This window comes from Pseudomonas sp. GM55 (assembly GCF_000282395.1).
Lineage (GTDB): Bacteria > Pseudomonadota > Gammaproteobacteria > Pseudomonadales > Pseudomonadaceae > Aquipseudomonas > Aquipseudomonas fluorescens_CC.
On sequence record NZ_AKJJ01000037.1, the window covers coordinates 57,672 to 103,885 of the forward strand.

43 protein-coding genes (1 of these 43 only partly in view) are annotated in these 46,214 nt (G+C 59.6%); 22 read left to right on the forward strand and 21 right to left on the reverse strand.

What is annotated here, in order from left to right:
* The 10 genes from PMI31_RS08125 to PMI31_RS08170 all read right to left on the reverse strand — a co-directional run.
* Window positions 1-105: the 5' portion of a SpoVR family protein gene (locus PMI31_RS08125; RefSeq protein WP_008017411.1), read on the reverse strand. 1,458 nt of this gene lie to the left of the window's left edge; the window shows 105 of its 1,563 coding nt (coding positions 1-105); its start codon is at window positions 103-105; its stop codon lies beyond the left edge, outside the window.
* Window positions 102-1,373, reverse strand: a complete 1,272-nt coding sequence (locus PMI31_RS08130; RefSeq protein WP_008017412.1) for a YeaH/YhbH family protein — start codon at window positions 1,371-1,373, stop codon at window positions 102-104. Before PMI31_RS08130 ends, PMI31_RS08125 begins: the two co-directional genes overlap by 4 nt.
* Before the next feature lie 204 nt (window positions 1,374-1,577).
* Window positions 1,578-3,500, reverse strand: a complete 1,923-nt coding sequence (locus tag PMI31_RS08135) for a PrkA family serine protein kinase (protein ID WP_008017413.1) — start codon at window positions 3,498-3,500, stop codon at window positions 1,578-1,580.
* Window positions 3,501-3,797: 297 nt separating this feature from the next.
* The gene (gene glpE / locus PMI31_RS08140; protein ID WP_007982657.1) at window positions 3,798-4,127 is read right to left on the reverse strand and encodes a thiosulfate sulfurtransferase GlpE; all 330 of its coding nucleotides are present in this window, start codon (window positions 4,125-4,127) and stop codon (window positions 3,798-3,800) included.
* Between the two features lie 33 nt (window positions 4,128-4,160).
* The gene (locus tag PMI31_RS08145) at window positions 4,161-5,042 is read right to left on the reverse strand and encodes a symmetrical bis(5'-nucleosyl)-tetraphosphatase (RefSeq protein WP_008017414.1); all 882 of its coding nucleotides are present in this window, start codon (window positions 5,040-5,042) and stop codon (window positions 4,161-4,163) included.
* Window positions 5,042-5,422: a Co2+/Mg2+ efflux protein ApaG gene (gene apaG / locus PMI31_RS08150; protein WP_008017415.1), complete on the reverse strand. Its 381-nt coding sequence runs from the start codon at window positions 5,420-5,422 to the stop codon at window positions 5,042-5,044. Before apaG ends, PMI31_RS08145 begins: the two co-directional genes overlap by 1 nt.
* Window positions 5,423-5,537: 115 nt before the next feature.
* Complete coding sequence (gene rsmA / locus PMI31_RS08155) at window positions 5,538-6,356, reverse strand: 16S rRNA (adenine(1518)-N(6)/adenine(1519)-N(6))-dimethyltransferase RsmA (protein ID WP_008017416.1); 819 nt, start codon at window positions 6,354-6,356, stop codon at window positions 5,538-5,540.
* Window positions 6,353-7,342 carry a 4-hydroxythreonine-4-phosphate dehydrogenase PdxA gene (pdxA, locus tag PMI31_RS08160; RefSeq protein WP_008017417.1) on the reverse strand — a complete coding sequence of 330 codons (990 nt, stop codon included), beginning with the start codon at window positions 7,340-7,342 and terminating at the stop codon, window positions 6,353-6,355. Before pdxA ends, rsmA begins: the two co-directional genes overlap by 4 nt.
* On the reverse strand, window positions 7,339-8,655 hold the full coding sequence (gene surA, locus PMI31_RS08165) for a peptidylprolyl isomerase SurA (RefSeq protein ID WP_043302280.1): 1,317 nt from the start codon (window positions 8,653-8,655) through the stop codon (window positions 7,339-7,341). The genes pdxA and surA overlap by 4 nt, the downstream gene beginning before the upstream one ends.
* Complete coding sequence (locus tag PMI31_RS08170) at window positions 8,636-11,446, reverse strand: LPS-assembly protein LptD (RefSeq protein ID WP_008017419.1); 2,811 nt, start codon at window positions 11,444-11,446, stop codon at window positions 8,636-8,638. Before PMI31_RS08170 ends, surA begins: the two co-directional genes overlap by 20 nt.
* Before the next feature lie 130 nt (window positions 11,447-11,576).
* Here PMI31_RS08170 and PMI31_RS08175 point away from each other — a divergent pair, with 130 nt between their 5' ends.
* From PMI31_RS08175 to PMI31_RS08185, 3 genes are read left to right on the forward strand one after another with little or no spacing between them, the layout of a single operon-like run.
* Window positions 11,577-12,596 (forward strand): aminoglycoside phosphotransferase family protein, encoded by a 1,020-nt coding sequence (locus PMI31_RS08175; RefSeq protein WP_008017420.1) that lies wholly within the window; start codon window positions 11,577-11,579, stop codon window positions 12,594-12,596.
* Window positions 12,593-13,264 (forward strand): N-acetylmuramate alpha-1-phosphate uridylyltransferase MurU, encoded by a 672-nt coding sequence (murU, locus tag PMI31_RS08180; RefSeq protein ID WP_008017421.1) that lies wholly within the window; start codon window positions 12,593-12,595, stop codon window positions 13,262-13,264. The genes PMI31_RS08175 and murU overlap by 4 nt, the downstream gene beginning before the upstream one ends.
* A 1-nt stretch (window position 13,265) precedes the next feature.
* Complete coding sequence (locus PMI31_RS08185; protein WP_008017422.1) at window positions 13,266-14,033, forward strand: TerB family tellurite resistance protein; 768 nt, start codon at window positions 13,266-13,268, stop codon at window positions 14,031-14,033.
* 137 nt (window positions 14,034-14,170) lie between these two features.
* Here the strand turns inward: PMI31_RS08185 and PMI31_RS08190 are convergent, their stop codons facing one another.
* Window positions 14,171-15,160 (reverse strand): alpha/beta hydrolase family protein, encoded by a 990-nt coding sequence (locus tag PMI31_RS08190; RefSeq protein ID WP_008017423.1) that lies wholly within the window; start codon window positions 15,158-15,160, stop codon window positions 14,171-14,173.
* A gap of 73 nt (window positions 15,161-15,233) precedes the next feature.
* Here PMI31_RS08190 and PMI31_RS08195 point away from each other — a divergent pair, with 73 nt between their 5' ends.
* The 10 genes from PMI31_RS08195 to trpE all read left to right on the forward strand — a co-directional run bounded on the left by PMI31_RS08195 (window position 15,234) and on the right by trpE (window position 27,678).
* Window positions 15,234-17,630: a PAS domain-containing sensor histidine kinase gene (locus PMI31_RS08195; RefSeq protein WP_008017424.1), complete on the forward strand. Its 2,397-nt coding sequence runs from the start codon at window positions 15,234-15,236 to the stop codon at window positions 17,628-17,630.
* Between the two features lie 115 nt (window positions 17,631-17,745).
* A complete protein-coding gene (locus PMI31_RS08200; RefSeq protein ID WP_007993216.1) occupies window positions 17,746-18,399 on the forward strand; it encodes a response regulator in 654 nt (217 codons plus the stop codon).
* Between the two features lie 319 nt (window positions 18,400-18,718).
* Entirely contained in the window at window positions 18,719-19,843 is a 1,125-nt protein-coding gene (locus tag PMI31_RS08205) for an ABC transporter ATP-binding protein (protein ID WP_008017425.1), read from the forward strand.
* A gap of 48 nt (window positions 19,844-19,891) precedes the next feature.
* Window positions 19,892-20,935 (forward strand): ABC transporter substrate-binding protein, encoded by a 1,044-nt coding sequence (locus tag PMI31_RS08210; protein WP_008017426.1) that lies wholly within the window; start codon window positions 19,892-19,894, stop codon window positions 20,933-20,935.
* A gap of 139 nt (window positions 20,936-21,074) precedes the next feature.
* Window positions 21,075-22,322 (forward strand): ABC transporter permease, encoded by a 1,248-nt coding sequence (locus tag PMI31_RS08215; protein ID WP_008017427.1) that lies wholly within the window; start codon window positions 21,075-21,077, stop codon window positions 22,320-22,322.
* A 12-nt stretch (window positions 22,323-22,334) separates the two neighbouring features.
* Entirely contained in the window at window positions 22,335-23,159 is an 825-nt protein-coding gene (locus tag PMI31_RS08220; RefSeq protein ID WP_008017428.1) for an ABC transporter permease, read from the forward strand.
* 214 nt (window positions 23,160-23,373) lie between these two features.
* Entirely contained in the window at window positions 23,374-24,522 is a 1,149-nt protein-coding gene (locus tag PMI31_RS08225) for an iron-containing alcohol dehydrogenase (RefSeq protein WP_008017429.1), read from the forward strand.
* A gap of 115 nt (window positions 24,523-24,637) precedes the next feature.
* Window positions 24,638-25,312, forward strand: coding sequence for a ribulose-phosphate 3-epimerase (gene rpe / locus PMI31_RS08230; RefSeq protein ID WP_008017430.1), 675 nt, complete (start codon window positions 24,638-24,640; stop codon window positions 25,310-25,312).
* Window positions 25,309-26,127 (forward strand): phosphoglycolate phosphatase, encoded by an 819-nt coding sequence (locus PMI31_RS08235; RefSeq protein ID WP_008017431.1) that lies wholly within the window; start codon window positions 25,309-25,311, stop codon window positions 26,125-26,127. The genes rpe and PMI31_RS08235 overlap by 4 nt, the downstream gene beginning before the upstream one ends.
* Window positions 26,128-26,196: 69 nt before the next feature.
* Window positions 26,197-27,678 carry an anthranilate synthase component I gene (trpE, locus tag PMI31_RS08240; RefSeq protein ID WP_008017432.1) on the forward strand — a complete coding sequence of 494 codons (1,482 nt, stop codon included), beginning with the start codon at window positions 26,197-26,199 and terminating at the stop codon, window positions 27,676-27,678.
* A gap of 72 nt (window positions 27,679-27,750) precedes the next feature.
* Here trpE and estP read toward each other — a convergent pair whose 3' ends face one another.
* Window positions 27,751-29,661: an esterase EstP gene (gene estP / locus PMI31_RS08245; protein WP_008017433.1), complete on the reverse strand. Its 1,911-nt coding sequence runs from the start codon at window positions 29,659-29,661 to the stop codon at window positions 27,751-27,753.
* Window positions 29,662-30,069: 408 nt separating this feature from the next.
* Between estP and PMI31_RS08250 the strand changes: the two genes are divergently transcribed.
* The 4 genes from PMI31_RS08250 to PMI31_RS08265 all read left to right on the forward strand — a co-directional run bounded on the left by PMI31_RS08250 (window position 30,070) and on the right by PMI31_RS08265 (window position 33,358).
* Window positions 30,070-30,663, forward strand: a complete 594-nt coding sequence (locus PMI31_RS08250; protein WP_007980194.1) for an aminodeoxychorismate/anthranilate synthase component II — start codon at window positions 30,070-30,072, stop codon at window positions 30,661-30,663.
* 9 nt (window positions 30,664-30,672) lie between these two features.
* The gene (trpD, locus tag PMI31_RS08255) at window positions 30,673-31,722 is read left to right on the forward strand and encodes an anthranilate phosphoribosyltransferase (protein ID WP_008017434.1); all 1,050 of its coding nucleotides are present in this window, start codon (window positions 30,673-30,675) and stop codon (window positions 31,720-31,722) included.
* Window positions 31,719-32,555: an indole-3-glycerol phosphate synthase TrpC gene (gene trpC / locus PMI31_RS08260; RefSeq protein ID WP_008017435.1), complete on the forward strand. Its 837-nt coding sequence runs from the start codon at window positions 31,719-31,721 to the stop codon at window positions 32,553-32,555. The genes trpD and trpC overlap by 4 nt, the downstream gene beginning before the upstream one ends.
* Window positions 32,556-32,656: 101 nt before the next feature.
* Window positions 32,657-33,358 carry a lipoate--protein ligase family protein gene (locus tag PMI31_RS08265; protein WP_008017436.1) on the forward strand — a complete coding sequence of 234 codons (702 nt, stop codon included), beginning with the start codon at window positions 32,657-32,659 and terminating at the stop codon, window positions 33,356-33,358.
* A gap of 10 nt (window positions 33,359-33,368) precedes the next feature.
* Here the strand turns inward: PMI31_RS08265 and crp are convergent, their stop codons facing one another.
* Window positions 33,369-34,013, reverse strand: coding sequence for a cAMP-activated global transcriptional regulator CRP (gene crp / locus PMI31_RS08270; RefSeq protein ID WP_008017437.1), 645 nt, complete (start codon window positions 34,011-34,013; stop codon window positions 33,369-33,371).
* A gap of 228 nt (window positions 34,014-34,241) precedes the next feature.
* On the opposite strand from crp, the gene PMI31_RS08275 reads away from it, so the two are divergent.
* Window positions 34,242-34,664 (forward strand): OsmC family protein, encoded by a 423-nt coding sequence (locus PMI31_RS08275; RefSeq protein ID WP_007941657.1) that lies wholly within the window; start codon window positions 34,242-34,244, stop codon window positions 34,662-34,664.
* Between the two features lie 239 nt (window positions 34,665-34,903).
* Window positions 34,904-35,695: an adenosylmethionine decarboxylase gene (gene speD, locus PMI31_RS08280; RefSeq protein WP_007986012.1), complete on the forward strand. Its 792-nt coding sequence runs from the start codon at window positions 34,904-34,906 to the stop codon at window positions 35,693-35,695.
* A 116-nt stretch (window positions 35,696-35,811) separates the two neighbouring features.
* Here speD and coq7 read toward each other — a convergent pair whose 3' ends face one another.
* The 6 genes from coq7 to hemJ all read right to left on the reverse strand — a co-directional run bounded on the left by coq7 (window position 35,812) and on the right by hemJ (window position 40,403).
* On the reverse strand, window positions 35,812-36,459 hold the full coding sequence (coq7, locus tag PMI31_RS08285; RefSeq protein WP_008017439.1) for a 2-polyprenyl-3-methyl-6-methoxy-1,4-benzoquinone monooxygenase: 648 nt from the start codon (window positions 36,457-36,459) through the stop codon (window positions 35,812-35,814).
* A 182-nt stretch (window positions 36,460-36,641) separates the two neighbouring features.
* Window positions 36,642-36,980, reverse strand: a complete 339-nt coding sequence (locus tag PMI31_RS08290; protein ID WP_008017440.1) for a histidine triad nucleotide-binding protein — start codon at window positions 36,978-36,980, stop codon at window positions 36,642-36,644.
* Between the two features lie 80 nt (window positions 36,981-37,060).
* Entirely contained in the window at window positions 37,061-37,849 is a 789-nt protein-coding gene (locus PMI31_RS08295) for an SDR family NAD(P)-dependent oxidoreductase (protein WP_043302278.1), read from the reverse strand.
* A 61-nt stretch (window positions 37,850-37,910) separates the two neighbouring features.
* Complete coding sequence (locus tag PMI31_RS08300; protein WP_008017442.1) at window positions 37,911-38,876, reverse strand: DUF805 domain-containing protein; 966 nt, start codon at window positions 38,874-38,876, stop codon at window positions 37,911-37,913.
* Between the two features lie 93 nt (window positions 38,877-38,969).
* On the reverse strand, window positions 38,970-39,938 hold the full coding sequence (locus PMI31_RS08305) for an NAD(P)H-dependent flavin oxidoreductase (protein ID WP_008017443.1): 969 nt from the start codon (window positions 39,936-39,938) through the stop codon (window positions 38,970-38,972).
* Window positions 39,939-39,971: 33 nt separating this feature from the next.
* Window positions 39,972-40,403, reverse strand: a complete 432-nt coding sequence (gene hemJ, locus PMI31_RS08310) for a protoporphyrinogen oxidase HemJ (protein WP_008017444.1) — start codon at window positions 40,401-40,403, stop codon at window positions 39,972-39,974.
* Between the two features lie 135 nt (window positions 40,404-40,538).
* On the opposite strand from hemJ, the gene argC reads away from it, so the two are divergent.
* A complete protein-coding gene (gene argC / locus PMI31_RS08315; RefSeq protein WP_008017445.1) occupies window positions 40,539-41,573 on the forward strand; it encodes an N-acetyl-gamma-glutamyl-phosphate reductase in 1,035 nt (344 codons plus the stop codon).
* Window positions 41,574-41,739: 166 nt separating this feature from the next.
* Window positions 41,740-42,090: an iron-sulfur cluster insertion protein ErpA gene (gene erpA / locus PMI31_RS08320; protein ID WP_007906865.1), complete on the forward strand. Its 351-nt coding sequence runs from the start codon at window positions 41,740-41,742 to the stop codon at window positions 42,088-42,090.
* Window positions 42,091-42,158: 68 nt separating this feature from the next.
* Here the strand turns inward: erpA and PMI31_RS08325 are convergent, their stop codons facing one another.
* Entirely contained in the window at window positions 42,159-43,250 is a 1,092-nt protein-coding gene (locus PMI31_RS08325) for an anhydro-N-acetylmuramic acid kinase (RefSeq protein ID WP_008017446.1), read from the reverse strand.
* A 3-nt stretch (window positions 43,251-43,253) separates the two neighbouring features.
* Complete coding sequence (locus tag PMI31_RS08330; RefSeq protein WP_008017447.1) at window positions 43,254-44,672, reverse strand: peptidoglycan DD-metalloendopeptidase family protein; 1,419 nt, start codon at window positions 44,670-44,672, stop codon at window positions 43,254-43,256.
* 211 nt (window positions 44,673-44,883) lie between these two features.
* Here PMI31_RS08330 and tyrS point away from each other — a divergent pair, with 211 nt between their 5' ends.
* Window positions 44,884-46,083 (forward strand): tyrosine--tRNA ligase, encoded by a 1,200-nt coding sequence (gene tyrS / locus PMI31_RS08335; RefSeq protein ID WP_008017448.1) that lies wholly within the window; start codon window positions 44,884-44,886, stop codon window positions 46,081-46,083.
* Window positions 46,084-46,214: the final 131 nt, after the last annotated feature.

Sequence of the window (46,214 nt, forward strand, 5' to 3'; positions counted from 1 at the left end):
GCCGGCCGCAATACGACTGATTTCGCGGTCATACGCCTGGATCAGCTCGAACGTCCATTCGGAGCCGGTGGAAATGGGTTGGCGCTTCTGCTCTTTGGCGGTCATGTCACTAACCTGCGCTGGAAGAGTTCACGGAAGACCGGATAGATATCACCGGCCGAGACCAGTTGTTGCTGGGCAAACGTGTCGGAAAAGGCTTCGGCGATGCGCTCGTATTCGAACCACAGGGCCTGGTGTTCGCGAGGGGTGATCTCAACGTAAGTGTAGTACTGCACGAATGGCATGATCTGGTTGATCAGGATGTCACGGCAGATCGGAGAGTCGTCGTTCCAGTTGTCGCCGTCGGAGGCCTGGGCGGCGTAGATGTTCCACTCGTTGCTCGGATAACGCTCGGCCATGATCTCCTGCATCAGTTTCAAGGCGCTGGAGACGATGGTGCCGCCGGTTTCCCGGGAGTAGAAAAACTCCTCTTCATCCACTTCACGGGCACTGGTGTGATGGCGGATGAACACGACGTCGATCTTTTCATAGTTACGCTTGAGGAACAGGTACAGCAGGATAAAGAAGCGCTTGGCGATGTCCTTGGTCGCCTGGGTCATCGAGCCGGACACGTCCATCAGGCAGAACATCACGGCCTTGGAACTGGGGTTCGGTTGCTTGATGAGCAGGTTGTACTTGAGGTCGAATGTGTCGAGAAACGGTATGCGGTGAATACGTGCGCTGAGTTTTTCGATTTCAGCTTCTATTTCCTGAATATCGCCGAAGTTGTCCGGTTCTTCCTGCTTGAGTCGCAGAAGTTCTTCCTTGGCTTCGCGCAGTTTTGCCCGGCTGCTGCCGGACAGGGCGATTCGCCGGGCATGGGCTGAGCGCAGGGTGCGGATGATGTTGATCCGCGACGGGTTGCCCTCGTTGCTGATCCCGGCACGTACGGTCTTGAAGGTATCGGTGCCGGTCAGGTTGCGCTTGACCAGGTTTGGCAGTTCGAGATCCTCGAACATGAACTCGAGGAACTCTTCCTGGGTGATCTGGAAGACGAATTCGTCCATCCCTTCACCGGAATTGCCCGCCTTGCCAGGGCCTCGACCACCACCGCCTCCCGGTGGGCGGGCGATATGTTCGCCGCTGGTGAACTCTTTGTTGCCCGGGTGCACGATCGTCTGCTTGCCACCGCGACCGTGGTGAAGTACCGGTTCGTCGATGTCGCGGCCGGGAATGCTGATTTGTTCGCCGTGTTCCATATCGGTAATGGAGCGCCGGCTGACCGCCTCTTCGACAGCCTTTTTAATGTGATCACGGTAGCGCCGCAGAAACCGCTGGCGGTTCACCGTGCTCTTGTTCTTGCCATTGAGACGTCGGTCGATCACATAGCTCATGACTGCTCCTTAGAAGCTGTCCTGAAAGGGGCGAGCGGTTATGCAGCATCGGACCGGTGCCAAGGGATGTTCACGCTCCCCCAAGCGCTTTTGGATGCTGCCTGTACCTCGCTACCGACTTTCGAACACCTTCCAGAGGTCTGTGTAACAGAAAACGCGTACACAGGCCTCTGGCTGACGACAACCGGTCTGACCGGCAGCGGGTTACTGTGATTTTCTGACCCGCAGGTACCACTCGGACAGTAGGCGTACCTGTTTGTCGGTGTAGCCGCGCTCGACCATCCGTGTGACGAAGTCGTTGTGCTTCTGCTGGTCTTCTTTGCTGGCCTTGGCATTGAAGCTGATGACCGGCAGCAGGTCCTCGGTGTTGGAGAACATTTTTTTCTCGATGACCACCCGCAGTTTTTCGTAGCTGAGCCAGGTCGGGTTCTTGCCGTTGTTGTTGGCTCGGGCGCGCAGTACGAAGTTGACGATTTCGTTGCGGAAATCCTTCGGATTGCTGATGCCGGCCGGTTTTTCGATTTTCTCCAGTTCTTCGTTCAAGGCTACGCGGTTGAGGATTTCGCCGGTTTCCGGGTCGCGGTATTCCTGGTCCTGGATCCAGAAGTCGGCGTACAGCACATAGCGATCGAAGATGTTCTGGCCGTACTCGCTGTAGGACTCGAGGTAGGCAGTCTGGATCTCCTTGCCGATGAATTCGATATAGCGCGGTGCCAGGTACTCCTTGAGGAAGCGCAGGTAGCGCTCACGGGTTTCCGCCTGGAACTGTTCCTGTTCGATCTGTTGTTCTAGCACGTAGAGCAGATGCACCGGGTTGGCGGCGATTTCGTGCGGATCGAAGTTGAAGACCTTCGACAGGATCTTGAACGCGAACCGGGTCGATAGACCGTTCATGCCTTCGTCGACACCGGCATTGTCGCGGTATTCCTGGATCGACTTGGCTTTCGGATCGGTGTCCTTGAGGTTCTCGCCGTCATACACGCGCATCTTCGAGTAGATGTTGGAGTTTTCCGGCTCCTTGAGGCGCGAGAGCACGGTGAACTGGGCCAGCATCTTCAGGGTGTCCGGCGCGCAATGCGCTTTGGCCAGCGAACTGTTGAACAGCAGCTTGTCGTAGATCTTCACTTCGTCGCTGACCCGCAGGCAGTACGGCACTTTGACGATGTAGATCCGGTCGATGAAGGCTTCGTTGTTCTTGTTGTTGCGGAAGGTGTGCCACTCCGATTCGTTGGAGTGGGCCAGCAGGATCCCGGTGAACGGAATCGCGCCGAGGCCTTCGGTACTGTTGTAGTTGCCTTCCTGGGTGGCGGTCAGCAATGGGTGCAGCACCTTGATCGGCGCCTTGAACATTTCGACGAATTCCATCAGGCCCTGGTTGGACCGGCACAGTGCGCCCGAATAGCTGTAGGCGTCGGCGTCGTTTTGCGGGAATTCTTCCAGTTTGCGGATATCGACCTTGCCCACCAGCGCCGAGATGTCCTGGTTGTTTTCGTCACCAGGTTCGGTCTTGGCCACGGCAATCTGGTTGAGGATCGACGGGTAGAGTTTCACCACGCGGAACTGACTGATGTCGCCACCGAATTCGGCCAGGCGCTTGGTCGCCCATGGCGACATGATGGTGTTGAGGTAGCGCCGTGGAATGCCAAAGTCTTCCTCGAGGATCGCTCCATCTTCAGTGGAGTTGAACAGACCCAGGGGCGACTCGAAAACCGGCGAGCCCTTGATCGCATAGAAGGGGACTTTTTCCATCAGTTGCTTGAGCTTTTCGGCCAGGGACGATTTACCGCCACCGACAGGGCCGAGCAGGTACAGGATCTGCTTCTTCTCTTCCAGGCCCTGAGCGGCGTGGCGGAAATACGACACGATCTGGTCGATGCATTCTTCCATCCCGTGGAAGTCTTCAAAGGCCGGATAGCGGCGGATGACCTTGTTGGAGAAGATGCGTGACAGTCTCGAGTTGGTCGAGGTGTCGAGCAGCTCCGGTTCGCCAATGGCCAGCAATAGACGCTCGGCGGCGGAGGCATAGGCGCTGCGGTCTTGTTTGCACAGCTCAAGATACTCTTGCAGAGAGAGTTCTTCCTGGCGTGTGGACTCGAAGCGTTGTTGGAAGTGGCTAAAGATACTCATGACGTCACCTCGCTCGATACGTGGAGCCGACGCCGGATCACTCAGTCGATGCTGGCAGCAACCGAACAGGCGATTGCTGTTTACCCCCCAGAACTCTCCCGGAGCTGACGACTCCGAAAGCTACTCCCGATGACCCGTGCGCCGGTGTACCGGCTCTCCCCTGTTTTGGATGGCCTGGGCTTAAGGATAGTTGGGAATTCGGGAGGTAAAGGCGAGATACGTAATTAGTTGTGGCAGACCGTTCGTCTGCCACCGCGCTAGCCCGCGGAAGTCGGGGCCTGCAACGTTACAAAAAAATTATTCCGAGGTGCCTTGCGCCGTTTCCGCAGGATAGGTCGTACGCCACAACTCGAATCCGCCATCCATGCTGTAGACGTCGGAGAAGCCTTGGCTGATCAGGTAGGCAGCCGCGCCCTGGCTGGAATTGCCGTGGTAGCAGACCACCACGGTCGGTGCGTCGAGGTCGGCACCCTGGATGAAAGCGTGCAGGGAATGATTGTCCAGGTGCTTCGAGCCTGCGATGTGCAGGGCGGCAAAAGTGGCCGGGTCGCGGACGTCGACCACTACTGCGCCTTGTTCGCGCAGGGCCTGAGCCTGTTCGGGGGGGATACGTTTGAATTCGCTCATGGCGGGCTCCTGTGGCTCGGCAGAATGGGCAGTCTAGCGCGGGGCGCTGGCTGGCGGTGATTGGGGAATGGATGAGGCGACTGGCGGCACGGCATGACCGTGTTCGTCGCATTTGCAGGACAGGCGCTCAAAGCTGTCGACGTTCATCAGGGTCAGGGCGCCGCCCCAGACGCAACCGGTGTCGAGGGCCGAGATGCCCGGCTCGTCGCATTTGCCTTCCAGTGCTGCCCAGTGACCGAAAAGGATTTTCAGATCCTTGGTCTTGCGTTCCTTGTGCTGGAACCACGGCTTGTAGCCGGGTGGCGCGGTATCGAGGCCATCCTTGCTCTTGAGGTCGAGTTTGCCTTCGGCGGTGCAAAAACGCATGCGGGTGAAATAGTTGGTGATCACCCGCAGGCGCGTGACGCCTTTGAGGTCGTTATCCCATTTCGCCGGATCGTTGCCGTACATGCCATCGAGGTAGGGCGGCAACAGGTTGTCGTCACGCAAGGCGGTCTCGACTTCGGCGGCACATTTCAAGGCTTTGCGCAGCGACCACTGGGGTGGAATGCCGGCATGGACCAGTGCAACGTTGCGCTGTTCGTCGTAGTGCATGAGCTTTTGCTGGCGCAGCCATTCGAGCAGCTCGGCGCTATCCGGCGCTTCAATGATCTCGCGCAGGGTATCGGCCTTTTTCAGGCGTTCGATGTTGCGTCCGGCCGCCAGCAGGTGCAGGTCATGGTTGCCGAGTACGCACACCAGCGATTCGCGGATGCTATAGAGGAAGCGCAGGGTTTCCAGAGATTGCGGGCCGCGGTTGACCAGGTCGCCCACCAGCCACAAGCGATCCCGTTGTGGGTCGAACGCCACTTGTTTGAGCAGGCATTGCAGGGCTTGAAGGCAGCCTTGCAGGTCACCGACCGCGTACGTTGCCATCAGTGCAGGGCTCCGGGCACCGCCAGGCGGAAGGGCGCGATGATGGCATCGAAATGTTTGCCATCGTCGGAAAGCATCTGATAGGTGCCTTGCATAGTGCCGACCTTGGTGCTCATGACCGTGCCACTGCTGTAGGTGTGGCTCTTGCCGGGGTCGATCAACGGCTGCTGGCCTACCACGCCTGCGCCGCGCACTTCTTCGACATGCCCGTCGCCATCGGTGATGACCCAGTGCCGTGAAAGCAGTTTGGCCGGTATCAGGCCATTGTTTTGCACGGTGATAGTGTAGGCGAAGGCAAAGCGGTCGTGCTCGGGTTGCGATTGTTCTGCCAGATAGCGGGTGACGACGCTGACGTCGACCTGATAACGAGGATCGGACATGCAAGGGGCCTTAAGAACGAAGCGGGACGCGGGGCGTAGCTGATGGAGTTCAGTCTAGGCCAAGTATCGGGTAGTAGACCAGAGTGGCGTCCTACCCGATAGCGCTCATCGCCTGTCAGTCAGCGGCAGGCTTTGGTGGCGCCTGCTCACTGAGCTTGTCGGCCAGGCGTACGAAGGCGGCCAGGTCGAGTTGCTCGGGACGCAGGCTGCCATCGACGCCGGCGGCTTCGATTTCGGCGTTGCTCAGCAGCAGCTTGAGGGTGTTGCGCAGGGTTTTGCGGCGCTGGTTGAACGCTTCGCGAACGACGCGCTCCAGCAGGCGGTGATCCTTGGCCGGGTGCGGCAGTACCGCGTGAGGCACCAGGCGCACGATGGCCGAGTCGACTTTCGGCGGCGGGTTGAACGCGCCCGGGCCGACGTTGAACAGGTGCTCGACCCTGCAGTGGTACTGAACCATGATCGACAGGCGGCCCCAGTCACCACCACCCGGGCCGGCAGCCAGGCGCTCGACCACTTCCTTTTGCAGCATGAAATGCATGTCGCGGATCAGGTGCGAGTTGTGCAAGAGGTGAAAAATCAGTGGCGTGGAGATGTTGTACGGCAGGTTGCCGACCACTCGAAGGCTGCCTGGCGCGGCATTCAGGCTATTGAAGTCGAACTTCAGTGCATCGCCCTGATGCAGGTTGAAGTTGCTCTTGCCGGCAAACTGCTGGTTGAGGATCGGGATCAGGTCCTTGTCCAGTTCCACCACGTCGAGTTGCGCGCCGCTGCTGAGCAGGCCTTGGGTCAGTGCGCCCTGGCCCGGGCCGATTTCCAGCAGACGGTCTTCTGCCTTGGCATGAATGGAGCGCAGGATGCGGTCGATAACGCCGGCATCGTGCAGGAAGTTCTGGCCAAAGCGTTTGCGCGCCTTGTGTTGGTAGTGCTCGGTCATAAACGGGTCTCGGCCATCTGGTAGGCGGTTTCCAGGGCGACTTGCAGGCTGCCGGTGTCAATCTTGCCGCTGCCGGCCAGATCCAGGGCTGTGCCGTGGTCGACCGAAGTGCGGATGATCGGCAAGCCGAGGGTCACGTTGACTGCCGCGCCGAAGCCTTTGTACTTCAGCACCGGCAGGCCCTGGTCGTGGTACATCGCCAGCACCGCATCGCAGTGCTCCAGATATTTGGGGGTAAACAGAGTGTCGGCGGGCAGGGGACCTCGAAGGTCCATGCCCTCGCCGCGCAAGCGCTCTAATGTGGGTTCGATGATATCGATTTCTTCATGGCCCAGGTGTCCGCCTTCGCCGGCGTGGGGGTTGAGCCCGCAGACCAGGATGCGTGGCCGGGCGATGCCGAATTTGTTTTGCAGGTCGGCGTGCAGGATTCGCGTGACGCGTTCCAGACGCTCCGGCGTGATTGCATCGGCAATCTCGCGAAGGGGCAGGTGAGTGGTCACCAGGGCTACGCGCAAACCGCGTGTGGCCAGCATCATCACCACTTGGGCGGTGTGGGTCAGGTCGGCGAGGAATTCCGTGTGCCCGGAGAAGGCGATACCGGATTCGTTGATCACGCCTTTGTGCACCGGCGCGGTGATCATGCCGGCAAAATCCCCGCTCAGGCAGCCCTGGCCAGCCCGGGTCAGGGTTTCCAGAACGAAGGCGGCGTTGGCCTTGTCCAGTTGCCCGGCGGCGACCTTGGCATTGAGCGGTGTATCCCAGACATACAGGCTGTTGGCTGGCGCGGGTGCATCCGGCCAGTTGTCCGGCGTGACCGGCAGTAAATCGACAGCCACGCCCAGTTGCGCGGCCCGCTCAATGAGCAGGTCGCGGCTGGTAATGGCAATCAGGGGGTGGGGCTGGGCTTGCGAGGCGAGCAGCAGGCACAGGTCGGGACCTATGCCGGCTGGTTCACCGGGTGTCAGCGCGAAACGTTGCGGTTTCACTGGGCTGCCTGGTCGGCGCCAGGGAGTTTGATTTCCACGTACGCTTCGTCACGGATCTGACGCAGCCAGGTTTGCAGCTCTTCGTCGTATTTGCGGTTACGTAAAACGGTCATTGCTTGCTGCTCGCGAGCCTGTGAGGTGCTGTCGGTGGCGCGACGACCAAGAACTTCCAGGACGTGCCAGCCGTATTGCGTCTGGAACGGCCTGGACAGTTGACCTTGCGGGGTCTTGGCCATCACTGCGCGGAACTCGGGCACCAGCGCGTTCGGGTCGATCCAGTTCAGGTCGCCGCCGTTGAGGGCAGAACCCGGGTCTTCCGAGTAGCTTTTCGCCAGCTCGCCGAAGTCTTCGCCAGCCTCGATACGGCTGTAGAGCGACTCGGCCAGGGCCTTGGTTTTCGCTTCGTCGCGGATCGGGCTTGGTTTGACCAGGATGTGGCGCACATGCACTTCATCGCGCATCTGGGTTTCGCCGCCACGCTTGTCGAGGATCTTCAGAATGATGAAGCCGCCCGGTGTACGCATTGGCTGGGTGACATCACCCACCGGCATGGTGCTCAGCAGGCGGTCGAACGGCGGCGGCAACTGAGCGGCTTTACGCCAGCCCATGTCGCCACCTTCCAGGGCTGTTTCGCTGGCGGACTTGGCGATTGCCAACTGACCGAAGTCAGCGCCTTGCTTGAGCTGCTGGTAAATCGCATCGGCCTGTTTGGCTGCATTCTGAATCGCGTCGGAGTTGGCGCTTTCCGGCGTAGGAATCAGGATGTTGGCCAGGTGGAACTCTTCGGACAGCTGCATTTTGCCCAGGTCGGACGCCAGGAAGTTCTTCACTTCCTGCTCGGAGACCTGAATGCGCTCGGCAACCCGGCGCTGGCGCACACGGCTGATGACCATTTCGCGGCGAATCTGCTCACGTGCGTCGTCGTAGGACAGGCCGTCGCGAGTCAGGGCGGCGCGGAACTGCTCGACCGACATGTTGTTGCGTTGGGCAATGGTGCCGACCGCCTGGTTCAACTCTTCATCGGTAATGCGGATGCCGGAGCGATCGCCGATCTGCAATTGCAGGTTTTCGACGATCAGGCGCTCAAGTACCTGTTGCTCCAGCACGCTGGCCGGCGGCACGGCAGAACCACGCTTGGCAATGGTTTGCTGAACTTCACGAACGCGATGGTCCAGTTGGCTCTGCATGACCACGTCGTTGTCGACGATGGCCACTACCTTATCGATGGACTGTACGGCGGCACTGGCCGCCGTACTCAGCAACAGCGCGCCCAGCATCAGCGGGCGCAGACAATCAGAAAGCTTGGTCTTCACGTTCACGATAACCTTGAATGCCTTTGTCGAGGAAGCTCTCTGCCTTGGCGCCGGTGAGGCCGCCGAGTCCCTTCAGAACAATTTGGAGGAAGACGCCATGGTCGCCTTTTTCGTTTTGCGGTGCTTGCTGGCTGAACTCGTCGTAAGCAACGAAGTAACGGTTGATCAGGCGCAGTTTCCAGCAGCAGCTGTCATACTCGAAACCACCGAAGGCTTCCAGGGTACGGCTGCGGTTGTAGTCATACTGCCAGCGGCTGATAGCGCTCCATTGCGGCACGATCGGCCAGATGACCGAGAAGTCGTGCTGTTTGATCTTGTAGTAATCCTTCACGAAGTTTGCATCGCCCGGGGTGCCGTAGTCACCGCCGAACTGCCATTGACCGGTGTTCTGGTTGTAGATCACCTGGTCGTTACGATAGCGATAGCCAACGTTGACGACCTTGTTCGGGTTGTCTTCAGGCTGGTAGTGGAACATCGCGCTGCCCGAACGAGGGCTGCGGCTGTCCGGGTCCCAGTTGTAGTCGGCGGTGGTACGCCAGTCGCGGTTCCAGCGATATTCGTATTCCAGTGCGTACGGCGAAACGTTGGCTTGGGCATCGGCGCGGAGTTTTGGATCGACACCCGGCAACTGTACTTCGCGGTCCTTGAAGTACATGGCCTGGCCGACGCTGATGCGTTGACGCTCGAAGCCGTTGTCTTCGATCCAGCGGCTGGTCACGCCCAGGGACAGTTTGTTTTCGTCACCGACACGGTCGGAGCCTGAGAAGCGGTTGTCACGAAACAGCGACGCATAGTTGAAGGTGTATTCGCTGGTATCGAATACCGGGATGTCTACCTGGTCGACCTCAGGCACGTACAGGTAGAACAGGCGTGGCTCGAGGGTCTGGCGGTAGTTCTTGCCGAAATACTGGGTATTGCGATCGAAGTACAGGCCACTGTCGATGCTGGCAATCGGCACGCCGCGATTCTGGTTACTGTCGAACTGACCATTGAAATTTTCAGTCCCGGTTGCAGCTGCGTTTTGATTCTGCTGCACGATTTGACTTTTACCAGTACTGTCCAGATCCAATTGGTACTGGGTGTACTGGTACTTGAGCTTCGGTGTCAGGAAGCCGTACGTCGTGTTCATCGGCAGGCTGATGGCGGGCGCGAGATTCAGACGGTCGCCATTGGCGCGAGCCAGACCTTGAACGTTGTTATCAAGACGGGGAGAACCGACGCCGTCTTCGTCAAAGTATGTCCCGTTCTGCAGATCCCGGTCAAAGCGTACGAGCTCGGTGTTGTACGTGAAGTCCAGGCCTTCCGGATGGTAAGGCAGCATACCGTCTAGGGTGAGCTGCGGCAGGCGGTCGTACGGCGTAATGTTCGATACGGTTGCCAGTTGGAAGGCTTGGGCGTTCACGCGAGCGGAATAGCTGTCGCCGCGATAGGTAACGGAACCCTGCTGGTTCACGTAGTCGTTGCTTTTCACACCAATCTGGTCGGTCTGCAGATCCTGGAAGTAATACGGATCGCTGATCTTGGTGTAGTCGACTTGCGTGAGCACTCGCGAGTCGAGACCACCCTTGTGCTGCCAGTTGTACATATAGCGGGTTTTTTCGGCGTCGGACTGCTTGTCGCGCTCGTCGCTTTCGTCGTTGAGGTACGCCCCACCGAACTGGCCTTCGCTGGACTTGGTCAGGTAGCGGAATTCGCCTTCCATCAACAAGCCGTGCTTTTCCATGTAGCGCGGGTACAACGTGGCATCGTAGTTCGGCGCCAGGTTGAAGTAGTACGGGGTAACCAGCATGAAGCCGGTATCGCTGCCCGTGCCGATGCTCGGCGGCAGGAAGCCGGACTGGCGACGGTCGTCGATCGGGAAATAGATGTACGGCGTGTACAGGACCGGAATGTCCTTGACCCGCAGCGTCACGTTGGTCGCCGTACCGAAACCGGTGGCAGGGTTCAGGGTGATGTTGTTGCCCTTGAGCTGCCAGGCGTTGCTGTTCGGTTCGCACGTGGTGTACGTACCATCCTTGAGGCGGATGATCGCGTTCTCGGCACGCTTGGCGTACAGCGCATTACCGCGGATGCGCGATTTGTGCATCACGTATTCGGCGTTGTCGACCTTGGCTTCACCGGTGTCGAGCTGTACGTCGGCATGATCGCCGACGATCAGGGCACCATTGTCGCGGATGCGCACGTTGCCGTTCAGGTCGCCACGGCTCTCGGCCTGGTACAGGTTGGCTTCGTCGGCTTCGACCTGCATGCTGCCCTGACGCATGACAACGTCACCGGCCAGGGTCGCAACCTGCTCATCCTGCTTATAGCGGGAGGCTTTTGCGCCGATAAAGGTAGGCGCGTCACTTTTATCCGTCTTGTCATTCATGCCAGGACGAATTGGTTCGATATAGGAACCAGAGCAATAAGGACCGGTCTCGGCCAATTGTGCGGCGGTGAGTTGCTCGCGGGGAACCCAGTCGAGGTGGCTGTAGTCTGCGCTACGCGACTTCAGGCCACGACCTTCGGATTCGGTGACCAACACCGGCTTGGCGCCGGTGTCTTCGCTGGAACCGCTCTCGGCCGGGGCTTCGCCGGTAGCGGAGACTGCGCTGCCCTCATGGACGGGGCGCGGTGGCAATGCAGCCGCCGGCGTCTTTGGCGCGCAGTCCCAGGAACCCGAAGCAGAGACTGAGCAGTCAAACTGTTCCGCGGCGACCACGTAGGAAGTGGCAAGGGGTTGCAGCGCCAGCAAACTGCCGGTAACCAACAACGGAAATTTTTTACGAAACGCGGGGGATTTCAATGCCATCTTATTAGTCCGGGCTTCCTGCGTGCCATCTGCCCGCGGTGTGGGCCGCACGCCTCTCGATGGTCTGAAAAAGATGCTGGATAATAAAGCATGACCCGCTTGACGGCTAGCGCCGTCGGAGACCCTTGCAATGCCTGATCAAGATGTACGCTTGCAACACCTGAAAGTTTGGCTCGATGAGCAATTGACAACCCTTTTTGCCGAGCAGGGTTGGGGCTCCGTCCCCCCGGCCACGTTGACTGCGGCCAGTAGCGACGCGAGTTTCCGTCGGTATTTCCGCTGGGAAGGCGATGGCAAAAGTTTCATCGTGATGGACGCGCCGCCCCCCCAGGAAAACTGCAAACCCTTCGTGGATATCGCCTTTTTACTGGCGAAATCCGGAATAAACGTGCCGAAAATTTATGCTGAAGACCTTGAGCGTGGTTTTCTTTTGCTTAATGACCTGGGCAACAAGACCTATCTGGACGTCATCGACAGCGAAAACGCCGACGATTTGTTCGAAGATGCCCTGCAAGCGTTGCTGGCTTTCCAGCAGTTGCCGATGGTTGCGCCGCTGCCGAGCTATGACGTGGCGTTACTGCGTCGCGAACTGGAACTGTTCCCCGAGTGGTATGTGAAGCGCGAATTGGGCATCGAGTTCGACGCGGCGCAGCAAGTACTCTGGCAACAGGTCAGCGAATTGTTGATCGACAGCGCCCTGGCACAACCCAAAGTCCTGGTGCATCGCGACTACATGCCGCGCAACCTGATGCTCAGCGAGCCCAATCCCGGTGTGCTGGACTTCCAGGATGCGGTGTATGGCCCGGTGACCTACGACGTGACCTGCCTGTTCAAGGACGCCTTCCTCAGCTGGCCCGAGGAGCGTGTGCATGGCTGGCTCGAAAGCTACTGGCAGCGGGCGGGCGCCCTCGGTATTCCGGTCCAGCCTGAGTTCGAGGACTTTCTGCGTGCCAGTGACTTGATGGGCGTGCAACGTCACCTGAAAGTCATCGGTATTTTTGCGCGTATCTGCCATCGCGACGGCAAACCGCGTTATCTGGGCGATGTGCCGCGTTTCTTTGCCTATATAGATGCCGTGATCGCTCGCCGTCCTGAACTGGCCGAGCTGGATGTGCTATTGGCCAGTCTGCGTGCCGGAGTGACAGCATGAAGGCAATGATTCTGGCCGCGGGCAAAGGCGAGCGCATGCGCCCGCTGACCCTGACCACGCCCAAACCGCTGGTTCGTGCCGGCGGGGTGCCGCTGATCGAGTATCACCTGCGCGCGCTGGCCGCCGCCGGGTTTACCGACATCGTGATCAATCACGCCTGGCTCGGTCAGCAGATCGAAGACTTTCTGGGCGATGGATCGCGCTATGGCGTGAGCATCCGGTACTCGGCGGAAGGTGAACCCCTGGAAACCGGCGGCGGGATCTTCCGCGCGCTGCCGTTGTTGGGGGATGAAGCGTTCGTCGTGGTCAACGGTGATATCTGGACCGATTACGACTTCAGCGTGCTGCATCAACCCATCAACGGCCTGGCGCACCTGGTGCTGGCCAGTAACCCGCCCCATCATCCGGCCGGGGACTTCTGTCTGGTCGAATCCCTGGTGCGCGATGGCCAGCCGGAGGCCGCCACCCTGACCTACAGCGGCATCGCCGTGTTGCATCCGCAGCTGTTCGACGGTTGCACCGCGGGTGCCTTCAAGCTCGCGCCGCTGTTGCGCAAAGCCATGGCTGACGGTCAAGTGACTGGCGAGCAACTGAAAGGGCACTGGGTCGATGTCGGTACTCACGAGCGTCTGGCCGAAGTTGAATCATTGATAGAAGCGAGCCGCTGACATGCTGTGGCCAGGGACTCTGATTGGAGCCGGAGCAGGCTATGCCATAGCCAGCATTCCGGGGGCCTTGCTCGGTGCGTTGTTGGGGCAGGCGCTGGACCGGCGCTTGCACCTGCAGAGCTGGGGGCACTTGCGGGAAAAGCTGGGCGGTCGCCCGGTGTTGCGTAACGATGAATTGCTGTTTGTCCTGTTGGGGCGCCTGGCCAAGTGCGACGGCCAGGTGACGGCCGGGCACATCGATCAGGCCCGAGCGGAAATGCGCGCGCTGGACATGTCCGAGCCAGCCCAGCGTCGTGCGATTGCCGCGTTCAATCGCGGCAAGTCGGGCCGCGACCGGCTACGCGGTTATCTGCGTCGCCTGAGTGCCCAGCCCCATGCGGCGGAAGGTGTGTTGCGCGCCTGCTGGCGAATGGTGTGGGCCGATGGTCGTGCAGGTAGCAGTGAGCGTGAATTGATCGGCCAATGGGGCCAGTGGCTGGGCTGGACGCCCCATCAGGTGCGGGCGCTGGCTCACGACTATGAGCCGCAGAAGCGGCCATTGGCCAACAGCGTGCCAAGTTATCAGGATGCGTTAAGGCTTTTGGGGGTGTCGGCCACCACTGACCCCGCGCAGATCAAGCGTGCTTACCGGCGCCTGCTCAGTCGCCATCATCCGGACAAGATTGCCGGCAGTGGCGCGACGGTGACGCAGGTTCGTGAGGCTACCGAGCGAACGCGTGAACTGCACAACGCCTATACGCTGATTCGGGAGCGGCGGGATTTTCGCTAGCCCTGGCTGAGGCATTGTTTGTGATGCCGTCATCGCGGGCAAGCCCGCTCCCACAGGTTTTATGTCGAACACAAAAATACGTACGACTCAAATCCTGTGGGAGCGTGGCTTGCCCGCGATGACGGCGACACGGTCTTTCAGTCTGTCGCAGGCAGCGGATTCAACCAACCCCGCACCCGCCGGAACAGTTGCTCCTGCTCAGCCTTGTTGTCGGGCAATGCCTTGAGCGCGACCTGACTGAATGCCGATGACTTCAAGCGCTTGCTGCCCTGCAACCGTTCCAGTGCAGCGTTGCGGTCCGGCGCTTTGTCTTTGTAGTAAATATCGGCGGTCGGCAGTTTCAGGGTCGGGGTCAGCTCCGCCAGCTCGGGCTTCGCCGTCACGGGTGTCTGTGCTGCAACCATCACCAGCTTTTCCACTTGCGATGGCTGCTTCTCGCTCAGGTAGCGCGCGGCCCAATAAGCGCCGGAACCATGCCCCAACACCACGATGCTGCGGGCGCTTTGCTGTTCGGCGAAGGCGAGCGCGGCGTCGATCCGGGCGAAGATACGCTCGGCATCTGCCCTGGATTGTTCTTCGGTGGTTTCGGCGACGGCCTTGTCGGCCACGTCGGCCTCGCCACCGGCCGCCTGTTCGATGGGGGCGGCGGTGGTCGAGTCTTTACTGCCGGTCTCGGGAGCCTTGGGGGCTGGCGCTGCTTCCACGATTCGTGGCGCAATGGCATCGCTTTGCAGGTCTGGCAAGGTGATACTCAGGCTGCTCCATTCGGCGTCCGGCAATTTGCGCCGCAAAGGACCGACCGCTTGCGGCCAGTCAACGCTTTCGCCGGCGCCCGGGATAATAATCACCGCGCCTTTGGGGTCGGCGGTATTGGCCGGTTTCCACAAGGCCAGAAACGTGTCGGTGGCCGCTTGCAGTTGTTGCTGTTCCTGAGCCGGGACTTTTCGCTCAAGTGCGGCAGCTTCTTCCTGACTACGCTCAGGCAGCGGCTGACGTTCGAGTGGTTTTTCTTCGGCGGTTTTTTCTGCTGCGCCAGGCGCCGGGTCGGCCGCTTCGACGGAAAAAGCGCATGGCAGGATCAGCGACAGGCACAATGCTGGCAGTGCCAGGCGGTAGACAGGGGGCATTGGATATTCCAGGCCAGAAGTTGTTCCGGCAGCCTAATGGGTTGGTCAGTATTTGTCAGTGTGTGAGAGTTCAATGAAGCGTTTTCGCTGCCTGTGGGTTATCGGCTGTTTGTGGTTTCCCTTGATGGGGTGGGCCGCGCCCGTGCCCCCGGCGCATGTTGCCCAGTTGACCCCGAAGCAACAGCACTGGCTGAAGCAGCAGAGCGAGTTGCGGGTCGGTCTGGTGTTGCAGGCGCCCTATGCGCAATACGATCGCCGCTTGCAGCGCCTGTCCGGGGTGAATGTCGACTTGATGAAGTGGCTGGCAAAGACCCTCAACGTCGAACTGAGCTGGCGCAACTTTCCCGACCTTGAACAATTGGAAGCCGCGGCCCGCGAGGGCGAAATCGACATCGCCCCGGGGTTGACCCAAACCCCTGGCGGGTTGCGTCTCTGGCAGTTTTCCGACCCCTACATGCGGGTGCCGCAACTGGTGGTCAGCGACCAGAAAAGCGCCGGCGCGGTCGAGCTGGAAAAGCTCGACAGCCAGACCCGCGTCGCTGTGCGAATGCCCAGCGCCATCGCCGATTACCTGCACAGCAACTATCCGCACCTGAACCTGCAAGGCGTCCCGATGGAGCGCCAGGCCTTGCAGTTGCTGACGGGCCAGCAGGCGGCTTATGCGGTGGTCGATGAGGCACAATTGGGGCGCCTGTCTGTCGAGCCGGAGTTCGCCGGGTTGGTGGTGGTCGGGGATGTCGGCCTGCCGCAGCTGCTGCGGGTGGCCACGCGCCGCGACAAGCCGGAACTGGCGGGCATCGTCGAAAGTGCATTGCGGGCGATCCCGGCCAAGGATCTGGAACAACTGCACAATCAATGGCTGCAAGCCAAGTATCCGCGGCTCACCGAGTCCCCCGGGTTCTGGCAAAACCTCTGCCTGTTGCTGGTCGTGCTGGCGTTGAGTTGCATGGCTATCGTGTTCTGGCAGCGTCGCCAGCAGCGCAATCTGGAGCAACGCTTGATGGCCGCGCAGGAAGACATTGCCTTGCGTGCCGCCAGCGAAGAGGCTTTGCGGCTCACCCAGTTTTCCATCGATCAAAGCACCGTCGGCATCCTCTGGGTCAACTGGGACAGCCACGTGCGCTACGCCAACCGTGCGGCGGAAAGCATGCTCGGCTATCCACCCGGTGGGATCATTGATCGGCCCTTGATCGATTTCGAACCTGGCCTGCACATGGACCGCTGGCTCAATCTTTGGAAGCGCGCCAGGGCCAGTGAAGAGGGCCCGCAAAGCTTCGAAACCAACTGTGTGCGCGCCGACGGCAGCATTCTGCCGGCCGATGTCTCGTTGAGTTTTCTGCGCTTTCGCGATGGCGAATACCTGGTGGTTTACCTCAATGACGTCACCGAGCGGCGCCGCGCCCTGGCCGCCCTGCAGGAAAGCGAGGCGCGGCTGCAAGGCATCGCCGCCAACGTTCCGGGCCTGGTTTTCCGGCTGGAGCGGGCGCCGGTGACCGGTCAGATCGACTTTGCCTACATCAGCGAAGGCAGCGAAAGCCTGGTGGGTTACTCGCCGGCCACGCTTGCGCATCGCGATAAAGGTCTGCGCAGCCTGGTGCATCCGGATGACAAAGCCAGCTATCACCAGACCCAGGATCATGCGCTGGATACCGACAGCGACTGGTCGTGGCAAGGGCGTATCCTCACCCGTCAGGGCGAGCAGCGCTGGGCGGAAATCAAGGCCATCACGCGTCAGCTGGAAGACGGCGCCTATGTCTGGGACGGGATCGTCTGGGACATCAGCGAGAGCAAGCGCATCGAACTTGAACTGGCCAGCTCCCGGGAACAACTGCGTGAGTTGTCCGCGCACCTGGAAAGCGTGCGCGAAGAAGAAAAGGCGCGCATCGCCCGGGAAGTTCACGATGAACTGGGTCAGATGCTGACGGTGCTCAAGCTGGAAACCTCCATGTGCGAACTGGCTTACGCGCAACTCGATCCGGGCCTTAACGAGCGCCTTGGCAGCATGAAGCGCCTGATCGCCCAACTCTTCCAATTGGTTCGTGACGTGGCAACCGCATTGCGCCCGCCGATTCTCGATGCGGGTATTGCCTCGGCCATCGAATGGCAGGCCCGACGATTTGAGGCGCGTACGCAGATTCCGTGTCTGGTGCAGGTGCCGGATAATCTGCCGGTGCTCAGCGATGCCAAGGCTATCGGCCTGTTCCGGATCCTTCAGGAAGCGCTGACCAATGTCATGCGCCATGCCCAGGCGCATACTGTTGAACTGACGCTGGCGCTGGAAGGCGACGAGTTGTGTCTGACGGTCAGCGACGATGGCGTAGGATTTGTCGCTGCGCCTGGCAGGCCAACGTCCTTCGGGATTGTCGGAATGCGCGAGCGGGTGTTGATTATGGGCGGTGAGTTATCCCTTGAAAGTGAGCCGGGTGAAGGTACGACCCTGAGTGTGCGCGTTCCGCTGGATACAGCCTGAACAGGTTGTGTTGACTGTACCGACGCTTTCGTCGGAACGCCGCCCGGGGCAAGCCCGCTCCCACAATGTTTTGCGTAAATGCCCAAATCCAGTGTGGGAGCGGGCTTGCTCGCGAATGATCTTGAATCTGGAGAAAAACGTGATCCGTGTACTGGTAGCCGAAGACCACACCATCGTCCGTGAAGGCATCAAGCAGCTGATTGGCCTGGCCAAGGACTTGCTGGTGGTGGGGGAGGCGAGCAACGGCGAGCAGTTGCTCGACACCTTGCGTCATGTGCCCTGCGAAGTGGTGTTGCTGGACATCTCCATGCCGGGCGTCAATGGCCTGGAAGCCATTCCGCGGATTCGCGCCCTGAACAATCCGCCGGCGATCCTGGTGTTGTCGATGCACGACGAAGCGCAGATGGCCGCCCGGGCGCTGAAGGTCGGGGCCGCCGGTTATGCAACCAAGGACAGCGATCCGGCACTGTTGCTGACGGCCATTCGCAAAGTGGCGTCAGGCGGGCGTTATATCGACCCGGAACTGGCCGACCGCATGGTCTTCGAGGTCGGTCTGACCGACTCGCGTCCATTGCATTCGTTGCTCTCAGAGCGCGAATTCTCTGTGTTCGAACGCCTGGCCCAGGGCGCCAACGTCAACGACATTGCCCAGCAACTGGCGCTGAGCAGCAAGACCATCAGCACCCACAAGGCGCGGCTGATGCAGAAGCTCAACATCACCTCGTTGGCGGAGTTGGTGAAGTACGCGATGGAGCACAAACTGCTCTGATTCACCGAATCCACTGTAGGAGCCAGCTTGCTGGCGATGGCGTTCTTGAAATCGCTATCGCCAGCAAGCTGGCTCCTACAGGGATAGCACGATGCCATATCCATTTACGACATCTCGCCCCATCGTTTTTGCCGTTACTTGCGGCTTGCAGCCCAGTGCCTTGCACTGCGTTTGCCAAAACGCGCCATCCTTGTAGGGCAATCCCTACCCCCAGCCTTCCATCCGGCTGAGGCGAATCTCTCTTGCGCCCCGATTTGCGTGGTCCCCAGCGTCCACTAGGCTTAACCCCACAGCAGTCATCAATAACAAAGGTGTGGGTATGAGCCAGGTCGATTCAAGCGCAGGGGCCAATGATGTTCTGGTCAGCTTTCGTGGAGTGCAGAAGAGCTACGACGGCGAGAACCTGATCGTCAAGGACCTCAACCTGGACATTCGCAAAGGCGAATTCCTCACCTTGCTCGGGCCGTCCGGCTCCGGCAAGACCACCAGCCTGATGATGCTCGCCGGCTTCGAAACGCCGACCGCGGGCGAAATCCTGCTGGCCGGGCGCGCCATTAACAACGTGCCGCCGCACAAGCGCGACATCGGCATGGTGTTCCAGAACTACGCATTGTTCCCGCACATGACGGTGGCCGAAAACCTGGCGTTCCCGCTGACCGTGCGCGGCATGAACAAGAGCGACGTCAGTGCCCGGGTCAAGCGCGTGCTGAGCATGGTCCAGCTCGATACCTTCGCCCAGCGTTACCCGGCGCAACTCTCCGGCGGTCAGCAACAGCGTGTGGCATTGGCCCGCGCGCTGGTGTTCGAGCCGCAATTGGTGCTGATGGACGAACCCCTCGGCGCACTCGATAAACAACTGCGTGAACACATGCAGATGGAGATCAAGCACCTGCACCAGCGCCTGGGCGTAACCGTGGTCTACGTGACCCACGACCAGGGCGAAGCCCTGACCATGTCCGACCGTGTGGCGGTGTTCCATCAGGGCGAAATCCAGCAGATCGCGCCGCCGCGCACCCTCTACGAAGAGCCGAAAAACACCTTCGTCGCCAACTTCATCGGCGAGAACAACCGCCTCAATGGCCGACTGCACAGTCAGACCGGCGACCGCTGCGTAGTCGAACTGGGGCGTGGTGAAAAAGTTGAAGCGCTGGCGGTGAATGTCGGCAAGACCGGCGAGCCGGTGACCCTGTCCATCCGTCCGGAGCGCGTGAGCCTCAATGGCTCCAGCGACCAATGCGTCAATCGCTTCTCCGGGCGAGTCGAGGAATTCATCTATCTGGGCGACCACGTCCGGGTTCGCATGGAAGTCTGTGGCAAGACCGACTTCTTCGTGAAGCAACCGATTGCCGAACTCGATCCCGGGCTGGCGGTTGGCGACGTGGTACCGCTTGGCTGGCAGGTCGAGCACGTTCGTGCGCTCGATCCCCTTTTAGAGGCGAATTGATCGCCCCGGCAATACCAACACCAACCCTGCACGTGGAGAGAACAATAAATGTTGAGATCCCTGAAATTCACCGCTCTGGCACTGGGCATGATGGGCGCGGCACACGCAATGGCGGCCGGCCCGGACCTGACCGTGGTGTCCTTTGGCGGGGCGAACAAGGCGGCTCAGGTCAAAGCCTTCTACGCACCGTGGGAAGCGGCAGGCAACGGCAAGATCGTGGCCGGTGAGTACAACGGCGAAATGGCCAAGGTCAAGGCCATGGTCGACACCAAGAGCGTGTCCTGGGATCTGGTAGAGGTTGAATCGCCGGAACTGTCCCGTGGTTGCGACGAAGACATGTTCGAGCAGCTTGATCCGAAGTTGTTCGGCAAGACCGAAGACTACGTCAAGGGCGCGATCCAGCCTTGCGGCGTGGGTTTCTTCGTGTGGTCGACCGTACTGGCCTACAACGCCGACAAGCTGAAGACCGCACCGACCAGTTGGGTGGATTTCTGGGACACCAAGCAGTTCCCGGGCAAGCGTGGCCTGCGTAAAGGCGCCAAGTACACCCTGGAATTCGCACTGATGGCCGACGGCGTTGCGCCGAAAGACGTCTACAAAGTGCTGGCCGGCAAAGATGGTCAGGACCGCGCATTCAAGAAACTCGATGAGCTCAAGCCGAACATCCAGTGGTGGGAAGCTGGCGCACAACCGCCGCAATACCTCGCTTCCGGTGACGTGGTCATGAGCTCGGCCTATAACGGCCGGATCGCTGCCGTGCAGAAAGAAAGCAACCTGAAAGTGGTGTGGAACGGCGGCATCTACGACTTCGACGCATGGGCCATCCCGAAAGGCCTGGACAAGGCGCGTGCCGAAGCGGCGAAGAAGTTCATCGCCTACTCGGTGATGCCACAGCAGCAGAAGACCTACTCGGAAAACATCGCCTACGGCCCGGCCAATACCCAAGCCGTACCGCTGCTGGCCAAGGATGTCCTGAAAGACATGCCGACCACCCCGGAAAACATCGCCAACCAAGTGCAGATCGACGTCAGCTTCTGGGCTGACAACGGTGAGCAACTGGAACAGCGCTTCAACGCCTGGGCTGCCAAATAACCATCACCCTTGTGGGAGCGGGCTTGCCCGCGATGACGGTGGGTCAGTTGACAGAGATGTTGAATCTGATGACGCCATCGCAGGCAAGCCAGCTCCCACAGGTTGTTCGTATTAGAAAGATCGATTTCCGGAGTACGCCATGGCTATCGCCGTTCCCGTGAACGCGGGCACTGACCCCACCTTGAAGCAGCGGCTCAAGCACGCCGAGCGGGTCAACCGCTGGAAGGCCCAGGCGTTGATTGCGCCGCTGGTGCTGTTTCTGTTGCTGGTGTTTCTGGTGCCGATCGTGGCGCTGCTCTACAAAAGCGTTGGCAACCCGGAAGTGGTCGGCGGCATGCCGCGCACCGTGACGGCCATCGCCAGCTGGGACGGCCGCGGCCTGCCCGCTGAACCGGTTTATAAAGCGGCGGCCGAAGACCTCGCCGACGCCCGCAAGAATCAGACCTTGGGTGATCTGTCCAAGCGCTTGAACATGGAGCTGGCAGGTTATCGCAGCCTGCTGACCAAAACCGCCCGTGCCTTGCCGCTCGTCACTGAACCGGCTTCTTATAAAGAAGCGCTGGAAGGCCTCGATGAGCGTTGGGGCGACCCGGCCTACTGGCAGGCGGTGCGCCGCAACACCAGCAGCATCACCCCGTATTACCTGCTGGCCGCTGTCGATCATCGCATCGACGACCTCGGCGAAATCGCCCCGGCCACCCCGGATCAGGCGATCTACCTCGACATCTTCGCCCGCACCTTCTGGATGGGCCTGATCATCACCGTGATCTGCCTGGTGCTGGCGTATCCCCTGGCTTACCTGTTGGCGAACCTGCCGTCGCGGCAGAGCAACCTGCTGATGATTCTGGTGCTGTTGCCGTTCTGGACCTCGATCCTGGTGCGGGTCGCGGCGTGGATCGTGTTGCTGCAATCGGGCGGACTGATCAACAGCGGCCTGATGGCGATGGGCATCATCGATAAGCCGATCGAGTTGGTGTTCAACCGCGTCGGTGTCTACATCTCCATGGTGCACATCCTGCTACCGTTCATGATCCTGCCGATCTACAGCGTGATGAAGGGCATCTCGCCGACCTACATGCGCGCCGCGATTTCCCTCGGCTGCCATCCCTTCGCCAGCTTCTGGCGGGTGTACTTCCCGCAGACCTATGCCGGTGTCGGCGCCGGTTGCCTGTTGGTGTTCATCCTGGCTATCGGCTACTACATCACCCCGGCATTGCTGGGTAGCCCGAACGATCAGATGGTCAGCTATTTCGTCGCCTTCTACACCAACACCAGCATCAACTGGGGCATGGCGACCGCACTGGGTGGGCTGCTGCTGTTGGCGACCGTGGTGCTTTATCTGATTTACAGCTGGCTGGTGGGCGCCAGTCGCCTGCGCCTGAGCTAAGGAGAGAACGAAATGCTGAGTCCTTATATGTCGCCCATCGAACGGGTGTGGTTCTACAGCTTGCGGATTCTCTGCGGCTTGATTCTGTTGTTCCTGATTCTGCCGGTGCTGGTGATCATTCCACTGTCGTTCAACTCTGGGAGTTTTCTGGTTTATCCGCTGCAAGGCTTCTCGCTGCACTGGTATCAGGATTTCTTTGCCTCGGCGGAATGGATGCGTTCGTTGAAGAACAGCATGATCGTGGCCCCGGCAGCGACCGTTTTGGCGATGATCTTCGGTACGCTGGCGGCGATCGGCCTGACTCGGGGCGACTTCCCGGGTAAGGCGCTGGTGATGGCGCTGGTGATTTCGCCGATGGTGGTGCCGGTGGTGATCATCGGTGTGGCCAGTTACCTGACCTTCGCTCCACTGGGATTCGGCAACAGCTATACCTCGCTGATCGTGGTGCACGCCGTGCTGGGCGTGCCCTTCGTGATCATCACGGTGTCGGCGACCTTGCAAGGGTTCAACCACAACCTGGTGCGGGCCGCTGCGAGCCTGGGCGCTTCGCCGCTGACCACGTTCCGCCGGGTGACCTTGCCGCTGATCGCGCCGGGCGTGATCTCGGGGGCGTTGTTTGCCTTCGCGACTTCGTTCGATGAGGTGGTGGTGACGCTGTTCCTCGCAGGTCCCGAGCAAGCGACCCTGCCACGGCAGATGTTCAGCGGCATCCGCGAAAACCTCAGCCCGACCATCGCCGCCGCCGCGACGCTGCTGATTGCTTTCTCGGTGATCCTGCTGCTGACCCTGGAATGGCTGCGTGGGCGTAGCGAGAAACTGCGTACTGCCCAGGTCTGACACGGATCGTTATTTCTGACGCCATTCCCTGTAGGAGCTGGCTTGCCAGCGAAAGCGGTGCATCAGGCACACCGCGTTGCACCATTCGCCGGCAAGCCGGCTCCTACAGGGGGTAGAAAAGTCGGTGTTGGTCATTCACCGCCTGAATGCAAGACAACCCGCAATCCCCAGCTACTCTTGTGCCCAGCTCCCCTACCTATAAGAGGCTGCGCACATGAGTCTTTCCTCTTTCAAAATCGCTCACAAATTGATCACTGGCGCAGGTGCCATCGAGCAACTGTCCGCCGAGCTGGCACGCTTGGACATCGACAACCCGCTGATCGTCACCGACGCCGCTCTGGTCAAGTCCGGAACGGTAGAGCTGGCACTGGCGCAGCTGGGCGAGCGCAGCTACGAGATTTTCGACCGGGTACTGCCGGACCCGGAAATCGCCATCGTCGAAGATTGCATGCGGGTTTATCGCGACGGCGGGCATGACGGCTTGATCGGCCTGGGCGGCGGCAGTGCCATCGACATTGCCAAGAGCGTGGCGGCCTATGCCGGATACCACGGCGCGCTGGAGGATCTGTTCGGTATCGATCAGGTCCCGCGCAAAGGCCCGCCGCTGATCGCCATCCCGACCACGGCGGGTACCGGCTCGGAGGTGACCAACGTCGCCATCCTTTCCGACAAGGTTGCGCAACTGAAGAGGGGCATTGTCAGCGACTACCTGCTGCCGGACGTGGCGCTGGTCAGCCCGCAAATGACCCTGACCTGTCCGCGCAGCGTCACGGCGGCCAGCGGCGTCGATGCGCTGGTGCATGCCATCGAGTCCTATCTGTCGGTCAATGCCTCGCCGATTACCGACTCCCTGGCCATCGGCGCGATCAAGTTGATCGCCAAGGCTTTGCCCAAGGCCTACGCCAATCCTTCGAACCTGCAAGCCCGGGAAGATATGGCCACGGCGAGCCTGATGGCCGGCATGGCGTTCGGCAATGCCGGGGTTGGCGCGGTGCATGCGCTGGCGTATCCGCTGGGCGGGCGTTTCAGCATTGCCCATTGCGTCAGTAATGCCTTGCTACTGTCCCATGTCATGACCTGGAACAAGATGGCCTGCATCGAACGCATGCAGGATATAGCCGAGGCCATGGGCGTGAAGACCGCGCATTTGAGTGCCAATGAAGCGGCCGACAAAGCCGTGCAGGCCATGACCGAACTGTGTGCCGCCGTGGAAATTCCCCAGGGCCTGCGCAGTTTCGGTGTGCCCGAGGACGCCATCCCGTCAATGGCCGCGGAAGCGGCGGGGATTGAGCGCCTGATGCGCAATAATCCGCGCAAATTGAGTGCCGTCGATATCGAGAAGATCTATCGCGCGGCGTATTAGGGGCATTGTCGTCGATGGATGATGGCAAGGTCCAATCATCGCGCTCACGGTGCGCGCGTCAAAGCATGAGGTATACAATGCGCGCCATCGTGATTCTGCTCAGAAAAGGTGCGTCATGCAGCCCTTCGTAATTGCTCCGTCGATTCTCTCCGCCGACTTCGCCCGCCTGGGCGAGGAAGTGGACAACGTCCTGGCCGCCGGTGCCGACTTCGTGCACTTCGATGTCATGGACAACCACTATGTACCGAACCTGACCATCGGCCCGATGGTCTGCTCGGCGCTGCGCAAGTACGGCGTGACCGCGCCGATCGACGCGCACCTGATGGTCAGTCCGGTGGACCGCATCGTGGGCGACTTCATCGAAGCTGGCGCGACCTACATCACCTTCCACCCGGAAGCCACCCAGCACGTCGACCGCTCCCTGCAACTGATCCGCGAAGGCGGCTGCAAGTCAGGCCTGGTATTCAACCCGGCGACCCCGCTGGACGTGCTCAAGCACGTGATTGACAAGGTTGACATGATCCTGCTGATGAGCGTCAACCCGGGCTTCGGCGGGCAGAAGTTCATCCCCAGCACCCTCGACAAACTGCGTGAAGCACGGGCTTTGATCGATGCTTCGGGCCGTGACATTCGCCTGGAAATCGACGGTGGCGTGAACGTGAACAACATTCGCGAAATCGCATCGGCCGGTGCCGACACCTTCGTCGCCGGCTCGGCCATCTTCAATGCGCCGAACTATCAGGAAATCATTGAAAAGATGCGTTCCGAACTGGCGCTGGCTCGCCCATGAGCGGCTTTGAGCAGCTGTTCCCGGGGCAACTGCCGCGGCTGGTGATGTTCGATCTGGACGGTACATTGGTCGACTCGGTCCCGGACCTGGCAGTGGCTGTGGACAAGATGCTGCTCAAACTCGGTCGTCAACCCGCCGGTCTGGAAGCGGTGCGCGAATGGGTCGGCAATGGCGCGCCAGTGCTGGTGCGTCGTGCGCTGGCCGGCGGTATCGATCATTCGGCGGTCGATAACGCCGAGGCTGAACGGGCGCTGGAGTATTTCATGCAGGCTTATGGCGAGAGCCATGAGTTGACCGTGGTTTACCCCGGCGTGCGCGATACGCTTAAATGGCTGCAAAAGCAGGGTGTCGAGATGGCGCTGATCACCAACAAGCCGGAGCGTTTCGTCGCGCCGTTGCTGGATCAGATGAAAATCGGCCGTTATTTCCGCTGGATCATCGGCGGCGATACCCTGCCACAGAAAAAACCCGACCCGGCCGCGCTGTTTTTCGTGATGAAAATGGCCAACATTCCGGCTTCACAATCGTTGTTCGTTGGCGATTCGCGCAGCGATGTGCTGGCGGCGAAAGCGGCGGGGGTCAAGTGTGTGGCTCTGAGCTACGGCTATAACCACGGCCGGCCGATTGCCGAAGAGTCGCCGGCGCTGGTGATCGACGATCTGCGCAAGCTAATTCCCGGTTGCCTGGATCCGGCCGCTGAGATAACGTTGACCGACGCTGTCAAACCCCCTTCTGGAAACGCCATCGTGGTGGTCACTCGCAAACTCTGGATGAAAGTCATCAAGGCCCTGGCCCGCTGGCGTTGGCGCGCCTGACTTGATCCTGGCCGGTTTCCGGCGCGTTTGCATACCTGACTGTTCGACCCTCAAGCCACGAGGCACCTCATGATCCGCGAAGAATTCCTGCGTTTGGCCGCTGCCGGCTACAACCGCATCCCGCTTGCCTGCGAAACCCTGGCCGACTTCGATACGCCGCTGTCGATCTACCTGAAACTGGCCGACGAGCCCAATTCCTACTTGCTGGAGTCTGTACAGGGCGGCGAGAAGTGGGGGCGTTACTCGATCATCGGCCTGCCGTGCCGCACCGTGCTGCGGGTTCACGATCACCACGTCAGCGTGACCGTCGATGGTGTCGAGACCGAAAGCCACGACGTTGAAGACCCGCTGGCCTTCGTCGAAGCCTTCAAGGCTCGCTACAACGTGCCGACCATTGCCGGCCTGCCGCGTTTCAACGGCGGCCTGGTGGGTTACTTCGGTTACGACTGCGTGCGTTACGTGGAAAAGCGCCTGGGCAAGTGCCCGAACCCGGATCCGCTGGGTGTGCCGGACATTCTGCTGATGGTCTCCGACGCCGTCGTGGTGTTCGACAACCTCGCCGGCAAGATGCACGCCATCGTACTGGCCGACCCGGCTCAGGAAGACGCTTTCGAGCAAGGTCGCGCTCGCCTGGAAGAGCTCCTGGAAAAACTGCGCCAGCCGATCACCCCGCGCCGTGGCCTGGACTTCAGCCAGCAGCAAGCGGCTGACCCGGTGTTTCGCTCCAGCTTTACCCAGGACGATTACGAAAGAGCCGTCGACACTATCAAGGAATACATCCTGGCCGGTGACTGCATGCAGGTCGTGCCATCCCAGCGCATGTCCATTGACTTCAAGGCGGCGCCGATCGATCTGTACCGCGCGCTGCGCTGCTTCAACCCGACGCCTTACATGTATTTCTTCAACTTCGGCGACTTCCACGTCGTCGGCAGTTCGCCGGAAGTGCTGGTGCGGGTCGAAGACAACCTGATTACCGTGCGCCCGATTGCCGGCACCCGTCCGCGGGGCGCCAACGAAGAGGCTGATCTGGCACTGGAAAAAGATCTGCTGTCGGATGACAAGGAAATTGCCGAGCACTTGATGCTGATCGACCTCGGCCGTAACGACACCGGCCGCGTATCGGAAATCGGTTCGGTGAAACTCACCGAGAAAATGGTGATCGAGCGTTACTCCAACGTGATGCACATCGTGTCGAACGTCACCGGGCAGCTGAAAGCCGGGCTGACGGCAATGGACGCACTGCGAGCGATTCTGCCGGCGGGCACTTTGTCCGGTGCGCCGAAGATTCGCGCGATGGAAATCATCGACGAGCTGGAGCCGGTCAAGCGTGGCGTCTACGGCGGTGCGGTCGGTTACTTCGCCTGGAACGGCAACATGGACACCGCCATTGCGATCCGCACGGCGGTGATCAAGAACGGCGAACTGCATGTGCAGGCCGGTGGCGGCATCGTCGCCGACTCGGTGCCGGCGCTGGAATGGGAAGAAACCCTGAACAAGCGCCGCGCGATGTTCCGTGCCGTTGCCCTGGCCGAACAAACGCCGAACGCCTGATTCCACAAGGGTTACACCATCATAAAAAAACGCGGCGCCTGTGAGGGCGCCGCGTTTTTTATTGCCTGCACATCAGAAGTCCAGCGCAACACCTACGTTGATGCCTTGTTGGGTGAAGTCGTCGTCCTTGCGAATGTTGTAGCTGGCGCGCAGTGCCAGGTCCCGGGTGAGGTTGTGGCTCACGCCCAGGTTCAAGCGGCTCAGGTGGGATTGCGGGGTGTAGCCTTGCAGCGTGAACTGATTGTTCGGCAGGTTGTTGAGGTTGATGCTCACGTTCTGGGTGTCGTCGTTGTACTCGCGCTCGACGGCCACTTCGCCGAAAACTTGGGTTTGCGGGGTGAACTGGTATTTGCCCTGCAGGCCAGCGCCCAGGCGGCGGGAAATACGGTCCTGATCGGCGAAAGTCAGCGCCGTGGAGTCGTTGCCGTCCTCCGAGTAACCGTCGACTTGTACCTTGGCGAAATCGGCGCTGACAAACGGCGACAGGTGCCAGGGGCTGCTGGCCTGTTGTGCAATGTCGTAACCCAGGCGAGCGCTGAAGGCTTCGACGTAGCCGCTGGTATCGCCTTTTTCGCCGCGTTCGTTGACGCCCAGCTGGAATTTGCGCTTGAGGCTGTCGTAATCCAGATGCCCGGCCGTCAATGCCGCGTCGGCCCACACACGGTTTTGCTGGTATTGAGCGAACACCGTGCCCAGGTAAGTGTTGAGCTTGTAGTCGGAATCGTTGCTGCCAGCTTCCAGCTTCTGGTTATAGAAACCGGCTGCCAGGCCGACGCGCCAAGCATCATCGAGACGGTAGCTGCCACCGATGTTCAGGTTGGCTCCGTTGCCGTCGGCGCTCACCGCGCTGTCCTGACCGTCAAAGTCCTGATGTTGTCCGCCGCCGGCAACAATCGCTCGCCATTGGCCGACGCCTTGCCAGTTTTCCCAATCGGCCAGCCACTGATTGCGCAATTCATCCTGATGCGCGCGCACGGTGCCCTGGGCCATTTCCGGCAGCAGGGTCAGCTCCCACGGCGCCGCCAGCAGGGAATACGCATAGTCCGCAATCAGGCGCTGTCCGGCTTCGGTGGGGTGCACCGAGTCGTTGAAGATCAGCTTGGTCGGGTCCGGCGTGGCGCTGTTGATGCCGTACCGGGCATTCTCGGTGCAGCCGTTGCCGCTGAAGCAGGTGGCGATGAGGTTCTGGTCTGTGGCCAGGCCAAACTGTGCCGGGTTGGCGAATGTCTCTTTGAGCAGTACCGGAATGTTGAGCGGGATGACTTCGGCATTGATGTTTTGCAGTCGGCTTACCAGTTCAGTGTTGAACTGGTTGCTGAGCTGGGACGTGAACGCTTGCAGCGGGGAGCCGTTGAATGCCGGGGTAAAGCCGATATCGGGCAGCAACCAGACCATGACGTATTTGGCGCCAGCGGTTTGTAGCGCCTGCACGCTGTCGGCCAGTCTGTCAGCTGCGGCGCTGGCCTGGGGCAGGCTGGTGACGCGCCCCTGGAGGAAGTCGTTGCCGCCGCCCGACAGGTAATACAGTGCATTCGGGTCGGCACGGAAGTTGTTCGACGGCAGGTATCCGGCTCGGGTGCGATCTCCGGTGGCGGAAGTGCTGGTGATCGAATTCAAAATCTCATCCGTGCGGTAGCCGCCGACGGCCCAGTTGTTGCCATCGGGCTGACCGTTGCTGGTGCGCACTGCCGAAGATGATGAAGCGGTCTGGTCCGCCGAGAACCCCAGTTTTCCACCCAGTATCTGCGTGGAGTTGAGCGAGCGGACTTCGCCGCTGCCATCCAGATACACCGGCCCCGTACGGTTGGTAAAGCGCTTTGTCGCCCCGGCAGGCCCGCCAGTGTCGGCAAAGGTCCCAGCGTCGTTGAGGCTGTCCCCGAAGACAATGTAGTTCGTATAAGGATTGGGTGCGGCGTTCGCCTGGGCGCATGCCATCGCGAGCAAGCATCCTGCGAGTGGTACAAACAACGACTGTTTGATCATGAGCAAGTCCGTTTATTTATTGTTGTAGTGAACGAAACGACAGTACCAAAAACTTTTGGCCTTTTGCCATCTGTCGCGAAGCCTTTAATAGTTTCGCGGGCAGTACCCCCGGTGATATTGCACGCTCTGCCCAGCTAAGTTACTGTGCCGGAACGTACGAATGAGACCTTCCCCGTGTTGATCATCAGTAAACTCCTGGATCAAGTCATCAAGGCACACGCCCGCTGGCGTTGGCGCGCCTGAATTCTTTTGCCGGCTTCGCCGGACCTGTACCGCTTTGCCTTCTTTACCTGTTTGAAATGCCGCTTTGCTGGCGCTACTCCGGCACCTGACAAAGTGCAGCGCTCTGCGGGTCAATCACTCGAAGGCCATCTTTAAAGTCAGTGAATTCAAGAGGTTTTTAACGCCATGTTGCTGATGATCGATAACTACGACTCCTTTACCTACAACGTTGTGCAGTACCTGGGCGAGCTCGGCTCCCAGGTCAAAGTCGTGCGCAACGATGAACTGACCATCGCTGAAATCGAAGCCCTCAATCCTGAGCGTATCGTTGTGTCCCCCGGTCCTTGCACTCCGACCGAAGCCGGCATCTCGATTGAAGCGATCAAGCATTTTGCCGGCAAACTGCCGATTCTTGGTGTCTGCCTTGGCCACCAATCCATCGGCCAGGCCTTTGGCGGTGACGTGGTGCGCGCCCGTCAAGTGATGCACGGTAAGACTAGCCCGGTATTTCACGAGGACAAGGGTGTATTCGCAGGCCTGAATCGTCCGCTGACGGTGACCCGCTATCATTCATTGATCGTCAAGCGCGAAACCCTGCCCGATTGCCTGGAGCTGACGGCCTGGACCCAGCTCGAAGACGGCTCGGTCGACGAGATCATGGGTCTGCGCCACAAGACCCTGAACATCGAGGGCGTGCAGTTTCACCCGGAATCGATCCTCACCGAGCAGGGCCACGAACTGTTCGCCAACTTCCTCAAACAAACCGGCGGCACGCGCTAAGGACTTTTCATGAACATCAAGACAGCCCTGAGCCGCATCGTCGATCACCTCGACCTCAGTACCGATGAAATGCGCGACGTCATGCGCGAAATCATGACCGGGCAATGCACCGACGCGCAGATCGGCGCGTTCATGATGGCCATGCGCATGAAGAGCGAAAGCATCGATGAAATCGTCGGTGCGGTGTCGGTGATGCGCGAGCTGGCGGACAAAGTCGAACTCAAGACACTCGACGGTGTGGTCGATGTGGTTGGCACCGGCGGTGACGGTGCGAACATCTTCAACGTGTCGACCGCTGCTGCGTTCGTGGTTTCCGCTGCTGGCTGCACCGTGGCCAAACATGGCAACCGTGCAGTCTCGGGCAAGAGCGGCAGTGCTGATCTGCTGGAGGCGGCCGGCATTTACCTGAACCTGACGCCGGTGCAAGTGGCGCGTTGCATTGACAACGTTGGTATTGGTTTCATGTTTGCCCAGACTCATCACTCTGCGATGAAATACGCTGCAAGCCCGCGCCGCGAGCTGGGTCTGCGTACATTGTTCAACATGCTCGGCCCGCTTACGAATCCGGCCGGTGTGAAACATCAGGTGGTAGGCGTATTCACCCAGGCCTTGTGCCGGCCGCTGGCGGAAGTATTGCAGCGTCTGGGCAGCAAACATGTGCTGGTGGTGCATTCGAAGGATGGCCTGGATGAATTCAGCCTGGCGGCACCGACCTTCGTGGCAGAGCTGAAAAACGACCAGATCACCGAGTATTGGGTCGAGCCGGAAGACCTGGGCATGAAGAGCCAGAGCCTGCATGGCCTGGCGGTGGATAGCCCGGCGGCTTCCCTTGAGCTGATTCGCGATGCCCTGGGCAAGCGCAAGACGGAGAACGGTCAGAAAGCGGCCGAAATGATCATGCTCAATGCCGGTGCTGCGCTGTACGCCGCTGACCATGCCAGCAGTTTGAAAGAGGGAGTTGCACTTGCGCACGATGCGCTGCACACCGGTCTCGCTCGAGAGAAGCTCGAGGAACTGGGTGCGTTTACCGCGGTATTCAAAGTGGAGAATGAGGGATGAGTGTACCGACGGTTCTGGAAAACATTCTGGCCCGCAAGGTTCAGGAAGTCGCCGAGCGTAGCGCCCGTGTGAGCTTGAGCGAGCTGGAAAGTCTGGCCAAGGCGGCCGATGCACCCCGTGGTTTTGCCAAGGCATTGCTGGAACAAGCCAAGAAAAAACAGCCAGCGGTGATTGCCGAAATCAAGAAAGCCTCGCCGAGCAAGGGCGTGATCCGCGAGAACTTCATTCCCGCCGATATCGCCAGAAGCTACGAGAAGGGCGGCGCGACCTGCCTGTCAGTACTCACCGACATCGACTACTTCCAGGGCGCCGATGCCTATCTGCAGCAGGCCCGTGCCGCGTGCAACCTGCCGGTGATCCGCAAGGACTTCATGATCGATCCGTACCAGATCGTCGAAGCTCGTGCGCTGGGCGCCGATTGCGTGCTGTTGATCGTCTCCGCACTGGATGACGTGAAAATGGCCGAGCTGGCGGCAGTGGCCAAAAGCGTCAATCTCGATGTGCTGGTTGAAGTGCACGACGGCGATGAGCTGGAGCGCGCGTTGAAAACCCTCGACACGCCGCTGGTCGGGGTAAACAACCGTAACCTGCACACCTTCGACGTCAGCCTGGAAACCACCCTCGACCTGTTGCCGCGTATTCCGCGTGATCGTCTGGTGATCACCGAGAGCGGCATTCTCAACCGCGCCGATGTCGAACTGATGGAAATCAGCGACGTCTATGCGTTCCTGGTCGGCGAAGCCTTCATGCGTGCCGAAAGCCCGGGTACCGAATTGCAGCGCCTGTTTTTCCCTGAGCGTGGTGTTCCCGTCAGCGGCTCGACCCTCGACTGATCTCCCCGCCATTGCAGGCAACCCGACTCCCTGTGGGAGCGGGCTTGCCCGCGATGAGGCCCTCAAATCCCCTAAAGACCTTATGTCTGTCGGAGTCGCCTATGTCGCTGCCAGTCTCTATGACCATCGAAGCCGGCCTGCAAGCCGAGCAGGATCTGTTGGCTTCGGTCTGCGCTGGCGACGCCGAGTTCGGCCTGCTGTTTTGGCAGCCAAGCGATCGGGCGCTGGTCATGCCGCGCCGCTTGAATCGCTTGCCCGGTTTCGAGGCGGCGTGCGAAGTGTCGGCGGCGGCAGGTTGGCCGGTGCTGTTGCGTGAAACCGGTGGCGAGCCGGTGCCGCAATCGGCCTCAACGATCAACATCGCACTGGTTTACGCGCCACCGCGCAGCGAAGGGGATTTGAATCGTATCGAGACCGGTTACCGGCGCTTGTGCGATCCGATCTGTCAGTTGCTCGATGAGTTGGGTGGCACTTCATCTCTGGGGGAAATCGAAGGGGCTTTCTGTGACGGTCGCTTCAACGTCAACCTCGATGGACGCAAAATGGTCGGTACCGCCCAGCGCTGGCGTCAGAGTCAGGGTGGGCAGCGTCCGGTGGGACTGGTGCATGGGGCGATGCTGCTGGATAACGAGCGAGAGTCGATGGTCGCCGCGGTCAATCGTTTCAACGAGGCCTGTGGTCTGGAACAACGAGTCCGCGCCGAAAGCCACATCGCGCTGCATGAGAAGTTCGAGGCGCCCGATGCACTGGCGCGCCTCGACGAACTCTACCGTTTGATGCTGGCGCAGATGTTCAGCGGCTAGGTTTTCGAGCTTATCGCGTACCGAAGACCACCATGGTCTTGCCTTTGACGTCTACCAGGTTGCGTTCTTCCAGATCCTTGAGCACGCGACCGACCATCTCCCGGGAACAACCGACAATCCGCCCGATTTCCTGACGGGTCACCTTGATTTGCATGCCATCGGGGTGAGTCATGGCGTCTGGCTGTTTGCACAGCTCCAGCAGACAGCGGGCAACGCGGCCGGTCACGTCAAAAAATGCCAGGTCACCGACCTTGCGTGTGGTGTTGCGCAGGCGCTGTGCGATTTGTCCGCTGAGGACGTAAAGAATGTCCGGATCCTGCTGGGATAACTCACGGAATTTTATGTAGCTGATTTCTGCAACTTCGCATTCGACCTTGGCTCGCACCCAGGCACTGCGCTCCTGCTCCAGGCCGGCTTGTTCAAACAGGCCCAACTCGCCGAAAAAGTCTCCGGCGTTCAGGTAGGAAATGATCATTTCCCGGCCATCGTCATCTTCGATCAGGATGGTGACTGAGCCTTTGAGGATGAAGAACAGCGTTTCCGAGCGGTCGCCAGCACAAATGATGTTGCTCTTGGCCTGATAACGGCGGCGCTGGCAATGCATCAACAGCTTGTCGAGGTTCTTGATCTTGGGGTTGGGGGCAATAGCAACCATGGTTGTATCCCGAAAAGACTGCACGGTGTGCTTGGTTTTTATGAATAGTGAACGCTGGAGTTAGGCTGGCCATGCGCCATTGAATTGGCGTCAGCTTAACAGACACTTCCTGGAATATTCGAGCATTTACCTACATGGTCGTGGGATAGGTCCTAGGACGTCGGGCGCTGTCAATCACGGGGCCTGTGCTAAGCTGGCGACCCTTTTTTATACAGTGGAGTCTTGGCGATGAAGGCACGCATCCAATGGGCTGGCGAAGCCATGTTCCTCGGCGAATCCGGTAGCGGTCATGTCGTGGTCATGGACGGTCCGCCCGATGCCGGCGGACGCAATCTGGGTGTCCGGCCGATGGAAATGCTGCTGTTGGGTGTCGGCGGTTGCAGCAATTTCGATGTGGTCAGCATCCTCAAGAAGTCCCGCCAGGCGGTCGAGAGCTGTGAAGCTTTCCTTGAAGCCGAGCGTGCGACCGAAGATCCAAAGGTATTCACCAAAATTCACATGCACTTCGTGGTCAAGGGGCGCGGCCTGAAAGAAGCCCAGGTCAAACGCGCCATTGAATTGTCTGCCGAGAAGTATTGCTCGGCCTCGATCATGCTGGGCGCGGCGGGCGTGGCAATCACCCACGACTACGAAATCATCGAACTCGGTTGAATCGACATTCAACTATCATAAAAGCAGTGCAGACTCTGGCGAACACAAGCTGACGTCTGCATAATGCGCCACTTTTTTCAGGGTAGTGGCCCGTCAGCCGACAGGCCTCGTACCCGAACAGACAACCAAAATCGCCATCGCGAAGAGGTGTTAACCGTCCTACGCAGGTGCGTTGTTCGCATCTGACGGGCATGCTTGATCACGCGGCCGGGCCGCAAGCACATAGAGAGTTTTTAACGGTGAAAAGCAAACTCAAGCTCCACGGGTTCAATAACCTGACAAAGACCTTGAGCTTCAACATCTATGACATCTGCTACGCGGAAACCCCGCAAGACCAGCAGGCTTACGTCGAGTACATCAATAAAGAGTACAACGCGAAACGCCTGACGCAGATTCTCACGGAAGTTGTCGATATCATTGGTGCCAACATCCTGAACATTGCCAGTCAGGACTATGAGCCGCAGGGCGCCAGCGTCACGATCCTGATCTCCGAGGAGCCGGTAACCCCGACCGACAGTCAGATCGAAGAATCCCCGGGCCCGCTGCCCGAAATCATTCTGGCCCACCTCGACAAGAGCCACATCACGGTGCACACCTACCCGGAAATCCATCCGGTCAGCGGTATTGCAACTTTCCGTGTAGACATCGACGTGTCGACTTGCGGGGTCATTTCACCGCTTAAAGCGCTCAACTTCCTGATTCACCAGTTCGATTCGGACATCGTGACCGTGGACTACCGTGTGCGCGGCTTCACCCGAGACGTTGAAGGCAAAAAGCACTTCATCGACCATGAGATCAATTCGATCCAGAACTACCTCTCCGATGACACTTACGACGCGTACCAGATGACTGACGTAAACGTGTACCAGGAAAACCTGTTCCACACCAAGATGCTGCTGAAAAACTTCGAACTGGATAACTACCTGTTCGGCGACGCCACCAGCAATCTGTCCTCTGAGCAACGCGCCCAGGTGACCGAGCGGGTGAAACACGAAATGCTCGAAATCTTCTACGCACGCAACATGGCGTAAAACTCTCGAACACAAAAAAGGCGACTCCATCACGGCAGTCGCCTTTTTTATTGCCGGATACACTCCCTGTAGGAGCTGGCTTGCCAGCGAAGACACCCAGTCAGGCAACCGAGGGATCAGATCCTGTAAGTACTCTTGGTCATCACCTTGGCCATCAGGCTCATCCCGAATTTTATCGGTGCCGGAAAGCGGAACCCGCCAGCATCCAGTGCACTTTCGGCATGCTGTTCTTCATCGATACGCATCTGCTCAAGAATTGCCCGGGATTTTTCATCCTCGGCCGGCAATTGTTCCAGGTGTTCGTTCAGGTGTTTGCACACCTGGTCTTCCGTAGCTGCAACGAACCCCAGGCTGACTTTATCGCTGATCAGGCCGGCCACTGCGCCAATCCCGAAAGACATGCCATAAAACAGTGGATTGAGGATGCTGGTGTGGCTACCCAGTTGATGGATGCGTTGTTCGCACCAGACCAGGTGATCGATTTCTTCTTCGGCGGCATGCTCCATGGCAGCACGCACTTGCGGCAGTTTGGCGGTCAGCGCCTGCCCCTGATACAGCGCCTGGGCACAGACTTCGCCGGTATGGTTGATGCGCATCAGGCCGGCAACGTGGCGCGTGTCTTCATCGCTCATTTTCGCATCCGGCTGCACGATAGCGGGCGACGGACGGTACGGCTGGCCACTGAAGGGCAGCAGGGTGCGCATCGCGGCATCGGCTTGCAGCAGAAGGCGGTCAATCGGCGAGTAGTGACGTTGGGTAGTCATGCTGACCTCCGGGGGGGAATTTCGGTGGCCAGTTTAACCCAAACGGCCGGGGAAGGATTGCGCCGGGTCAGTCGTCCCCGTAGGAGCTGGCTTGCCAGCGAACAAAGCGACGCGGTTAACCTGATTCACCGCGCTATCGTTCTTCGCTGGCAAGCCAGCTCCTACAAGGGTGGGGTGGTCAATCAGCCCGGCGGCCAGTGCATCTGGCGCTGACCCAGCACGTGCATATGAATGTGGTAGACGGTTTGTCCGCCCAATTCATTGCAGTTCATGACCACGCGGAAACCTTTTTCGCAGCCCAGTTCCAGGGCCAGACGCTGGGCGGTGAACAGAATATGCCCGGCCAGCGCCTTGTCGTCCTCGGTGAGGTCATTAAGGGTGCGCACCGGTTTCTTCGGGACCACCAGGAAATGTACCGGTGCCTGTGGGGCAATGTCGTGGAAGGCCAGTACCTGGTCGTCCTCGTAAATGATCTTCGCCGGGATTTCCCGGTTGATGATCTTGGTGAACAGAGTATCCACAGCTGTTTTCTCCGTTGTTTGGGCTGGCCAGAGTGTACTCATGGCTTATGCCAGCGCCCAGCCTTTTACCTTGAGTTGGATCAGCGCGGGCAGTAAGCCTTGTTGACCATGCCGGCGATTGTGCGAGTCAGCCAGCGCGAGCCGAGCCTTGGCAGGAAGGCAAGCCAGCGGTTGCGCCGTCCTGGAATAATGATCGCTCGATTCTTTTCCAGTGCGCGCACGGTGTAGAGCGCCACTTCTTCGGGGCTCATCAACAGCTTGCTGTTGGTCAGTTTGTCGCTGTTGAGCTGCGCGGTGCGGAAAAACGCCGTGCGGGTCGGTCCGGGGCAAAGCACGGAAACCTTGACCGCGCACTTTTTCAGCTCGACGCGCAATCCTTCGGAAAAGTGCAGCACATAGGCCTTGCTGGCGTAATAGGTGCTCATCCACGGTCCCGGTTGAAACGCCGCTACCGAGGCCACATTCAGGATCTGCCCGCCGCCCTGCAGGGCCATGCTGTTGCCGATGGCGTGACACAGGCGGGTGAGGGCGAGGATGTTCACTTCGATCAGATCTTGCTCGGTCATCCAGTCCTGGGCCAGAAACGGGCCGCATGTGCCGATGCCGGCGCAGTTGATCAGCAGATCGATCTGCCGGTCGCCTTCTTCCAGCTCCAGCAGGAATCCGGACAGGCGCAGCGGTTCGCCCAGGTCACAGGCACGGAACAACACTTCCACACCGAACCTTTGGGTCAGTTCAATCGCAATGCTTTCCAGCTGATCACGTTGTCGGGCCACTAGAATCAGGCTGCGGCCGCGCCGGGCCAGCGCTTCGGCCATTGCCAGGCCGATGCCGCTGGAGGCGCCAGTGATCAGAGCGTAACGGGTCATGCAGTTCTCCATCGCAACAGCTCCGCGCCGCGACGCAGGTGTCACGGGCCAGGAGCGCTGTTCATTCTTTCGCAGAGTCTACAGGGGGCTGGGCCTCTTCGGCTGCATCGTTGGCGGAATTTGGCAGCGGTTCGACCTCGACGTCGATTTCATCCGTGATGACCGAACTGCTTTCGTAGCTGCTCTGGGCGGCGCTTTCGTATTCATCCTGTATCGCCGTGAGACCTCCGGCCAGGGTGCCGACCAGGATCAGCGCGATAAATACCAGCCACAGCGATGACAATACCTTGACCGCAGTGCTGTTCGGCGGAGGTGGCGGGCCGTAGCGGTTGGCCAGTTCGTTTCCCGGGACGACCATGATCACAAACGGAAAGAAACTGCCAACAAACGGCACCAGGTTCAGCAGCCACAGCCAGCCGGACCAACCGGCATCGTGTAAACGCTGAACGGTGATCTGGATGCTGACGAAGGCAAATCCGACAAACAGGATCAACGCCAGAAAGCCGCCCAATATCAGGCCGGCGGTCGAATCCGCGCCGATGAGGGCCAGCGCGACCAAGGCAAACACCCCACAAACAGCCAGGAGCACAAGTGTCAGCACCAGCGTCCAGGCGAGGTATCGCAAGCGGCCGATACGGCCATCGAAACTGAATGGCTTGAGTGTGGCGAATTCCGCCACGGCTTCGCCGACGGGGGCGCGAGGTGGAGCGTAAGGAGACAGCGGATCCGCCAAATCTGCCTGGCTGCTGGCCGGGGTATGGTCATGCACGTCGGCGAGGTTCAACTCGATCGGTGTTTCGCCTTCGATGTGGGCGTCGATACCGGTTTTGCTCAACGCCTGGAGATAGGTCAGGGCATCGGCCTGCGACAGGTTGCGTTTGAGCGCTACCGGGCGCCCGCTGAACAGGCGCTCGATGGCCGCAACATCGCTTTTGAACAACTCGGCGAGGTTGAGCTTTGCAGTGGCGATGTCGACACCGGGCAGCAAGCCACCCTCGAAGACGATCTTGAAACGGTTTTCGTCCATATTCGAGGCATCCTTGTCGCGAGAGGTTGAAAGAAGAATCTTGTGTCCGGGCGAGTGTAAGGCCAGCCGGGTGAGGCTGGCCAAGTTTTACGGTCAGCGCGGCCAGCGTTTGTGCAACCGGGCCGCATGCTCCAAGGCCTGGCGGTACTCCGCGTCGAGACGTGCAATCAACTGCTCGACGCTCGGCAAGTCCTCGATTTCTCCCACACCCTGGCCTGCGGACCAAACGGTCTTCCAGGCTTTGGCCTCATCGCTCACGGGTTTGAGCTTGGAACCGAAGTTGATCTCGCCCTTGCCTTGCAAGGCGGCCGTGTCGAAACCGGCGGCCTCCAGGCTCTGGCGCATGAAGCTCGCGGGGACACCTGACACGGCTGGAGTATGGATGATGTCCGCCGCTTTGGAAGTCAGCAGCATTTCTTTGTAGGCTTCAGGTGCGTGACTTTCGGTCGTGCCGATAAATCGCGTGCCGAAGTAAGCCAGATCAGCGCCGAGCAATTGGGCGGCAAGAATTTCGTGGCCGTGGTTCAAGCAACCTGCCAGCAACAGGGTCTTGTCGAAGAACTGGCGGATTTCGGCAATCAGCGAGAACGGGCTCCAGGTCCCTGCGTGCCCACCGGCGCCGGCCGCCACGGCGATCAAACCATCCACGCCTGCTTCGGCTGCTTTCTCGGCATGACGACGGGTTGTCACGTCATGGAACACCAGGCCACCGTAGCCATGGACCGTGTCGACCAGTTCTTTCACGGCGCCGAGGCTGGTGATCACGATCGGCACTTTGTGTTCGACGCAGATCTGCAGATCCGCCTGCAGGCGTGGATTGCTGTTATGGACGATCAGGTTCACGGCATAAGGAGCGGGGTTTTCCAATGTCGCCAGCCCCGCTTCGATTTCCTCCAGCCAGGCCTTGAAACCGCTGCTTTCACGCTGATTCAGGGCCGGGAAGCTGCCGACCACCCCTTGGCGACAACAGGCGAGTACCAATTGCGGATTGGAAATCAGGAACATCGGCGCTGCCACTACGGGCAGACGCAAACGTTGTTCGAGCAGAGCGGGCAGCGACATTGGAAGTACCCCGGTGAGTTGTACCTATTGGATTTAGAACGGCCGAACGACGACCAGAATTACGATTGCCAGCAATATCAGAACCGGAACCTCATTGAACCAGCGATAAAAGACATGGCTGCGGGTGTTTTCGCCACGGGCAAAACGTTTTACCTGCGCGCCGCACATGTGGTGGTAGCCGATCAGAATCACCACCAGCGTCAGCTTGGCGTGCATCCAGCCACCCTGAGTGAAATATGCACTCGGATTGAGGCTGATCAGCCAGCCGCCGAATATCAACGTGGCGATCATCGCCGGCCCCATGATGCCCCGGTAGAGCTTGCGCTCCATGATGCTGAAGCGTTCCTTGCTGACGGTATCTTCGCTTTGGGCGTGATAGACGAACAGCCGTGGCAGGTAGAACAGGCCGGCAAACCAGCTGACGACGCTGACGATGTGAAGCGCTTTGAGCCACAGATAAAGCATTTTTGGTTATTCCCCAATTCACGGTAGCCGGAATAGTAGAGGCTTGAGGCTCCGCACGTCACCTTGACGGTTGTCGCAGGGGCGCGCGCGCCCTATTATCGACGGCTTTCCAGTGGGTTCGTTGAGGGCAGGTTTATGGTCAAGGTCGGTATCGTCGGCGGCACGGGTTACACCGGTGTCGAACTGCTGCGTCTGTTGGCACAGCATCCGCAAGCTGAAGTGGTTGTCATCACTTCCCGATCCGAGGCCGGCCTGGCCGTGGCCGACATGTACCCGAACCTGCGAGGCCATTACGACGGCCTGGCGTTCAGCGTTCCGGACATCAAGACCCTCGGTGCCTGCGATGTGGTGTTCTTCGCCACACCGCACGGTGTTGCCCATGCCTTGGCGGGCGAACTGCTGGCGGCCGGGACCAAGGTCATCGATCTGTCGGCCGACTTCCGCCTGCAAGACGCGGATGAATGGGCCAAGTGGTACGGCCAGCCGCACGGCGCACCGGAGTTGCTGGACGAGGCGGTTTACGGCTTGCCGGAGGTCAATCGCGAGCAGATCAGGAAAGCGCGCCTGATTGCCGTGCCGGGCTGCTATCCAACCGCAACGCAATTGGGTTTCATCCCATTGCTCGAAGCCGGCCTGGCCGATGCTTCGCATCTGATTGCCGACTGCAAATCCGGTGTCAGCGGTGCTGGTCGGGGTGCTTCCGTAGGCTCGCTGTACTCCGAGACGTCGGAAAGCATGAAGGCTTATGCCGTCAAAGGTCACCGTCACCTGCCGGAAATTCGCCAGGGGCTGCGTCGTGCAGCGGGCAAGGACGTCGGCCTGACCTTCGTTCCGCACCTGACACCGATGATTCGCGGCATTCACTCGACGCTTTACGCCACTGTTGTTGATCGCTCGGTGGATCTGCAGGCGCTGTTTGAAAAGCGCTATGCCAACGAACCGTTCGTCGATGTGATGCCGGCCGGCAGCCATCCGGAGACTCGTAGCGTTCGGGGTGCCAACGTCTGCCGTATTGCCGTGCATCGTCCTCAGGACGGTGATCTGGTGGTTGTGCTGTCGGTGATCGACAACCTGGTCAAAGGGGCGTCGGGGCAGGCCGTGCAGAACATGAACATTCTGTTCGGGTTGGACGAGCGTCTGGGCCTGTCCCACGCGGGCATGCTGCCGTAAGGTTTATCGAGCACAGCAAAAGGCCCGTTTGACGGGCCTTTTTGCATTCCGGGCCGGCGATTGGATTGGTTGATATACCATAACAATAGTTGACCGCTTTTCTAGGAGAAGCGGATAATGCGCGTCATCACGCAATATGACGGCGTAACGCCGGGAGATAGTCAGCATGAGCGTCGAATCCTTCACCCCCACGGCTTTGCAATTCACCCACGGTGCCGCGCACAAGGTGAAGAGCCTGGTCGATGAAGAGGGGAATGATCGCTTGAAGCTGCGCGTATTCGTTACGGGCGGCGGTTGTTCAGGTTTTCAGTACGGCTTCACTTTCGATGAAGAAGTGGCCGATGACGACACCATCGTCGAGCGCGAAGGTGTGAGTCTGGTGGTCGATCCGATGAGCTTCCAGTACCTGGCAGGTGCCGAAGTGGACTACCAGGAAGGTCTGGAAGGTTCGCGCTTCGTCATCAAGAACCCGAATGCGACCACCACCTGTGGCTGCGGTTCTTCGTTCTCGATCTGATCAGCTCACCTGTTTCACAAAACGCCGCATGGCCTCAGGGTCTTGCGGCGTTTTGCTGTGTGGAGGATTTATGCGGGGTAGATGGCGCCGAGTACGCGTAAACCACGGGCACCGGTAACGCTCGGACGGTTGGCTGCGATGCCTTCGAGGCAGCAATGAGCCAGCCATGCGAAGGCCATGGCTTCGACCCAGTCGGGGTCTACACCGTAAGTAGCGGTGCTGCTGACACTTGCGTTTGGCAACAGGTTGGCCAGGCGAGTCATCAGTGCGGTGTTGTGGGCGCCGCCGCCGCAGACCAGCAGTTCCTGCGTGTCTGCCTGGGCGCTTTGCAATGACTCGATGATGCTCAGCGCGGTCAGCTCAAGCAGCGTCGCCTGAACATCTTCGGCGCTGAAGGCTGGCAGTTGTGCCAGATGTTGCGTCAGCCATGGCAGGTTGAACACTTCCCGGCCGGTACTCTTCGGGCCTTTTGTGACAAAGAACGGATCGCTGAGCAGCGCATTCAACAGCGCCGGTTGAACGTTGCCACTGGCAGCCCATTGGCCGTCACGGTCAAAGTGATCGCCGCGTTGCTGATGAATCCAGGCGTCCAGCAGCACATTGCCCGGGCCGCAGTCGAAACCGGCAACCGGCTTGCCGGGCTCGATCAGGCTGAGGTTGCTGAAGCCGCCTACGTTCAGCACGGCGCGGTTGCCAGCCCGCTCTTCAAACAAGGCCTCATGAAAGGCGGGAACCAACGGTGCGCCTTGCCCGCCGGCTGCCACATCGCGGCTGCGGAAGTCGCTGACCACGGTAATGCCGGTCAGCTCCGTCAGCAGGGCCGGGTTGCCGATCTGCACGGTGAAACCGCGTGCCGGTTCATGGCGGATGGTCTGGCCATGGCTACCGATTGCACGAATGTCGTCAGGTTTCAGTTGCTGCTGAGCGAGAAGGGCATGGATCCCTTGGGCTGCCAGTTTTACCCAGTTCTGCTGGGCGATGGCGGAGCGGGCAATTTCGTCCGGGCCACTGGCGCACAAGCCCAGTAGCTCGGAGCGCAGGGAATCGGGCATCGGGATGTAGTGGGAGGCGATCAACCTGATCGCCGGGGCTTGCTCGATCAGCGCGATGTCCAGGCCATCAAGGCTGGTTCCGGACATCACACCTATATAGAACGCCATGACTTAACGCTTGCTCGAAGCTAGCAGAGTGGCTTTTTCCTGTTCCATGCGCGCCATCAGCGGCTGGCTTTGGGCGAGGAAGCGTGCGCGTTCGGCCTTGGCAATCGGATCGGCCATTGGCAGTTTCTGGCCCAGCGGGTCGACATGCACGCCATTGACCTGGAACTCGTAATGCAGGTGGGGCCCGGTGGAGAGGCCGGTAGTGCCGATATAGCCGATCACCTGGCCCTGCTTCACCGTGCCGCCAGTCTTCACGCCTTTGGCGAAGCCTTGCATGTGGCCGTAGAGCGTGGTGTAGGTATTGCCGTGCTGGAGGACCACGGTATTGCCGTAGCCACCACGGCGGCCGGCCAGCAACACCTTGCCATCACCGGCAGCCTTGATCGGCGTGCCGCGCGGCGCAGCGTAGTCGACACCTTTGTGGGCGCGGATCTTGTTCAGGATCGGGTGTTTGCGGCCCATGGAAAACTTCGAGCTGATGCGGGCAAAGTCCACCGGTGTGCGGATGAACGCCTTGCGCATGCTGTTGCCGTCAGCGGTGTAGTAGCTGCTGTTGCCTTGTTTGTTGGTGTAGCGCACGGCGGTGTAGGTCTTGCCGCGGTTGGTGAAGCGTGCCGACAGGATTGGGCCGTTGCCGACGGCTTTGCCGTTGACCACCTTTTGCTCGTAGATCACGTCGAATTCGTCGCCCTGGCGAATGTCCTGGGCGAAGTCCACGTCGTAGCCAAACACACTGGCCATGTCCATGGTCAGGCTGTGGGACAGGCCGGCACGTGCTGCGGATTGCGACAGCGAACTGTTGATCACGCCGTGAACGTAAGCGGAGCGCACGGTCGGTTTCGCGGTAGTGCGGTTGAACGTGTAGCCCTTGTCGTTCCTGGTCAGGCTGATGCTTTCGAGGTCGTTGAGCTTGCTGTGCAGGTTGCTCAACTGGCCGTCAGGACTCAGTTCGAATTCGAGTTTCTGCCCATGCTTGAGCTGGCTGAATTGCTTGGCCTGCTTGTCGCTGGCCAGTATTTCATGCACCGAGGTGGTGGGGAGGCCGACTTTCGCGAACAGCGTAGAAAGGGTGTCGCCCTTGCCAACGATCACTTCCCTGTGGCTTGCCGGCTTCTTTTCTTCGATGACCGGCGCCGGTTCGGCTTGAGCTGTTTCCTGAGTGTCCTCGGCGCTGTTGTCGATCTGCGCGAAGGGAGATGTTGCCGGTTCATTTGTGGCTTGAACGGCGTCAGCAGCGTCTTGATCTTGTGTCAGTTGTTCAGCAGGACTTTCCAGTTCAAGACTAAGGGTCGTCTTTTTGGCTTCAACATCGCTGGACGGGAATACCAGGAGCGCCAGGCTGAGAAGGGCGGCGATGCCACTTGCGGCAAGCAAGTGGGTCTTCGGGTAAAGCGGCGGCGCTTTAGACGATTCTGTGGTCATAAATGGTTTTGACTTTGAAAAAGATGAATTGGAAAAGATGAATGACATGATGAAGATGAAATAACTGTATAAAATATAACCAAATCATCTTTGAAGCAAGTCCGCAGGCACCCTGTCTGCGGATTGGCGTCCGTGCGCCGGGCAAACCTTGTATTTGACGCGCGATCTTGTATGGTTGGTTCCCTTTGAATCTGAGCCTTGCGGGTCTGTTATGAAGTCGGTTGAAGAGCAGCTAGCGCTGATCAAACGTGGTGCGGAAGAACTGTTGGTCGAGTCCGAGCTGATTGAAAAGCTCAAGCGTGGCCAGCCGCTACGTATTAAGGCGGGCTTCGATCCAACGGCTCCGGATCTGCACTTGGGTCACACCGTGCTTATCAATAAGCTGCGCCAGTTCCAGGAGCTGGGGCATCAGGTAATCTTCCTGATTGGTGACTTCACCGGGATGATCGGTGATCCGAGCGGCAAGAGTGCTACGCGCCCGCCGCTCACTCGCGAGCAGGTCCTCGAGAATGCCGAGACCTACAAGACTCAGGTCTTCAAGATTCTGGATCCGGAAAAAACCGAGGTGGCGTTCAACTCCACCTGGATGGATCAGATGGGGCCGGCCGACTTCATTCGCCTGACTTCGCAGTACACCGTGGCTCGCATGCTCGAGCGCGATGACTTCGACAAGCGCTACACGACCAATCAGCCGATCGCCATTCATGAGTTCCTTTATCCGCTGGTTCAGGGGTACGACTCGGTAGCTCTGCGTGCGGATGTCGAACTCGGCGGCACCGATCAGAAGTTCAACTTGCTCATGGGGCGTGAGCTACAGCGTGGCTATGGTCAGGAAGCTCAGTGCATTTTGACCATGCCGCTGCTTGAAGGCCTGGATGGCGTGAAGAAGATGTCCAAGTCCCTGGGCAACTACGTCGGCATCCAGGAAGCGCCGGGCGTGATGTACAGCAAGCTGGTCTCCATTCCGGATGTGCTGATGTGGCGCTACTTCGAATTGCTCAGCTTCCGCTCCATGGATGAGATCAATGCGTTCCGTGCTGATGTGGAGGCGGGTGCCAATCCGCGCGATATCAAGATCAAGCTGGCTGAAGAGATCGTTGCACGCTTCCATGGTGAGGAGGCTGCGGCCAATGCTCATCGTGCAGCCGGTAACCGTATGAAAGAAGGCGAGCTGCCGGATGATCTGCCAGAGATCGAGTTGATGGCTGCCGAAGATATGCCGATTGCTGCTGTCCTTAATAAGGCTGGCCTGGTGAAGAATTCGGCGATGGCACGAGATCTTCTCGGTTCGGGTGGTGTGCGTATCGATGGTGAGGTGGTTGATCGCACCTTTATATATGTCTTGGGTGCAACCCATGTTTGCCAGGCTGGCAAGAAGGCATTTGCGCGTATTACGCTGAAGGCTGAATAAAGTTGAAATAAAGTGTTGACGGCGAATTTTAGAAGCCTATAATTCGCCCCACTTCCGGCGCAGTCGAAACGGAAAACTCCTTGTAGAACAATGAGTTACGCAAGTTTCAGCAGCAGGTTGCTTCAGGTCAT

What these genes read in the sequence shown, in the direction of transcription:
- PMI31_RS08185 (WP_008017422.1), top strand. Translation starts at nt 13,266, where the DNA reads ATGCTGTGGCCAGGGACTCTGATTGGAGCCGGAGCAGGCTATGCCATA.
- trpE (WP_008017432.1), top strand. Translation starts at nt 26,197, where the DNA reads ATGATCCGCGAAGAATTCCTGCGTTTGGCCGCTGCCGGCTACAACCGC.
- rpe (WP_008017430.1), top strand. Translation starts at nt 24,638, where the DNA reads ATGCAGCCCTTCGTAATTGCTCCGTCGATTCTCTCCGCCGACTTCGCC.
- trpC (WP_008017435.1), top strand. Translation starts at nt 31,719, where the DNA reads ATGAGTGTACCGACGGTTCTGGAAAACATTCTGGCCCGCAAGGTTCAG.
- PMI31_RS08295 (WP_043302278.1), bottom strand. Translation starts at nt 37,849, where the DNA reads ATGACCCGTTACGCTCTGATCACTGGCGCCTCCAGCGGCATCGGCCTG.
- rsmA (WP_008017416.1), bottom strand. Translation starts at nt 6,356, where the DNA reads ATGACCGAGCACTACCAACACAAGGCGCGCAAACGCTTTGGCCAGAAC.
- PMI31_RS08250 (WP_007980194.1), top strand. Translation starts at nt 30,070, where the DNA reads ATGTTGCTGATGATCGATAACTACGACTCCTTTACCTACAACGTTGTG.
- trpD (WP_008017434.1), top strand. Translation starts at nt 30,673, where the DNA reads ATGAACATCAAGACAGCCCTGAGCCGCATCGTCGATCACCTCGACCTC.
- PMI31_RS08170 (WP_008017419.1), bottom strand. Translation starts at nt 11,446, where the DNA reads ATGGCATTGAAATCCCCCGCGTTTCGTAAAAAATTTCCGTTGTTGGTT.
- PMI31_RS08195 (WP_008017424.1), top strand. Translation starts at nt 15,234, where the DNA reads ATGAAGCGTTTTCGCTGCCTGTGGGTTATCGGCTGTTTGTGGTTTCCC.
- glpE (WP_007982657.1), bottom strand. Translation starts at nt 4,127, where the DNA reads ATGAGCGAATTCAAACGTATCCCCCCCGAACAGGCTCAGGCCCTGCGC.
- PMI31_RS08330 (WP_008017447.1), bottom strand. Translation starts at nt 44,672, where the DNA reads ATGACCACAGAATCGTCTAAAGCGCCGCCGCTTTACCCGAAGACCCAC.
- PMI31_RS08275 (WP_007941657.1), top strand. Translation starts at nt 34,242, where the DNA reads ATGAAGGCACGCATCCAATGGGCTGGCGAAGCCATGTTCCTCGGCGAA.
- estP (WP_008017433.1), bottom strand. Translation starts at nt 29,661, where the DNA reads ATGATCAAACAGTCGTTGTTTGTACCACTCGCAGGATGCTTGCTCGCG.
- apaG (WP_008017415.1), bottom strand. Translation starts at nt 5,422, where the DNA reads ATGTCCGATCCTCGTTATCAGGTCGACGTCAGCGTCGTCACCCGCTAT.
- murU (WP_008017421.1), top strand. Translation starts at nt 12,593, where the DNA reads ATGAAGGCAATGATTCTGGCCGCGGGCAAAGGCGAGCGCATGCGCCCG.
- PMI31_RS08265 (WP_008017436.1), top strand. Translation starts at nt 32,657, where the DNA reads ATGTCGCTGCCAGTCTCTATGACCATCGAAGCCGGCCTGCAAGCCGAG.
- PMI31_RS08145 (WP_008017414.1), bottom strand. Translation starts at nt 5,042, where the DNA reads ATGGCAACGTACGCGGTCGGTGACCTGCAAGGCTGCCTTCAAGCCCTG.
- PMI31_RS08190 (WP_008017423.1), bottom strand. Translation starts at nt 15,160, where the DNA reads ATGCCCCCTGTCTACCGCCTGGCACTGCCAGCATTGTGCCTGTCGCTG.
- argC (WP_008017445.1), top strand. Translation starts at nt 40,539, where the DNA reads ATGGTCAAGGTCGGTATCGTCGGCGGCACGGGTTACACCGGTGTCGAA.
- coq7 (WP_008017439.1), bottom strand. Translation starts at nt 36,459, where the DNA reads ATGACTACCCAACGTCACTACTCGCCGATTGACCGCCTTCTGCTGCAA.
- PMI31_RS08325 (WP_008017446.1), bottom strand. Translation starts at nt 43,250, where the DNA reads ATGGCGTTCTATATAGGTGTGATGTCCGGAACCAGCCTTGATGGCCTG.
- PMI31_RS08205 (WP_008017425.1), top strand. Translation starts at nt 18,719, where the DNA reads ATGAGCCAGGTCGATTCAAGCGCAGGGGCCAATGATGTTCTGGTCAGC.
- PMI31_RS08200 (WP_007993216.1), top strand. Translation starts at nt 17,746, where the DNA reads ATGATCTTGAATCTGGAGAAAAACGTGATCCGTGTACTGGTAGCCGAA.
- PMI31_RS08215 (WP_008017427.1), top strand. Translation starts at nt 21,075, where the DNA reads ATGGCTATCGCCGTTCCCGTGAACGCGGGCACTGACCCCACCTTGAAG.
- PMI31_RS08225 (WP_008017429.1), top strand. Translation starts at nt 23,374, where the DNA reads ATGAGTCTTTCCTCTTTCAAAATCGCTCACAAATTGATCACTGGCGCA.
- PMI31_RS08300 (WP_008017442.1), bottom strand. Translation starts at nt 38,876, where the DNA reads ATGGACGAAAACCGTTTCAAGATCGTCTTCGAGGGTGGCTTGCTGCCC.
- erpA (WP_007906865.1), top strand. Translation starts at nt 41,740, where the DNA reads ATGAGCGTCGAATCCTTCACCCCCACGGCTTTGCAATTCACCCACGGT.
- PMI31_RS08175 (WP_008017420.1), top strand. Translation starts at nt 11,577, where the DNA reads ATGCCTGATCAAGATGTACGCTTGCAACACCTGAAAGTTTGGCTCGAT.
- crp (WP_008017437.1), bottom strand. Translation starts at nt 34,013, where the DNA reads ATGGTTGCTATTGCCCCCAACCCCAAGATCAAGAACCTCGACAAGCTG.
- PMI31_RS08220 (WP_008017428.1), top strand. Translation starts at nt 22,335, where the DNA reads ATGCTGAGTCCTTATATGTCGCCCATCGAACGGGTGTGGTTCTACAGC.
- hemJ (WP_008017444.1), bottom strand. Translation starts at nt 40,403, where the DNA reads ATGCTTTATCTGTGGCTCAAAGCGCTTCACATCGTCAGCGTCGTCAGC.
- PMI31_RS08235 (WP_008017431.1), top strand. Translation starts at nt 25,309, where the DNA reads ATGAGCGGCTTTGAGCAGCTGTTCCCGGGGCAACTGCCGCGGCTGGTG.
- PMI31_RS08135 (WP_008017413.1), bottom strand. Translation starts at nt 3,500, where the DNA reads ATGAGTATCTTTAGCCACTTCCAACAACGCTTCGAGTCCACACGCCAG.
- PMI31_RS08305 (WP_008017443.1), bottom strand. Translation starts at nt 39,938, where the DNA reads ATGTCGCTGCCCGCTCTGCTCGAACAACGTTTGCGTCTGCCCGTAGTG.
- PMI31_RS08130 (WP_008017412.1), bottom strand. Translation starts at nt 1,373, where the DNA reads ATGAGCTATGTGATCGACCGACGTCTCAATGGCAAGAACAAGAGCACG.
- PMI31_RS08210 (WP_008017426.1), top strand. Translation starts at nt 19,892, where the DNA reads ATGTTGAGATCCCTGAAATTCACCGCTCTGGCACTGGGCATGATGGGC.
- tyrS (WP_008017448.1), top strand. Translation starts at nt 44,884, where the DNA reads ATGAAGTCGGTTGAAGAGCAGCTAGCGCTGATCAAACGTGGTGCGGAA.